Annotated in this window: 55 protein-coding genes, 1 tRNA gene and 1 riboswitch (2 of these 57 cut by a window edge); of the genes, 29 read left to right on the top strand and 27 right to left on the bottom strand. The window is 65.9% G+C overall.

Going from position 1 to position 55,777, the window contains the following annotated elements:
- Positions 1-352 carry the final stretch of a PilZ domain-containing protein gene (locus tag RDV64_RS04615; RefSeq protein ID WP_309198106.1) on the top strand. Its footprint begins 1,439 nt before the window's first position, so only the last 352 of its 1,791 coding nucleotides appear in the window; its start codon lies off the left edge, out of view; the stop codon is at positions 350-352.
- Positions 353-359: 7 nt separating this feature from the next.
- Here the strand turns inward: RDV64_RS04615 and RDV64_RS04610 are convergent, their stop codons facing one another.
- Positions 360-1,586 (bottom strand): acyl-CoA dehydrogenase family protein, encoded by a 1,227-nt coding sequence (locus tag RDV64_RS04610; RefSeq protein WP_309198105.1) that lies wholly within the window; start codon positions 1,584-1,586, stop codon positions 360-362.
- A gap of 192 nt (positions 1,587-1,778) precedes the next feature.
- Between RDV64_RS04610 and RDV64_RS04605 the strand changes: the two genes are divergently transcribed.
- The gene (locus RDV64_RS04605; RefSeq protein WP_309198104.1) at positions 1,779-2,537 is read left to right on the top strand and encodes a sulfite exporter TauE/SafE family protein; all 759 of its coding nucleotides are present in this window, start codon (positions 1,779-1,781) and stop codon (positions 2,535-2,537) included.
- On the opposite strand, the gene RDV64_RS04600 is transcribed toward RDV64_RS04605, so the two are convergent.
- Positions 2,509-3,720: a GSCFA domain-containing protein gene (locus tag RDV64_RS04600; protein WP_309198103.1), complete on the bottom strand. Its 1,212-nt coding sequence runs from the start codon at positions 3,718-3,720 to the stop codon at positions 2,509-2,511. The two genes, RDV64_RS04605 and RDV64_RS04600, sit on opposite strands and share 29 nt — an antisense overlap.
- The gene (locus tag RDV64_RS04595) at positions 3,717-4,616 is read right to left on the bottom strand and encodes a hypothetical protein (RefSeq protein ID WP_309198102.1); all 900 of its coding nucleotides are present in this window, start codon (positions 4,614-4,616) and stop codon (positions 3,717-3,719) included. The genes RDV64_RS04600 and RDV64_RS04595 overlap by 4 nt, the downstream gene beginning before the upstream one ends.
- 154 nt (positions 4,617-4,770) lie before the next feature.
- Between RDV64_RS04595 and denD the strand changes: the two genes are divergently transcribed.
- Complete coding sequence (gene denD, locus RDV64_RS04590; RefSeq protein WP_309198101.1) at positions 4,771-5,733, top strand: D-erythronate dehydrogenase; 963 nt, start codon at positions 4,771-4,773, stop codon at positions 5,731-5,733.
- A 30-nt stretch (positions 5,734-5,763) separates the two neighbouring features.
- On the opposite strand, the gene RDV64_RS04585 is transcribed toward denD, so the two are convergent.
- Both RDV64_RS04585 and RDV64_RS04580 read right to left on the bottom strand, forming a co-directional pair.
- Entirely contained in the window at positions 5,764-6,570 is an 807-nt protein-coding gene (locus RDV64_RS04585; RefSeq protein ID WP_309198100.1) for a DUF1194 domain-containing protein, read from the bottom strand.
- A gap of 201 nt (positions 6,571-6,771) precedes the next feature.
- Positions 6,772-7,872, bottom strand: a complete 1,101-nt coding sequence (locus RDV64_RS04580; protein ID WP_309198099.1) for a mandelate racemase/muconate lactonizing enzyme family protein — start codon at positions 7,870-7,872, stop codon at positions 6,772-6,774.
- Positions 7,873-7,937: 65 nt separating this feature from the next.
- Between RDV64_RS04580 and RDV64_RS04575 the strand changes: the two genes are divergently transcribed.
- The gene (locus RDV64_RS04575) at positions 7,938-9,284 is read left to right on the top strand and encodes a hypothetical protein (protein WP_309198098.1); all 1,347 of its coding nucleotides are present in this window, start codon (positions 7,938-7,940) and stop codon (positions 9,282-9,284) included.
- 3 nt (positions 9,285-9,287) lie between these two features.
- Here the strand turns inward: RDV64_RS04575 and RDV64_RS04570 are convergent, their stop codons facing one another.
- The 3 genes from RDV64_RS04570 to RDV64_RS04560 are packed head-to-tail and all read right to left on the bottom strand — an operon-like array spanning position 9,288 to position 11,878.
- Entirely contained in the window at positions 9,288-10,667 is a 1,380-nt protein-coding gene (locus RDV64_RS04570) for an ATP-binding protein (RefSeq protein ID WP_309198097.1), read from the bottom strand.
- A complete protein-coding gene (locus RDV64_RS04565; RefSeq protein ID WP_309198096.1) occupies positions 10,664-11,377 on the bottom strand; it encodes a response regulator transcription factor in 714 nt (237 codons plus the stop codon). The genes RDV64_RS04570 and RDV64_RS04565 overlap by 4 nt, the downstream gene beginning before the upstream one ends.
- A gap of 3 nt (positions 11,378-11,380) precedes the next feature.
- Positions 11,381-11,878 carry a MarR family transcriptional regulator gene (locus tag RDV64_RS04560; protein WP_309198095.1) on the bottom strand — a complete coding sequence of 166 codons (498 nt, stop codon included), beginning with the start codon at positions 11,876-11,878 and terminating at the stop codon, positions 11,381-11,383.
- 169 nt (positions 11,879-12,047) lie between these two features.
- On the opposite strand from RDV64_RS04560, the gene RDV64_RS04555 reads away from it, so the two are divergent.
- From RDV64_RS04555 to RDV64_RS04525, 7 genes are all read left to right on the top strand, one after another.
- Positions 12,048-12,944, top strand: a complete 897-nt coding sequence (locus RDV64_RS04555; protein ID WP_309198094.1) for a branched-chain amino acid aminotransferase — start codon at positions 12,048-12,050, stop codon at positions 12,942-12,944.
- A 119-nt stretch (positions 12,945-13,063) separates the two neighbouring features.
- Positions 13,064-14,251 carry an ABC transporter substrate-binding protein gene (locus RDV64_RS04550; RefSeq protein WP_309198093.1) on the top strand — a complete coding sequence of 396 codons (1,188 nt, stop codon included), beginning with the start codon at positions 13,064-13,066 and terminating at the stop codon, positions 14,249-14,251.
- A gap of 53 nt (positions 14,252-14,304) precedes the next feature.
- Positions 14,305-15,090 carry an ABC transporter ATP-binding protein gene (locus tag RDV64_RS04545; protein WP_309198092.1) on the top strand — a complete coding sequence of 262 codons (786 nt, stop codon included), beginning with the start codon at positions 14,305-14,307 and terminating at the stop codon, positions 15,088-15,090.
- The gene (locus tag RDV64_RS04540; RefSeq protein WP_309198091.1) at positions 15,087-15,791 is read left to right on the top strand and encodes an ABC transporter ATP-binding protein; all 705 of its coding nucleotides are present in this window, start codon (positions 15,087-15,089) and stop codon (positions 15,789-15,791) included. Before RDV64_RS04545 ends, RDV64_RS04540 begins: the two co-directional genes overlap by 4 nt.
- Positions 15,792-15,795: 4 nt before the next feature.
- Positions 15,796-16,809, top strand: coding sequence for a branched-chain amino acid ABC transporter permease (locus RDV64_RS04535; RefSeq protein ID WP_309198090.1), 1,014 nt, complete (start codon positions 15,796-15,798; stop codon positions 16,807-16,809).
- Between the two features lie 115 nt (positions 16,810-16,924).
- Positions 16,925-17,158: a DUF2188 domain-containing protein gene (locus RDV64_RS04530; protein WP_309198089.1), complete on the top strand. Its 234-nt coding sequence runs from the start codon at positions 16,925-16,927 to the stop codon at positions 17,156-17,158.
- Positions 17,159-17,179: 21 nt separating this feature from the next.
- Complete coding sequence (locus RDV64_RS04525) at positions 17,180-18,490, top strand: branched-chain amino acid ABC transporter permease (RefSeq protein ID WP_309198088.1); 1,311 nt, start codon at positions 17,180-17,182, stop codon at positions 18,488-18,490.
- 11 nt (positions 18,491-18,501) lie between these two features.
- Here the strand turns inward: RDV64_RS04525 and RDV64_RS04520 are convergent, their stop codons facing one another.
- The 5 genes from RDV64_RS04520 to RDV64_RS04500 all read right to left on the bottom strand — a co-directional run bounded on the left by RDV64_RS04520 (position 18,502) and on the right by RDV64_RS04500 (position 24,765).
- Complete coding sequence (locus RDV64_RS04520; protein WP_309198087.1) at positions 18,502-20,175, bottom strand: BCCT family transporter; 1,674 nt, start codon at positions 20,173-20,175, stop codon at positions 18,502-18,504.
- 288 nt (positions 20,176-20,463) lie between these two features.
- Entirely contained in the window at positions 20,464-21,588 is a 1,125-nt protein-coding gene (locus tag RDV64_RS04515) for a mandelate racemase/muconate lactonizing enzyme family protein (RefSeq protein ID WP_309198086.1), read from the bottom strand.
- Positions 21,588-23,108 (bottom strand): tripartite tricarboxylate transporter permease, encoded by a 1,521-nt coding sequence (locus RDV64_RS04510; protein ID WP_309198085.1) that lies wholly within the window; start codon positions 23,106-23,108, stop codon positions 21,588-21,590. Before RDV64_RS04510 ends, RDV64_RS04515 begins: the two co-directional genes overlap by 1 nt.
- A 5-nt stretch (positions 23,109-23,113) precedes the next feature.
- Positions 23,114-23,548 carry a tripartite tricarboxylate transporter TctB family protein gene (locus RDV64_RS04505; protein ID WP_309198084.1) on the bottom strand — a complete coding sequence of 145 codons (435 nt, stop codon included), beginning with the start codon at positions 23,546-23,548 and terminating at the stop codon, positions 23,114-23,116.
- A gap of 239 nt (positions 23,549-23,787) precedes the next feature.
- Positions 23,788-24,765, bottom strand: coding sequence for a tripartite tricarboxylate transporter substrate binding protein (locus RDV64_RS04500; protein ID WP_309198083.1), 978 nt, complete (start codon positions 24,763-24,765; stop codon positions 23,788-23,790).
- A gap of 107 nt (positions 24,766-24,872) precedes the next feature.
- Between RDV64_RS04500 and RDV64_RS04495 the strand changes: the two genes are divergently transcribed.
- Positions 24,873-26,357 carry a sulfatase-like hydrolase/transferase gene (locus RDV64_RS04495; protein WP_309198082.1) on the top strand — a complete coding sequence of 495 codons (1,485 nt, stop codon included), beginning with the start codon at positions 24,873-24,875 and terminating at the stop codon, positions 26,355-26,357.
- Here RDV64_RS04495 and RDV64_RS04490 read toward each other — a convergent pair.
- From RDV64_RS04490 to RDV64_RS04480, 3 genes are read right to left on the bottom strand one after another with little or no spacing between them, the layout of a single operon-like run.
- Positions 26,354-27,382, bottom strand: a complete 1,029-nt coding sequence (locus RDV64_RS04490) for a Gfo/Idh/MocA family oxidoreductase (protein WP_309198081.1) — start codon at positions 27,380-27,382, stop codon at positions 26,354-26,356. The two genes, RDV64_RS04495 and RDV64_RS04490, sit on opposite strands and share 4 nt — an antisense overlap.
- Entirely contained in the window at positions 27,379-28,482 is a 1,104-nt protein-coding gene (locus tag RDV64_RS04485; protein WP_309198080.1) for an isocitrate/isopropylmalate family dehydrogenase, read from the bottom strand. The genes RDV64_RS04490 and RDV64_RS04485 overlap by 4 nt, the downstream gene beginning before the upstream one ends.
- Complete coding sequence (locus tag RDV64_RS04480; RefSeq protein WP_309198079.1) at positions 28,479-29,522, bottom strand: SMP-30/gluconolactonase/LRE family protein; 1,044 nt, start codon at positions 29,520-29,522, stop codon at positions 28,479-28,481. The genes RDV64_RS04485 and RDV64_RS04480 overlap by 4 nt, the downstream gene beginning before the upstream one ends.
- A gap of 47 nt (positions 29,523-29,569) precedes the next feature.
- On the opposite strand from RDV64_RS04480, the gene RDV64_RS04475 reads away from it, so the two are divergent.
- Entirely contained in the window at positions 29,570-30,574 is a 1,005-nt protein-coding gene (locus RDV64_RS04475) for an aldo/keto reductase (RefSeq protein ID WP_309198078.1), read from the top strand.
- 107 nt (positions 30,575-30,681) lie between these two features.
- Complete coding sequence (locus RDV64_RS04470; protein WP_309198077.1) at positions 30,682-31,356, top strand: glutathione S-transferase N-terminal domain-containing protein; 675 nt, start codon at positions 30,682-30,684, stop codon at positions 31,354-31,356.
- Between the two features lie 3 nt (positions 31,357-31,359).
- Here the strand turns inward: RDV64_RS04470 and clpS are convergent, their stop codons facing one another.
- The 7 genes from clpS to RDV64_RS04435 form a co-directional block, all read right to left on the bottom strand.
- Positions 31,360-31,665, bottom strand: coding sequence for an ATP-dependent Clp protease adapter ClpS (clpS, locus tag RDV64_RS04465; RefSeq protein ID WP_309198076.1), 306 nt, complete (start codon positions 31,663-31,665; stop codon positions 31,360-31,362).
- Between the two features lie 80 nt (positions 31,666-31,745).
- Positions 31,746-34,637, bottom strand: a complete 2,892-nt coding sequence (uvrB, locus tag RDV64_RS04460; RefSeq protein ID WP_309198075.1) for an excinuclease ABC subunit UvrB — start codon at positions 34,635-34,637, stop codon at positions 31,746-31,748.
- 137 nt (positions 34,638-34,774) lie between these two features.
- On the bottom strand, positions 34,775-35,398 hold the full coding sequence (locus RDV64_RS04455; protein ID WP_309198074.1) for a 2OG-Fe(II) oxygenase: 624 nt from the start codon (positions 35,396-35,398) through the stop codon (positions 34,775-34,777).
- A gap of 132 nt (positions 35,399-35,530) precedes the next feature.
- Complete coding sequence (locus tag RDV64_RS04450) at positions 35,531-36,277, bottom strand: heparan-alpha-glucosaminide N-acetyltransferase (protein WP_309198073.1); 747 nt, start codon at positions 36,275-36,277, stop codon at positions 35,531-35,533.
- Positions 36,265-37,155 (bottom strand): LysR family transcriptional regulator, encoded by an 891-nt coding sequence (locus tag RDV64_RS04445; RefSeq protein ID WP_309198072.1) that lies wholly within the window; start codon positions 37,153-37,155, stop codon positions 36,265-36,267. Before RDV64_RS04445 ends, RDV64_RS04450 begins: the two co-directional genes overlap by 13 nt.
- A 69-nt stretch (positions 37,156-37,224) precedes the next feature.
- On the bottom strand, positions 37,225-38,199 hold the full coding sequence (gene trxB / locus RDV64_RS04440) for a thioredoxin-disulfide reductase (RefSeq protein WP_309198071.1): 975 nt from the start codon (positions 38,197-38,199) through the stop codon (positions 37,225-37,227).
- Positions 38,200-38,224: 25 nt separating this feature from the next.
- The gene (locus RDV64_RS04435) at positions 38,225-39,217 is read right to left on the bottom strand and encodes an ELM1/GtrOC1 family putative glycosyltransferase (protein ID WP_309198070.1); all 993 of its coding nucleotides are present in this window, start codon (positions 39,215-39,217) and stop codon (positions 38,225-38,227) included.
- A 102-nt stretch (positions 39,218-39,319) separates the two neighbouring features.
- Here RDV64_RS04435 and RDV64_RS04430 point away from each other — a divergent pair, with 102 nt between their 5' ends.
- A complete protein-coding gene (locus RDV64_RS04430; RefSeq protein WP_309198069.1) occupies positions 39,320-39,832 on the top strand; it encodes an Lrp/AsnC family transcriptional regulator in 513 nt (170 codons plus the stop codon).
- On the opposite strand, the gene RDV64_RS04425 is transcribed toward RDV64_RS04430, so the two are convergent.
- Positions 39,816-41,087 (bottom strand): PAS domain-containing protein, encoded by a 1,272-nt coding sequence (locus tag RDV64_RS04425; protein ID WP_309199432.1) that lies wholly within the window; start codon positions 41,085-41,087, stop codon positions 39,816-39,818. The genes RDV64_RS04430 and RDV64_RS04425 overlap by 17 nt on opposite strands.
- Before the next feature lie 227 nt (positions 41,088-41,314).
- On the opposite strand from RDV64_RS04425, the gene RDV64_RS04420 reads away from it, so the two are divergent.
- From RDV64_RS04420 to RDV64_RS04390, 7 genes are all read left to right on the top strand, one after another.
- Positions 41,315-41,812: a phasin family protein gene (locus RDV64_RS04420; RefSeq protein ID WP_309198068.1), complete on the top strand. Its 498-nt coding sequence runs from the start codon at positions 41,315-41,317 to the stop codon at positions 41,810-41,812.
- A gap of 102 nt (positions 41,813-41,914) precedes the next feature.
- A tRNA-His gene (locus RDV64_RS04415) sits at positions 41,915-41,991 on the top strand.
- Positions 41,992-42,208: 217 nt separating this feature from the next.
- A complete protein-coding gene (locus RDV64_RS04410) occupies positions 42,209-43,411 on the top strand; it encodes an alpha-hydroxy acid oxidase (RefSeq protein ID WP_309198067.1) in 1,203 nt (400 codons plus the stop codon).
- A 207-nt stretch (positions 43,412-43,618) separates the two neighbouring features.
- Positions 43,619-44,350, top strand: coding sequence for a cobalt-precorrin-6A reductase (locus RDV64_RS04405; RefSeq protein WP_309198066.1), 732 nt, complete (start codon positions 43,619-43,621; stop codon positions 44,348-44,350).
- Positions 44,351-44,411: 61 nt separating this feature from the next.
- A riboswitch (cobalamin riboswitch) is annotated at positions 44,412-44,656 on the top strand.
- A 32-nt stretch (positions 44,657-44,688) separates the two neighbouring features.
- A complete protein-coding gene (locus RDV64_RS04400; RefSeq protein WP_309198065.1) occupies positions 44,689-44,895 on the top strand; it encodes a CbtB domain-containing protein in 207 nt (68 codons plus the stop codon).
- 22 nt (positions 44,896-44,917) lie between these two features.
- Positions 44,918-45,631 carry a CbtA family protein gene (locus tag RDV64_RS04395; protein ID WP_309198064.1) on the top strand — a complete coding sequence of 238 codons (714 nt, stop codon included), beginning with the start codon at positions 44,918-44,920 and terminating at the stop codon, positions 45,629-45,631.
- Between the two features lie 76 nt (positions 45,632-45,707).
- On the top strand, positions 45,708-46,193 hold the full coding sequence (locus tag RDV64_RS04390; RefSeq protein WP_309198063.1) for a hypothetical protein: 486 nt from the start codon (positions 45,708-45,710) through the stop codon (positions 46,191-46,193).
- 9 nt (positions 46,194-46,202) lie between these two features.
- Here RDV64_RS04390 and RDV64_RS04385 read toward each other — a convergent pair whose 3' ends face one another.
- A complete protein-coding gene (locus RDV64_RS04385; RefSeq protein WP_309198062.1) occupies positions 46,203-47,105 on the bottom strand; it encodes a class I SAM-dependent methyltransferase in 903 nt (300 codons plus the stop codon).
- Positions 47,106-47,254: 149 nt separating this feature from the next.
- On the opposite strand from RDV64_RS04385, the gene RDV64_RS04380 reads away from it, so the two are divergent.
- From RDV64_RS04380 to RDV64_RS04355, 6 genes are all read left to right on the top strand, one after another.
- Entirely contained in the window at positions 47,255-47,863 is a 609-nt protein-coding gene (locus tag RDV64_RS04380; RefSeq protein WP_309198061.1) for an MSMEG_1061 family FMN-dependent PPOX-type flavoprotein, read from the top strand.
- Between the two features lie 16 nt (positions 47,864-47,879).
- A complete protein-coding gene (locus RDV64_RS04375; RefSeq protein WP_309198060.1) occupies positions 47,880-48,620 on the top strand; it encodes a J domain-containing protein in 741 nt (246 codons plus the stop codon).
- Positions 48,621-48,672: 52 nt separating this feature from the next.
- Positions 48,673-49,656 (top strand): cobaltochelatase subunit CobS, encoded by a 984-nt coding sequence (gene cobS, locus RDV64_RS04370; RefSeq protein WP_309198059.1) that lies wholly within the window; start codon positions 48,673-48,675, stop codon positions 49,654-49,656.
- Positions 49,657-49,670: 14 nt separating this feature from the next.
- Positions 49,671-51,569 carry a cobaltochelatase subunit CobT gene (gene cobT, locus RDV64_RS04365; protein ID WP_309198058.1) on the top strand — a complete coding sequence of 633 codons (1,899 nt, stop codon included), beginning with the start codon at positions 49,671-49,673 and terminating at the stop codon, positions 51,567-51,569.
- Positions 51,566-52,546, top strand: coding sequence for an esterase-like activity of phytase family protein (locus RDV64_RS04360; RefSeq protein ID WP_309198057.1), 981 nt, complete (start codon positions 51,566-51,568; stop codon positions 52,544-52,546). The genes cobT and RDV64_RS04360 overlap by 4 nt, the downstream gene beginning before the upstream one ends.
- 80 nt (positions 52,547-52,626) lie before the next feature.
- On the top strand, positions 52,627-54,363 hold the full coding sequence (locus tag RDV64_RS04355; protein ID WP_309198056.1) for a sulfotransferase: 1,737 nt from the start codon (positions 52,627-52,629) through the stop codon (positions 54,361-54,363).
- 133 nt (positions 54,364-54,496) lie between these two features.
- Here the strand turns inward: RDV64_RS04355 and RDV64_RS04350 are convergent, their stop codons facing one another.
- Complete coding sequence (locus RDV64_RS04350) at positions 54,497-55,117, bottom strand: VUT family protein (protein ID WP_309198055.1); 621 nt, start codon at positions 55,115-55,117, stop codon at positions 54,497-54,499.
- A 4-nt stretch (positions 55,118-55,121) separates the two neighbouring features.
- Positions 55,122-55,442, bottom strand: a complete 321-nt coding sequence (gene rpmB, locus RDV64_RS04345) for a 50S ribosomal protein L28 (RefSeq protein WP_309198054.1) — start codon at positions 55,440-55,442, stop codon at positions 55,122-55,124.
- A gap of 217 nt (positions 55,443-55,659) precedes the next feature.
- On the opposite strand from rpmB, the gene RDV64_RS04340 reads away from it, so the two are divergent.
- On the top strand, positions 55,660-55,777 hold the beginning of the coding sequence (locus RDV64_RS04340; protein WP_309198053.1) for a DUF3108 domain-containing protein. 692 nt of this gene lie beyond the right edge of the window; only the first 118 of its 810 coding nucleotides appear in the window; its start codon is at positions 55,660-55,662; its stop codon lies beyond the right edge, outside the window.

The following is a 55,777-nucleotide window of genomic DNA, read 5'->3' as shown; positions in this document are numbered from 1 at the left end:
GGTGGACGCCGGTGACAGGGTGGTGGAGGGCGACCCCATCGCGCTCCTTTATCCGCGCGATGCCGAGGGGCACGTGCAGGCCATGTTCCCGTTCGGCACGGCGCCCAACCTCGGCGCTCTGGTTTCCGTGGCGCTCCCCTATTCGGGCGACCGCTTCGAGGGGGTGGTCGAGAAGGTCGGCCGGCTCGACGATCCGCAGGATTATATCGGCTTGCCTGCGTCCATCGTGTCGGGAGACCGTAATTCGGTATATGCCCATATCACGACCACGCCCGCGGTTCCTGCGGCCCTTGCGGGGGACCCGGCCATCGTGACCGTCGGCGCGATGGAGACGGCCCCGCCGGAAGTCTGACCCGCGCTCAGGCGGTGTAGCGCTTCAGCTCCTGCCTTGCGATCTGGCGCCGGTGCACCTCGTCGGGGCCATCCACCAGGCGCATGGTGCGCAGGTGCGTCCACATTGCGGCAAGCTCGGTGTCCTGGCTGATGCCCATGGCACCGTGGAGCTGGATCGCATCGTCGCAGATGGACAGCGCCACCTCCGGCGCCACCACCTTGATCTGGCTGATCCACGGCTGCGCGGCGCGCACGCCCTCCGTGTCCATCACGTGCGCGGCCTTGAGGCAGAGGAGCCGCGCCTGCTCGATCCCCATGCGCGCATCTGCAATCCGGTCCATGTTGCCGCCAAGCTCGGTCAGCGTCCTGCCGAACGCCTCGCGCGCCAGGCCGCGGCGGCAGAACAGCTCCAGCGCCCGCTCCGCCAGCCCGATGGAGCGCATGCAGTGGTGGATGCGCCCGGGCCCCAGCCGGGCCTGCGCCACCTCGAAGCCGCGGCCCTCGCCCAGCACCAGATCGTCGGCAGGCACCCGCACATCGGTAAAGCGGATGTGCATGTGCCCGTGGGGGGCATCGTCGTGCCCGAAGATCTGCATGGGCCTGAGGACCTCTATCCCCGGCGTTGCGGCCGACACCACAAACATCGAGTGGCGCGCGTGCTTGTGCGCCGCAGGATCGGTGGCGGCGAGCACGATATAGACTGCACAGCGCGGATCGCCGGCACCCGAGGCCCACCACTTCTCTCCGTTCAGAACATAGTCGTCGCCGTCGCGCACGGCGGACAGGACGAGATTGGTGGCGTCGGAGGAGGCGACCGCCGGCTCGGTCATCAGGTAGGCGGAGCGGATGCTGCCAGCCAGAAGCGGGGCCAGCCAGTTCTCCTTGTGCGCTGCCGTGCCCATCCGGTCGAACACTTCCATGTTGCCGGTATCGGGCGCGGAACAGTTGAAGCACTCTGCCGCGAGGCGGACCTTGCCCATTTCCTCGGCAAAATAGGCGTATTCCACATTGGTGAGTCCCGGCCCGTCCGGCTGGTTGGTGCGCCAGAAATTCCACAGCCCCTGTTCGCGGGCATGCGCCTTGAGCCCGTCAATTATCTCCAGCTGCCGCGCGGTGTGCTTGAAACGGTCGCCGGAAGGATGACGCCCCACCTCGCTCTGGAATTCGGCATCAAGGGGCGCAATGTCGTTTGCCACCATGGTGCGGACTGCATCGAGGAGGGGGCGGGCCCTGTCGCTGAGGCCAAGGTTCATGGGTGGTGCGCTCCGGTCTGGCTTCGGGCGCAAAGCATGGTGCGCGCCGCCGATCGCTGCAAGTGGTCTGCGGCTGGACACAAACTGCCGCGCCTGATACCCGAAAAACATCCCTCCGGCGCATCCGTCGATCCCAACAGGACGTTTTATGCATAGCCTCCCCGCGCATTTCGCGTGGCCGCCCTTGCGCGCATGAGCGAGCATATCGTCCACTTCAACTGGGATCTGCCGACCGTTGCGGTGTTCCTGTTTTCCATCACCCTTCTGGGGCTGGCCAAGGGCGGGCTTGCGGGCATCGGTGTTCTCGCCATGCCCATGATGCTGCTGGTGATGCCGCCCGGACCCGCCGCCGGTCTCATCTTGCCGATCCTGATGATCCAGGACGTTCTCAGCGTCTGGATCTATCGCGGCAAGTGGAGCCTGCCCAACCTCAGGCTTCTCGTTCCATCGGCATGTCTGGGCATTGCGCTTGGCTTCTCGCTGTTTGCTCTGCTGCCCACGGGGCCGATGCTGGGCGTTCTGGGCACCATCACGCTGGCGTTTGCGCTGCGCGGCATTCTGGGGCCCAAGGCGCCGGCGCGCGTGCCGTCGCGGCCCATGGGCGTGTTTCTGGGCATGATGAGCGGGCTCACGTCCACCGTGCTCCATCAGGGCGGGCCGACGTTCCAGATGTATCTCATGCCCCAGCGCCTGCCGCGCGACACATTCGTCGCCACCGGCGTGACGTTCTTTTTCCTGATCAACTTCATCAAGCTGCCGGGCTTCATCTGGCTCGGTCAGCTGACGCGCGAGGGGCTGATGGCGGCGCTCATCGCCTCGCCGCTGGCGCTCGGCGCCACCTGGCTGGGCGCGAGGCTGGTGTCCCGCATCGCGCCGGAGCGGTTCTACACGCTGATCTACTGGTTGCTCGCCCTCGTCGGCGTCAAGCTTTTGACCGACGCTCTCTTCTGATCCGGCGCAGTTCGCGGGGGTCGCGCGTGCTCTCCGCGGCGGGGCGCGCCTCTGGCTTGCGCGGCTTCCGAGCGTCGTCCTGCTGCCGGCCGGTCTTCTGCGCGCGGCGGCTGGCGCGCGGCGCATCCAGCGCCTCCTCGTCGCAAAGCACCTCCACAATCTCCTCGGTCTTGTCGAGGTGGGTGCGATCTTGAACGCCGGCGGCGGGGTCGTGGCCCGGCACATCCGCCGCGACAATGCCGCCATAGTGCTTGAGGAACACGCCCATCACGTGGCTGACGCCGGCTTCGGTTACCGCGCGGGCGTCCGGTCCGTAGTAGCGGCCGCGAACCTGCGGCGCCGTGATGATCTCGTAGGACGGGAAGTAGTCCACCCGTTCGTCCGCGTCGGACAGCATCTGCGCGGCAACCCGCAGGACGGCTTTGGAATAGGTGGTGGAGGCGAGGACATGGCGGTCCTCCGCCGTTGCCATCAGCGGCACCGGCGATACGGTGAGGATCACCCGCGCCGCCGGGTTCACCGCGCGCAAGGCGGCAAGGGCCGCGCGCATGTCGGCCACCGTCTCGTCGACGGTGAAATTCTTCATGGTGTGGCGGGCAGGGTCATAGGTGCCGCCGGACACGCCGGGGGCGAGCGGAAAGACGGCGCCGTCCCGGTCCATCCACCCTTCCGTCAGCCCCAGCGTGAACACGAAGACCGAAAGGTCCGCCATCATCGCCCGCACCCGCGACAGGTGATAGGCGCGGTCGGCTTCAAGCTCGGCCAGCGACAGGAACGGGCCCACCGACGGGCGGAAGGGGTCGATGAACCCCTCTGCGGTTTCCCAGGCGTTGGTTTCGGGCACGAACTCGCCAGCGGCGCGCGCGAACAGCTGGCGCAGCTGGCGGGCGGTGTAGACGTTGCCGGAGCGGGTGGAGAACACGCCGTAGTGGAAGTGCGCGCCGCCATTGGTCCGGTGGATGGCGGGCGCTTCTTCGGCCACCAGCGTGTTGAAGCCGGATGCCGCAAGATGGCGCATCACGTGCTGGGCAAAGCAGCTGCCAGCGGTTGCCACCGCCTCGTCCCTGCCGATGGTGAATTTTGGCGCCGCAACAGGGTCCAGCGCGGCGGGATCTTCCACGCCGGGCGCACGGCGCCAGTGGCGGTAGTCGGCAATATCGCTGTAGGGGTGCGGTGTCGTCATTGCGGCGCGCCCTCATTCGTGGTGCCAGCTTGCGCAACGGCAGCGCCGTGGCTTCTCCCATAGGCGCGGATCTGGTCCAGCACCAGCGCGCCATACTGGGCATTGCCGTGCGTGGGGTCGTTGCGGCGGTAGCGCTTGGCGAGAAAGCCGCCTGCATTCTGCGCTTCCGGCGGTGCTGGAATAAAGTCGATCTCGTGCGCCTCGCACCATGCAGACAGGATGCGGTTCTGCAGCTGGTAAATCTTCAGCCGCACCGAAGGCGGCGTGAAAACGAGGCTGAGCCCCATTTCCTCGGCCTTGTCGGCGAGCGACGTCACTAGATGCTCCTCGTCATCCACCGGCGGCGGGGCGGCCACATGGGCGGTCGGCACCTTGTAGTAGGCGGCAAGCTCGGTGGTCCGCTCGAAGGCGCGCTGCATCATCTCGCTCATGGCATGACGCATCTGCGCGTGCGGGATGATCCGCCGGCCGGGAAGGACCGTGTCGTCCGCGTGGAGGTAGAAGTCGAACGGTTCGGGCGCCTCGAACAGGCCCAGCCGGTTGTGCTGGTTGCCGCCCATCATCGAGATCGCCACCGTGGGCGCCAGCTTCCCCAGCGACGCGGGGTCCAGCGGATGGTCATCGCCGGAACTTGCGCGCGAAACACGGCCGATGGCGATATCGTCGGCGCCCACGCGGTCCATGGCGGCGGCCAGCGCTCGCGTGTGGCTCATGCCGACCACATAGATGGGGACCTTTTGGGGTGCTGGCGGCTGGCGCCGCTCCGGCGTGCCGCGGAACAGGCGCATAAAACGGCCGATCCCGCCGGGTTGTGCCGCGCTGGCCGGCCCCTTGCGCGTCACCGTGCGGCCCCGCGGATGGAGATTGCCGCCGGGGTGGGGCGGGCGAGTGGGCACAAAGGTTCGCGCATCGGCTGGACGACAACTCTCATCAGGGCTGCTGGAACGCTTCCAAATGCCTAGCCCGCACACAGCGCTCTGGCAATTGGGCAATTGCGGTCAGCCTGCCGCACCAGCTACACAGGCCAAAATGCAAAGAGGGAGTGGACGGATGAGAGTTCTGATCATCGGCGGTGGTGGATTTGTGGGTCAGAAGATTGCCCACCGTCTGGCGGAGCGCGGAACGCTGCGCGGCCAGACGATCACGCACCTGGCGCTCGCGGACCTTGCAGAGCCGGCGCCGATGGACGCCCCGTTCGAGGTGTCGGTCCACGCCAGCAACATTGCCGACCGCGCCAGCGTCAACGCGCTGTTCGAGGTGAAGCCAGACGTGATCTTCCATCTGGCGGCCATCGTCTCCGGGCAGGCCGAGGCGGAATTCGACGTCGGCATGATGGTGAACCTCATGGGCTCGCTCAACGTGTTCGAAGCGGCGCGGGCGCTGGGGACCTGCCCCGTGCTGGTGTTCTCCTCCTCCTGCGCGGTCTATGGCGGCGAGATCCCCGAGCAGATCGAGGACTGGACGCAGAACAACCCGCAGACGTCGTACGGCGCGCAGAAGGCCGCTGCCGAACTCTTCGTCACCGACTATTCGCGCAAGGGCTTCTTCGACGGGCGCGGCCCGCGGCTGCCCACGGTCACCATCCGCCCCGGCAAGGCGAACGCTGCTGCATCGTCGTTCATGTCGTCGATCTTCCGCGAGCCGTTGCAGGGCGAGGCGGCCATCTGCCCCGTCGATCCCGATTACGAGGTCTGGTACGCCTCGCCGCGCGTGACGGTGGAAAACCTTATCCGCACCGCCGAGGTGAAGGCCGAGGACCTTGGCGAACAGCGCTGCTTCGCGATGCCGGGCAAGGTCGCCTCCATCGGCGAGATGATCGAGTGCATGCGCCGTGTTGCCGGGGACGAGCCGGTCAACCGCATCGTGTGGGAAAAGGACCAGCGGATCATCGACATCGTGTCCGGCTGGCGCCCGCTCATCAACCCGCAGAAGGCCCTGAAGCTCGGCCTCGTCACTGACGGCACCTTCGAGGACAACGTGCGCTACTTCCTCGAAGACGACATCCGCCGCTAGAACCCGCCCTGCACCGCCGGGCGGCCGCTGTCACCAGCGGTCGTACCGGCGGTATTGCTGCCATTGTTTTTCGCCGACCATGCAGTCGATCCGCGGGGGGCTGCCCGGCGGCCGCCATGCCGCGCGGATCACCTGCGGTTCCGCGCTCGCGATCTCCAGGATGATCTTGCGGCGGATTGCGGCGGCAAACTGGCTGGCGCTGTTCACCGTGATCATGAACGAGCCGAAGCCGCCGATCACACAATCCTCGTAGTAGATGTCCAGCTCTTCCAGGTGGAAATAGCCGCCGGGGTTGGAGCGTTTGATCATGAGGGGCAGGCCGTTGATGACGATGCCCTGCGCCAGCACCTCGTCGCGCGCGGCCGTCACTGCAATGCCCATGTTGTTGGGCCCGTCGCCCGACACGTCGATCACCCGGCGCATCCCGTCGATGCCATTGTCGAACAGGGCAGCCGAGCGGCGGATTGCCGATGAGATGGACGTGCGCCGCATCCGCCCGATGGGGGCTGCCTCCAGATCGGTGGCAAAGGCCTCCGCGTCCGCGTCGCTCTCGATGATCCGCCAGGGGACGACCACGCGGTCGAGCTCGTTGCCGGCCCATTCCACGTAGGTGAGGGCGATGCGCTGCCAGTCTCCCCTGGCGATGGTGGCACGGACATCCGGGTGGCGCAGCGCCGCGACGTAACCCTCCCGCTGGAGCCTCTGCTCCTCAAGATCCATCGACCACGACACGTCCACCGCAAGCACAAGCTCGATGTCCACCACGGGTGGCGATTCGGCCCTTGCAGCCATGGGCGCAATTATAAGTAGAGAAAACAGCGTCAGGTATCGAACCATGCGGCAAGGCCCTCCGGGTGCATGAACAGGCGGCACGGTGGTCCGCCGCCAAGAGGCAGGGCCGCGCGCGGGGCGCTGCGCCCGTCGTCCCGATGTCATGCAGGAAGGGTCTCAGCCGCGCTGTGTGCGGTCAAGTGGACAATTAAGCGCGCTTGGTGCGCTCCGATCACTTTATGTTGCGGGCGCCGGCCGGTGCGAGACTCAGAGGTCGTCGGGCGTGAGGTCGATGCCGAGCCCGGGGCCGGGGGGCGGCGCCAGTGCACTTTGCGCCGGCTCGAACGTTCCGGCGGGCGCCTTCTCCCAAAACCATTGGTGGAGCATGTGGTGTTCGGTGGAGTGCGCGTTGGGCAGCGAGCAGGCGACGTGGAGCGATGCGGCGTACGTCACCACCGATGATGAGGCGTGCAGTGTGGCGGGGAGGTGGAAGGCGTGCGCCAGCTCGCCGATGCGTTTGGCCTCGGTCACACCGCCGCACGCCGCCGGGTCGAACTGCACGTAGTGGACCGCATCGGCGGTGATGAGGTCGCGGAAGTACGACGCCCAGGCCATGCTCTCGTTGCCGCATACGGGGATCGGGCTTTGGGCGTGGACCCGCGCCTGCCCCGCAATATCGAGTGGCGAGACCGGAGCCTCCAGAAAATGGATGTCGTAGGGCGCGGCGGCGTTGGCAAGGGCAAGGGCGCCCGCAACATCGAGGTTGTAGAGCGCGTCGATCATGAAGCGAACGTCGGGGCCGATGGCCTCGCGCACGGCTGCGATGCGGCGCACATCCTCGGCCAGCGGCGCACCGCCCACCTTGATCTTCACCGCATCGAACCCGTCGTCGACCCAGCCCTTCACCTCGGCGGCAAGGTCGTCGGCGCTCTTGTCGGTGCCGTAGAGGCCGGCGCTGGCGTAGACCGGCACGGTCTTGCGTGCCCTGCCGAGGAGATCGACCAGCGGCAGGTTGACCTGGCGGGCAGCAAGATCCCACAGCGCGATGTCCACCGCGCTCCACGCCGCAGCCGTGATGCCGACGCGGCCGGAAATCTCGGTGCCGCGGCGCATGGTTTCGGCAATGCCGCGGGCCTCGAACGGGCAGCGCCCCACCACCAGCGGCGCCATGTCGTCCTCGATCACCGCGCGCACGGCCCGCGCACCGCCCTCGTTCAGCCACGCTTCGCCCACGCCGATCCGCCCGGCGGTGTCTTCGACGAAGGCGAACAGCATCACCTTGGACGTCCACCGCGTGCGGGGGTTCCAGACCGCCCCGCCCATTTCGCGGGCGACGACGCGCACCGTGATCTGCTTCACCGGATCCATCGTTTGACCTTTTGTATTCGCAAAGAGAACTCTGCCGTAACAAAACGAGAGCGGAAGGGGAGGCAATGGCTAATTTAGGGATCACCGTTTTGCCCGAATGGGCACAGGCCGAGGGCATTGACGCGGTTCTGGACCGCGTGGAGGCCGCCGGTGCCACCGACATTGCCACCAGCCCCTACGTGATGGCGCCGGCGGAGAGCGGCGGATCGCGCGAGCCGCCGGCCGATGGCGGCCACGGCAGCGTGCGCGTGCTGGACCGCCCGCTGTTCGGCAAGCGCCAGCTGATGATCCGCACCGCCCCCAGCTATGCACCGGACAAGGCAATTTACGCGGGCCTTGCCTACCAGCCACCGGAACCCGATGCGCTGACGGCGGCGGAGGGGGACACGGTGGCGCGCTTCATCGCGGCGGCGAAGGCGCGGGGGCTCAAGGTCTGGTTCCAGGTGCAGGCGGCGATCCCGCCCGGCTACCGCGTGCAGTTTTCCGGCGTTCGTGCCGAGGACGAGGCGCTGGGGCCGGACGGTGAGCCGATCCACGGCCGCGTCGACGCCAACGCCTCGCTGGCCGCACCGGACATTCTTGCCTACACCGAGGCGCTGCTGAAGGACCTTGCCGCCGCCTATCCGGACGTCGCCGGCTTCCGGATCGACTGGCCGGAATATCCGCCCTACACCTTCGGCTCGCTGTTCTTCGACTTTTCGCCCCATGCGCTCGCGGCGGCGGACCGCCTCGGCATCGACACCGCGCGGATGCGCGCCGATGCGCTGGCGCTGCGCACCCGCCTGACCACGCTTGAAGCCGGCGACATTCCGGCGACGGTCCCGTCACTCGATGCGCTCAGCCGCTACCCCGGCGTCGCCGATCTGCTTGCGCTGCGGCGGCATCTGTCGGCGGCGCTGGTGGCGCGGATGCGCAGCGCGCTGCCGCCGGAAATGGCGCTGGTGCCGCAGGCTTTTCCGCCGCCGCTGAACGCACTGTCCGGCTTCGACATCGAAGCCATAGCGCCGGAAGTGGAGGGGATCGGCATCAAGTTCTACACCATGCACTGGCCGATGATCCTGGCGGACTTTGCCAGAGCGATGGGCGGGCACGATGCGCTGGCGCCGCTGCTTGCGCAACTTCTGGGAACGGGCGGAGCGCGCCCGCAAACGGTGGCGGACCTGCGCTATCCGGACCCCGAAGAGGCCCACGCCGTGGGGGCGGACGCCATCGCGGAAAAGCTGTCGGCGGCGCGCACTGCGGCTGGCGACACGCCGGTCTACGCCTTCACCCACGCCTACGGGCCGCTGTCCGACGTGATGCGCCGGGCGGAGGCGGCCTGGACCGCATCCGAAGGCAGGCTGTGGGTCAACCGCTATGGTTACATGTCGGACGAGAAGCTGGCGGCGTTTGGCAAGATGGTGCGCGGCTGAGGCCTATTGCGGCAGGCGGACGCGGGCGCGCAGCCCCCCCAGCGGGCTCTTCGACAAGGTGACGTTGCCGCCCTGCCGCAGGGCGATATCCCGCGCGATGGTGAGGCCGAGGCCGGTGCCGCCCCGGTCCTGGTTGCGGGCATTGTCGAGCCGGTAGAAGGGGCGGAACGCGGCCTCGTACTCGTCCGGCGGCATGCCGGGGCCGTCATCGTCCACGGTGATGAAAAGGCGGTTTCCGTCGCTGGTGGCACCCACCTCCACGTTGGGCGCATAGGCGACGGCGTTGGAGACGAGGTTGGCCACCAGCCGCAGCGTCGCGTTGGGGCGAATGTGCGCCGCAATATCCTGCGGCACCACCACCCGCACATTGTCGAAGCCGCGCACCGCGCTGGCGATGAGCGGCTCGATGGATACGTCGGCGACCGGCTCGTCCACGTCGGTGCGGGCGAACGTGAGGTAGTCCTCCAGCATCGCCTGCATCTGGTCGACGTCCTCGGTCAGCGCGTCCACGTCCTCGCCCTCGGGCAGCACGGCAAGTTCGAGGCGGAAGCGGGTGAGCATGGTGCGCAGGTCGTGGCTGACGCCGGCCAGCATCTGGGTGCGCTGCTCGATCTGGCGTTCGATCCGCTGGCGCATTTCCAGGAAGGCCCAGCCGGCCTGCCGCACCTCGATTGCCCCGTGGGGGCGCAGCGGGCCGATCGGCCGGCCCTGACCGAACCGCTCGGCGGCGGCCGCCAGCTCCTGGATCGGCCGCACCTGACCCTTCAGGAACAGGATCGCCACCGCAATCAGCACCAGCGACGTGCCCGCCATCCACACCAGCGTGATGTGGGCGTCCGACGCATAGGTGTGGCTCCGCCGCGTGACGATGCGCAGGATGCCCGCATGGGTTTTCACCTGGACCTCGACAAAGCGGCTGCTGCCCAGAGTGTCGATCCAGAACGGGCGGTTCACCTCCACGCTGATGAGGCGCGACAGCGTCCGGTCCAGAAGGGAGAAGAACGGCTTGGGTCCCGGCAGGGGCAGATGGTCGGTTTCGAGGAGGGTGACTTCGGTGAAGAGGCGCGCGCCGGCGACTGCGACTAGTTCGGCGCCGCGCTCGTCCGGCGCGGTTTCCAGAATGTCCACCAGCGCTGCAATTTCCGTTGCCGTGGCGACCGAAAGGCGGGTGGTCATGTTTTCCCAGTGGCGGTCCAGGAACACGAACGCCACCACCGACTGAAGGATCAGCATCGGCAGGATGATGATGAGCAGGGAGCGGGCGAACAGGCGCCGCGGCAGGCGGCGGCGCAGCCAGCGCTCCAGCGGCGGCGGCAGGCCGAGCCAGCGCAGGATCCGGCGCCACAGCGGGCGCTGGCGGCGCGGTTCGGCGGCAACGCTCATCCGGCATGCTCCGGATCGGCCAGAAGCCGGTAGCCCTGGCCGCGCATGGTCTGCAGATATTTTGGCTCGGCCGGGTCGTCCTCCAGCTTGCGGCGGAGGCGGTTGATCTGCACGTCGATAGCACGGTCGCCAAGGTCTTCATCGGCCACCAGTTCGTGGCGCGGGATGGTGGCGCCGGGGCGGCTGGCCAGAAGGCGCAGGAGGCGCCGCTCACGGTCCGTCAGCCGCACGGGCTCGGCTGCGCGGGTCAACTCCTCGCGGCGGATGTCGAACACGAAATCGCCGAAGCGGATGCGCCGTGCGGTCTCCGGCCGGCGGCGCAGGAGGTTGGCAAGGCGAAGCGCCAGCTCCCGCGGCTCGAATGGCTTGGGCAGGTAATCGTCCGCGCCGCGCTCCAGCCCTGCGACGCGGTCGTCCGCCTCGGTCTTGGCGGAGAGGAGAAGCACCGGCATCGTGTATGTCTGTTTGAGCGAGGCGAGCAGGGACAGACCATCCTCGCCCGGCATCATGATGTCGAGCACCACCGCGTCGAACACCAGCCCCTCCAGCTTCCGCCGTGCTTCGGCGGCATCCCTGGCCGCGGTGACGCGGAAGCCCTGGGCGCGCAACAGGCGCTGCAAAAGCGTGCGGATCCGCTGGTCGTCGTCCACCAGCAGAACGTGCGGGGCCTCGTCGTCGCTGGCCGGTTCGCCGCCGTCACGCAATGCCATCGGTCACACGCCCCCTGCGATGCGCGACAGCACGTCCGCGCGTTCGTCCTCATCCACGAGGGCTGCAAGGAACATCGCGATGGCGTCCCGGTTCGCCGGTCCCGCCGCCTCCAGCGCGGCGTGGATCTTCTCGGTCTGGATTGCGGTGATGGTGCGCGCCAGATCGTGCCCCTTTGCGGTGGTGGCCAGGCATTTCTCGCGCCGGTCCGCGACGCCCTGGCGCACGGTGATGAAGCCGTCGTCCACCAGCGTTTTCAGAACCCGCGCGACCCCCTGCTTGGTCACTTTCAGGATCCCGAGAAGGTCGCCCACCGTCAGCCCCGGATTGCGATCGACAAAGTGGAGCACCCTGTGGTGGGCGCGTCCATAGCCGATGGTCGCCAGCAATTCATCCGCAACGCCGACAAAGTCGCGATAGCCGAAAAACATCCGCTCGATGAGGTCGAGGGCGAGAGGCTCGCTGTCCGGCTGGTGCGCACTGCATTTTTTTAAGTCAACCATGTTGACGTATCTCGTAACAAGGGGTACATGAAGGTCGTCGAATTCGCACATTCATGTCGCGATATGGCGGTTCGAGGAAATAATATTTCGCAGTGGCGCAGTTTTGTGCGTCTGCCGAGAAACTAGGTTTGGCGTTTCGGAGGAGCCGGGCGCCAGGAGGAGAGTGAGCATGGCTATCCCATTCGACCAGCGCGAGGGCGAAATCTGGCTCGACGGCGTGTTTGTGCCGTGGGCGGACGCCAAGGTGCACATCCTGACCCACGCACTGCACTACGCCAGCTCCGTGTTCGAAGGCGAGCGCGCCTACGGCGGCGAGATTTTCGAGTGTGAAGCCCATACCGATCGCCTGTTCGCCTCCGCCGATGCGTTGGGGTTCGCCATCCCCTATAGCAAGGACACCATTAACGAAGCCAAGCGCGCAACGCTCGCCCGCATGGGGCTGACCGATGCGTACCTGCGCCCGGTCGCCTGGCGCGGCAGCGAGATGATGGGCGTTTCCGCCCAGCTCAATACCATCCACGTCGCCATCGCGGCATGGGCGTGGCCGAGCTATTTCGACCCGGCGCTTCTGGAAAAGGGCATCCGCCTCGACATCGCGTCCTGGCAGCGGCCGGACCCCAAGACCGCACCGTGCCACGCCAAGGCTGCCGGCCTTTACATGATCTGCACGCTGTCCAAGCACGCCGCGGAAGCCAAGGGCTACACCGATGCGCTGATGATGGACTATCGCGGCCACGTCGCCGAGGCGACCGGCGCCAACGTGTTCTTCATCAAGGACGGCAAGATCCACACGCCGGTGGCGGACTGCTTCCTCAACGGGATCACGCGGCGCACGGTGATGGCGCTGGCGGCCAAGCGCGGCATCGAAGTCATCGAACGGACGATCCTGCCGGATGAGCTTGGCACCTTCTCCGAGTGTTTTGTCACCGGCACGGCGGCCGAAGTGACGCCGGTGGGCGAAATCGGCCCCCACCATTATACGCCCGGCGAAATGACCCGCGCTCTGATGCAGGACTATGCCGACAAGGTCCGGCCCGCCGGCGCCGCGATGCGCGATGTGGCCTGATCTGCGCAAATAGTATGCGAACTTCGACCCGGGCAAGCTTGCCCGGGTCTTGCGAAAAAAATCACACTATGCTCCCACTGCAACAGTCAAAAAGTTCTGTTCTTCTGGGAGATGCCTTCGTGAAAAAATCGCTTGTTGCCGCTGTAAGTGCCGCCGCTCTTCTTGTCGCCGCGCCGGCGCTTGCGGAAGATGTGAAGATCGGCGTTCTGCTGGGCTTCACCGGCCCGCTTGAGAGCCTGTCTCCGGCAATGGCTTCGGGCGCCGAAATGGCGATGAAGGAAGCCACCGATTCGGGCCAGTTCATGGATGGCGGGACCGTCACGCCGGTGCGCGCCGACTCCACCTGCATCGACGCTGGTGCCGCAACCGCAGCCGCAGAGCGCCTCATCACGTCCGACGGCGTGCCGGCCATGGTTGGCGCCATGTGCTCCGGCGCCACCACCGCAGCGCTCCAGAACGCGGCCCTGCCCAACGGCACCGTGATGATCTCGCCGTCCGCCACGTCGCCGGCGCTCTCCACCATCGACGACAACGGCCAGTTCTTCCGCACCGCGCCGTCCGACGCGCGCCAGGGCGAAATCATCGCCGACATGCTGACCGAGCGCGGCATCAAGGACGTGGCGCTCACCTACACCAACAACGACTACGGCAAGGGCCTTGCCGACGCGATCGCCTCCTCGTTCGAGAAGGCGGGCGGCACCATCACCATCAACGCCGCCCATGAAGACGGCAAGGGCGACTACTCGGCCGAAGTGGCGGCGCTGGCATCCGCCGGCGGTGAGCTTCTGGTGGTGGCCGGCTACCTCGACCAGGGCGGCAAGGGCATCATCCAGGCATCGCTGGATTCGGGTGCATTCGACACGTTCCTGCTGCCCGACGGCATGGTCGGCGAAGCGCTGGTGGAAGCCATCGGCGATCCGCTGAACGGTTCGTTCGGCGTGCTGCCCGGCTCCGACTCTGACGGGTCCGCCAAATTTGCCGAGCTTGCAAAGGCTGCCGGCTTCGAGCCGGGTGTCTACGCTCCGGAAGCCTATGATGGTGCTGCGCTCATCATGCTGGCCATGCAGGCGGCGGGCTCCACCGATCCGGCCGAATTCAAGGGCAAGATCATGGACCTTGCCAACGCCCCCGGCGAACAGATCCTGCCCGGCGAACTCGGCAAGGCGCTGGAAATCGTCAAGAATGGCGGCGATATCGACTATGTGGGCGGTTCCGCGGTGGAGCTGATCGGTCCGGGCGAAAGCGCCGGCAACTTCCGCGAAATCGAGATCAAGGACGGCAAGATCGAAACCCTCAAGTACCGTTGATCGCGCGATCCAATCCGGCCGGGGCTCACGCCCCGGCCGGTGCGTCCGACCCCATGATTGCAGTTCGCAACGTCTCCAAATGGTTCGGCGGCATCCATGCTGTCCGCGACGTCACCCTTGATATCCGCAAGGGGACGATCACCGGCCTCATCGGCCCCAATGGCGCCGGAAAGACGACGCTTTTCAACATCATCGCCGGCCTCTACGAGCCGTCCTCCGGGACGGTTGCGCTGGATGGCGACGACGTCACGTCACTCGCGCCGCACGAGCTGTTCGGCCGCGGTCTCCTGCGCACCTTCCAGCTTGCGCACGAATTCCATTCCCTGTCGGTCCGCGAAAACCTGATGATGGTGCCCCCCGGCCAACCCGGCGAGACGCTGGGAAACGCCTGGTTCCGCCCCGGCCTCGTCGCCGCCCGCGAACGCAAGGTGCGCGAGAAGGCCGACGAGATCCTCGACTTTCTCACCCTCACGCATCTGGCGGACGAGCGCGCCGGCAACCTCTCCGGCGGGCAGAAGAAGCTCTTGGAGCTTGGCCGCACGATGATGGTGGATGCCAAGATCGTCTTCCTCGACGAGGTCGGCGCCGGCGTGAACCGCACTCTGCTTGCCACCATCGGCGATGTCATCCAGCGGCTTCACACCGAGCGCGGCTACACCTTCTGCATGATCGAGCACGACATGGACTTCATCCAGCGCCTTTGCGACCCCGTCATCGTGATGGCGGAGGGCGCGGTGCTCGCCGAAGGCAGCGCCGACGAGATAATGAAGAACGAGCAGGTGATCGAGGCCTATCTCGGCACCGGCTCCAAGCACAAGAAGCCGGGGGCCGCCGCGTGAGCTTCCTCAAAGCCGAGGCCATGACCGGCGGCTATGGCAACGACGACATCCTCCACGCCTGCACCGTGGAGGCCGACAAGGGCGAGATCGCCGTCATCGTCGGCCCCAACGGCGCGGGAAAATCCACCGCGATGAAGGCCGTGTTCGGGATGCTGAACCTTCGCGAGGGCAGGGTGACGCTGGATGGGCGCGACGTGACCACCATGAAGCCGACCGAGCGCGTGTCGGAGGGGATGAGCTTCGTGCCGCAGGTGCGCAACGTCTTCCCGTCGATGACGGTGGAGGAGAATCTCGAGATGGGCGCTTTCCTGCGTCGCGACAACATCGCCGAGACCATCGAGGAGATCTACGACCTGTTTCCCGTCCTCAAGGAGAAGCGGCGCCAGCCGGCGGGGGAGCTTTCAGGCGGACAGCGCCAGCAGGTCGCCGTCGGCCGCGCGTTGATGACCAAGCCTTCCGTGCTGATGCTGGACGAGCCCACCGCGGGCGTCTCCCCCATTGTGATGGACGAGCTGTTCGACCGGATCATCGACGTGGCCAACACCGGGATTGCCATCTTGATGGTGGAGCAGAACGCCAAGCAGGCGCTGGAGATCGCCCACCGCGGCTACGTCCTCCAGCAAGGCCGTAACGCCTACACCGACACCGGCGAGGCGCTGCTCGCCAATGCCGACGTCCGCCGCTCGTTCCTGGGGGGCTGAGGCCATGGAAAATGTTCTCAACGCGCTGGTGACGCTCACCAATTTTGCGCTGATCCCCGGCCTTGCCTATGGGAGCCAGCTGGCGCTCGGCGCGCTCGGCGTCACGCTGGTGTTCGCCGTTCTGCGCTTCTCCAACTTTGCCCACGGCGAAACCATGTCGTTCGGCGCGATGCTGGCGATCTTCGTCACGTGGCTGCTCCAGTCGATGGGCGTGTCCATCGATCCGCTGCCGACGGCGCTTCTGGCACTGCCGTTCGCAATCCTCGGCACCGTCCTTTTCGTGCTGTTCACCGACCGGGTGATCTACCGCTTCTACCGGGACAAGAAGTCGGATCAGGTGATCTTCATCATCGTATCCATCGGCGTGATGTTCGTGATGGCGGGGCTGATCCGCTTCATCATCGGCCCCAGCGACCAGAACTTTACCGATGGCGCCCGCTTCGTGATTTCCGCGGGCGAATTCAAGCAGCTGACGGGGCTGCGCGAGGGGCTGGCGATCAAGACCACGCAGGTGATTACGCTGGTCACGGCGGGCATCTGCGTCGCGTTCCTGTTCTGGTTTCTGCAGAAGACGCGCACCGGCAAATCCATGCGCGCCTACGCGGACAACGAAGACCTTGCCACGCTGTCCGGCATCGACGCTGGCCGCGTGGTGCTGATTGCGTGGACGCTATCGGCGGCGCTCGCCACCATCGCCGGCACGCTTTACGGGCTCGACAAGAGCTACAAGCCGTTCGTCTATCAGGAGCTGCTGCTGCCGATTTTTGCGGCGGCCATTGTCGGCGGCTTCGGCTCGCCCGTCGGCGCCATTGTGGGCGGCTACATCATCGCGTTCGCCGAGGTGCTGATCACCTATGCCTACAAGCGTTTTCTCGGCCACCTGCTCCCCGAAGACTGGATGCCGGACGGTCTCGTCCAGCTTCTGGCGACCGAATACAAATTTGCCGTCGCCTTCGTCATTCTGGTGCTGACACTTCTCCTCAGACCCTATGGTCTCTTCAACAAGAGGACGGGATAGAAGTGGCTGTTTTGCAGAAAACTATCCCAATTCGGCCTGAAATGGGAACCACATCAGCAGCCATGCGGTTGGATGATAGAGCGCTTATGTCGCATATCTATCATGGAGCTATTCAATGGCCGCCAACGAGAAGAACTATTGGACCCAGCAGCGCGACGACAGCCGCTGGGAGACCCTCAAGGAAGGCGCCGAGCGCGCGTCCAAGGTGTTCGACACGCAGGCAGAATCCTGGGCTTACACCAAGGAAATGGCGCAGAAATCCATGGGCGAGGCCTTCCTCAAGGGCATGGACGGCAAGATCCGCGAACGGAACACCTACGGGAACGACCCCGTATCCAGCAAAGGCTGACAATATGATGGCAGGGCGGGCATGAATTCCAATCTCAGGTCCGTCCTTCCTTTCATCATCTTCTTTGGTCTTGTAGCGCTCACCGGCATCTTTCAGAGCTGGTCGTTCGCTTTTTCCATTCTGAACATGTGTCTGGTGTCGGCCGTCATGGCGCTCGGCATCAACATGCAATGGGGCTACGCCGGCCTCGTCAATTTCGGCGTCATGGGATTTACCGCTCTGGGCGGCCTCGCCGTTGTGCTGGTGGCGTCCGAGCCGGTGCCCGAAGCCTGGGCCGCCGGCGGCCACGGCGTGCTTCTCACTCTTCTCGTCATCGTCGGCTTTGCCGTTGCGATCCTGGCGCTGCGCCGGGTGTCCACGGGCTTTTTGCGCGGCCTGCTCACTGTGGCGGGCGCCATTGCGGCGTTCATTCTGGCGGCATCCGTTTTGGGGCCAGCCACGGAGGCGATCGAGGACGTTGATCCGTCCTTTGCCGGTTTCCTCGGCGGCGCGGGTCTGCCGGTGCTTCTCAGCTGGATCGTCGGCGGGCTGTTCGCTGCCGCGGCCGCCTTCGTGATCGGCAAGATCGCGCTTGGCCTGCGGGCCGACTACCTCGCCATTGCCACCCTCGGCGTCTCCGAAATCATCATCGCTGCCCTGATGAACGAAGACTGGATGGCGCGCGGCGTGAAGAACGTCGTCGGCCTGCCGCGTCCGGTCCCCTATGAGGTGGAGCTGCGCGAAGAGGCCTGGTTTGCCGACCTTGCCGCCTCGCTTCCTCTGGGCTCCATCGAGTTGTCGTCGCTCGTGGTCAAGCTTGGCTATATCGCGCTGTTCGTGGCGGTGCTGGGCGCCATCCTGTGGCTGGCGCAGAAGGCGCTGGTCTCGCCCTGGGGCCGGATGATGCGCGCGGTGCGCGACAACGAGACCGCGGCCGGTGCCATGGGCAAGGACGTGAAGAAGCTGCACCTTCTGGTGTTCGTCATCGGCTCCGGCGTGATCGGCGTTGCCGGTGCGATGCTGACCACGCTCGACGGCCAGTTCACGCCGGGCTCCTACCAGCCGCTGCGCTTCACGTTCCTGATCTGGGTGATGGTGATTGTCGGCGGGTCCGGCAACAACTGGGGGGCCACCATCGGCGCCTTCGTGGTGTGGTTCACCTGGGTGCAGGCCGAACCCATGGGCACCATCCTCATCGACAACGCCACTTTCTGGCTCGGCGAGGACAGCCCCGTCCGCAATCACCTTCTGGACAACGCGGCGCAGATGCGCCTGGTGGTGATGGGCGTCGTGCTGCTTCTGGTGCTGCGGTTTGCGCCCCGGGGGATTATCCCCGAGGCGCAGCGTCGTTAGGCGTCAGCCGATCATTCGGCCGGCTGGGACGATTTCGTGAGCTTGCGGTGCGCCTTCAGCTCGGCACGCTCCTGGGTCAGCCCCTTGAGCGTTGAGATCATCATCGCCAGCAAGATGAACGCGAACGGGATGCCCGTCGCGACCGCTGCGGACTGAAGGGCGCTGAGCCCGCCGCCGAGCAGCAGGACGATCGCCACCACCCCCTCGAAGGTTGCCCAGAACACGCGCTGGCTCACCGGCGCGTCGATCTTGCCGCCCGCGGTGATGGTGTCGATCACCAGCGAGCCGGAGTCCGACGAGGTGACGAAGAACACGATCACCAGCGTGATGCCGATGAACGAGGCAAACTGCGTGAACGGGAAGTCCTCCAGCATCAGGAACAGCTTGGTGTCCTGGCTGGCGTCCGCGATGGCCTGGTGGCCTTCCGCAATCACCTGGTTGATGGCCGCGCCACCGAACGTGCTCATCCAGATGATCGAGACGATGGTCGGCACCAGGATCACGCAGATGACGAACTCACGCACGGTCCGCCCCCGCGACACGCGGGCGATGAACATGCCCACGAACGGCGACCAGGAGATCCACCACGCCCAGTAGAACGCTGTCCATCCCTGCATGAAGTTCTGGTCAGTCCTGCCGAACGGGTTCGACAGCGGTAGCAGCGTCTTGAAGTAGGCCACCGTGTTGTCGAGAACGCCGGTGGCGATGACGAGCGTCGGCCCGGCGAAGAAGATGAACGCCAGGAGAAGGGCTGCCAGCACCATGTTGATCTCGGACAGCCGCTTGACGCCGGCATCGAGCCCCGCAACCACGGAGACCAGCGCGACTGCGGTGATGCAGAGGATCAGAACGCTTTTGCCCACGTCCGTCTCTTCGATGCCGAAGAGATATTCGAGACCCGCCATTGCCTGCTCCGCGCCGAAGCCGAGCGAGGTGGCAAGACCGAACAGCGTCGCAAACACGGCGAGCGTGTCGATGACATGGCCCGGCCAGCCCCAGACCCGTTCGCCCAGGATCGGATAGAACGCCGACCGAAGGGTCAGCGGCAGACCGCGGTTGTAGGCGAAGAAGGCGAGGGAAAGCGCCACGATGGCGTAGATCGCCCACGGGTGAAGGCCCCAGTGGAAGATGGTCGCGCCCATCGCAAGTTCACGCGCAGCGTCCGCGTTGCCGGCAGCACCGCCGAGCGGGGCCCAGTCGGTGCGCAAACCGTCGTCACCCAAAACGACACCGCCGAACGACGAGCTATAGTGCGAGAGCGGTTCGGAGACGCCGAAATACATGAGGCCGATGCCCATGCCGGCGGCAAACAGCATCGCGAACCAGCCCGCGTAGGTGTAGTCGGGCTTTGCGTCCGCACCGCCGAGCCGCACGGACCCCAGCGGGCTGAGCACGAGGAAAATCGCGAACAGGACGAAGATGTTGCCGATGCTCAGCAGCGACCAGTCGAACATGTTCGTGAGCGTGGGCCGAAGCCAGGTGAAGAAATGGTCGGCGCTTTCCTGGAAAATCAGCGTCAGGATGACGAACGCGACGATCACGATAGCGGAGACGAAGAACACCGGGTTATGAACATCGAGGCCCATGACCTGGATGTTGTCCTGCCCGACCTCGTAGTCGGTCTCCGGTGCGCCGGTGATGGTCGACGGTTCAGGGACGGGTGGTGTGTTGTCAGATGAGGCCATGCATGGTCTCCTTCAGGACTTGGGTTGATTTGAGTGTGATGACTGACGTCTCCTTGTGATTAGGCGTCGCTGAAAGAGGCGCATGACGACCGTGGGTCGCCGCGCAGCACCACGAAACAGCACTTTTCCCGCCGCGTGGTGTGACCATGCGGAAGGGGAAAGCAGGTGGTGTGCCTGCATCAGCGATCGTCGATGGTGTTCAATCGAACAAATTTAGACCGGCGTTACAACCGGCTGCGCCTGCAACAGGCGAATTTCGTATCGTTTTTCAGCAGCCGATGCGCTGAATCAGACGCGGTAGCGCGCGATCACCTCGGGATCGGGAATAGCGCCGTGCCCGGAACGGTCGGCCAGATGGATCTGACCGTCCTCGACGAGAACCGCCCCGCCGAGGAGCCCCTCGCGCAGCGGATTGGGGTTCACGTCAAATTCCATGAACCCGGCATCGCAGGCCACCGCCACGTGCGCGCTGGCGGCAAGGCCAACCCCGCTGGCCAGATAATGCGGTGCCCACAGGATCCCGGCTTTGCGCGCCATCTGCGCAATCCGCACCGTGCCGGAGATGCCGCCCCACTTGATGACGTCGGGCTGGAGCACCTCGATCCCGGCGTCGATGGCAAGTTCGAAGCCGTCATCGCCGCGGATGTTCTCGCCGCCTGCGATCGCCGGGCCGATTTCGGCCAGGACGGACCATTCGTCGGACGGGCGGTCGGCCGCAATGGGTTCCTCGATCCAGTGCAGGCCCTCGTCGGCCAGAAGCCGGATCTGCCGCTCGGCTTCGGAAAAATCCCATGCCTGGTTGGCATCCACCATCAGGCTCGCATCCGGGCCTGCCGCCGCGCGAAGCTCACCAAGGCCGCGGCGGTCTTCCTCGGCGCCGAACCCGACCTTGAGCTTGTAGGCACGCCAGCCGGCCTGTTGCAGCGGCGGGATCAGCGTCTGAATGTCGACACTGTCGATCCCGCTGGCGTAGGCGGTCAGAACGCGGCTGTGCGCGTCCGGTGCCAGGAGGCGCCAAAGCGGCGTGCCGGCGCGCTGGGCGACAGCATCCCACGCGGCCACATCCAGCCCCGCAATCACCTGCGAAAACGGCCCAGGCTCGCCAGACTGGAGGGCGATGCGGTGGGTGACGCGGGCGAGATGGTTGCTCATCGCTTCGGGCGAATCGAACGAGGCGCCGGTGATCATCGGCCCCAGCATCTCGTTGATGATCCGCGCCTTGTGGAATTGCGAGAAGACGGGGAAGTTGCAGAAGACCTCGCCAAGCCCGGTCACACCATCGTCGAGCTCAAGCTCGATCAGGAGTGCGGGGCGATTGTCGATGGCGCCGAAGGCGTTGCGCATCGGGCGGTCCAGCGGGGCGCGCAGGCAGGTCGCGCGAACAGTGCGGATACTGAAGGCGAGATCGTGCATTATTCAGCCGTTTCGTCTGTGGTCGCAGCGGCCCGTCCCCGAAACTGTCGCTCGCGCCAGCTCCGGAAGAAAGGCATTATTAGAAGAATAACAGCTATAATCAAAAAGATAATAGGTAGGGGCCGTGTGAACATCGGTTCCAGCGAGCCATTGGTCATCATCAGCCCGGTCCGCAATTTGGACTCCATCAACGGCGCCAGAACGAAGCCGATGACGAACGGGCCGAGCGGAAATCCGGCTTTTTCCATGGCAAAGCCGACCACGCCGAAGATCAGCATGACCCACACGTCGAACATGGTGTTGTCGAGCGCGAAGGCGCCGACGATGCAGAACACCAGAATGACCGGCAGCAGGTAGACCCGCGGGATGTACATCACCATCGCCACGTAGCGCACGGCGCCCATCATCACGCCGTACATCATTATGGTGGCGACCAGACACGACGCGATCATCGCCCAGACCACCTCGGGGTTGGTGATGAACAGCGTCGGCCCCGGCTGAAGGGAGTGGATCATCAGGGCGCCGATCAGGATCGCGTCGATCACCGAGCCCGGAATGCCCATCGCAATCAGCGGGATCAGCGCGCCGCCGACGGTGGCGTTGTTGGCCGCTTCCGAGGCGACGATGCCTTCCTCCGAACCCTTGCCGAACTTCTCCGGCGTGCGGCTCATGTTCTTGGCGGAGGTGTAGGCCAGAATGGACCCGATGGAGGCGCCGATGCCGGGCAGAATGCCCACGAACGTGCCGATCAGCGACGATCGGATCAGGTTGAACGCCTGATCGCGCCAGTCCTTCAGGGACATGAAGAGCCCGGTCATCGAGGATTCGACGCGCTTGATGGTCTTGCCGATGGCCACCATGTCGCCAATGATCTGGCTGACGGCAAAAACGCCGATGAGGACGGGCAGGAGCTTCAGCCCGCCATTCAGCATGTACCAGTCCCACGTCATCCGCGGCTGACCGGCCGAAGGGTCGACGCCGGGCATGGAGACGAGCATGCCGAGAAAGCCTGCAATCAGCCCCTTCACCATGGAGCCTTGGCTGACGGACGCGATCAGCACCATCGCCATCATGATGAGGGTGAAATACTCGAACGGGCCGAACCGTGTCGCCCAGACCGAAAGCGGCTTGGCGAGAAACAGAAGCACCACCCACGACACCAGACCGCCGACGAACGAGGCGGAGATGCCAAGCCCGAGCGCGCGGCCGGGGCGGCCGGATTCGGCCATCGGATGCCCGTCGAACGTGGTGACGACGTTGGAGGGCGTGCCCGGCATCCGGAGCATGGTGGCGGTGATGAGGCCGCCGGTGATGGAACCCACGTACATGCCGATGAGGAGGACGATGGCGTTGACCGGCTCCATGTAGAAGGTGAGCGGCAGGGTGAGCGCAATCAGCATGGCACCGGAGAGGCCCGGAATGGCGCCGACGACGATGCCGAGAACGGTGCCGAGCAGGATCAGCGCAAAGGGCAGCGGCTGTGCAAGGTTGGCCAGCGCGCCGAAGAGGGCATCGAACATGGTTGCTAAAGCCCCGGAAGGTCGACGACGAAGACGCGGGTGAACACGTACTGGCAGCCCCAGCCGGTCACCACGGCCACCAGCGCGGCTGTGGGCATGGCGCGCAGGCGAAGCCGGGTCAGAAACGCAATCGTCACAAAGAGGAAGAGGGCGGTCAGGGGGGCAAAATCCAACAGCCGCGCCTGCATCATTGCGACGTAGGCGATGGTGAGGCCGGCCACCATGGCTGCATCCAGCGGGCGCGGCGTATAGCCGGGGTCCGGCGCCACTTCCGCCGGACGGCGCAGCGCGGGGGCAATGACGGCGAGACACAGCGCGATGATGAGCGCTGCAACCCCCTGCGGGACGGGGGCCGAACCCAGCGGCTCGAACGTGCCTGGCGGAATGTCACGCGTTTCCCAGAGCACGGCGAGGCAGCCGGCGATGAACGCAGCGGCCACCCCAATTTCCCAGCGTGCAGTGCGGCTTGGCATCTTGGTTCCAGATTGTGGTTGGCGGCGCGGAAAATCCGCCGGCGATCGCCGGCAGGCTGTTTCAGACGGACGTCCGGTGAGAGTGTCCGGCGCGCCCGAACGGGCGGTCGAGCCGCACCGGGCGCCTTATGGCAGGGGCGGCGCGCGGGACCGAAGGCGCGGCGGCAGGGCCGCCGGGCTTTGCGTTGGCGCGCGCCGGGCCGGCGCTATTTCTTCGAGGCCTGCTTGGCGATGGGCTCGATCTTTTCCCAGGTCTCGTCCAGCGAGGCCTGCATCGCCTCGCCCTTCAGGAACACCGGGGCGAACATCTTGGAATCGAAGAATTTTTCGATCCGCTCGGTCCCCATGGCCGCCTCAAGGGCATTGGCCATCCCGTCGACGGCCTCCTGCGGTGTGTCCTTGGGCGCAAACCACCACGACTGGATGCAGTAGTTCATGTCGTAGCCGAGCTCTTTCATGGTCGGCAGGTCCGGCAGGTGCTTCACCCGTTCGGCGCCGGTGTAGGCGAGCGGCTTGATCTGCGCGTCTTCCAGCGGCTTGCCGTCCGGCCCCATCGTGAAGTTGGCGACTTCCGCGGCAGACAGCACCGTGGCCGCAGTCTGCGCGCCGGTGAGCGCGGTGTAGTTGGCCGTGCCGCCGCCAATCTGCACGAAGCGGAATTTCGCCCCGTCCACCAGGTTCTGCAGCATCACGCCGCCCATGTGGTTGATGGCGCCGAGGTTGGCCCCGAAAATCAGCGTATCGGGCTCCGCCTTCGCCTTTTCCAGAAGTTGCTCGACGCTGTCGATGCCGCTGTCCTTGCGCACCATCGGGATGACGCAGAACTCGCCGGTGGTCGCTACAGGTTTGTAGTCGCGGTAGCCGAAGTCGAACACGCCGCCCCCTTCACCGCCCATCAGCGCGATATGCAGGGTGAGGAAGGTGTAGCCGTCGGCGTTCGCCTCCATCACCTGCCGCGCGCCGACAGAATAGTGCCCGCCGACGTTGATGACGGTGATCGGCTCGGGGAGAAGGTCGTTCTCCTCGATGGCGGCCGCGAAGGCGCGGGTGATCTGGTCCGACGTGCCGCCGGCACCGAACGGCACGACGACCTTGACCGGCTTTTCCGGCCACTCGGCCATGGCACCGCCGGACGTGCCGAGCATCAATGCTGCGGCGAGCGCAGTTTTGACCACGAATTTCATGGTGTTTCTCCCTGCTTGTCGTTGTTGTCCCGTCTTACGCGGGACCTTTGAGGTGGTTAGGCTAAACGTCGGACCCCACGCTGACAAGCGAGAGAGCTTAGAGCCGAATGCAATATTCTGAAGGCGACCCCACCAATATTCTGATTATTACATTCGACCAGTGGCCGGCGCCGTTGATGCAGCATCAGGGTCACGAGACCATCGAAACGCCGACGCTGGATACGCTCGCTGCCGCCGGCACCCGCTTCGACCGCGCCTATTCGGAGTGCCCCATCTGCATTCCCGCGCGGCGCACACTGATGACCGGCCAGACCCCGCGCACCCACGGTGACCGCACCTTCCAGCCGGCACTCACGATGCCGAAGGACGTGCCGACCCTCGCCGGCACGTTCTCCGATGCCGGGTACCAGACCTTTGCCGTCGGCAAGCTGCACGCCTATCCGCCGCGCGACCGGATCGGCTTCGACGATGCGCTGATTGCCGAGGAAGGCCGCCCCCAGCTGGGCGCGGTGGACGATTACGACATTCACCTGGCCGACCGCGGCCATGTGGGTCAGGGCTACGCCCACGCCATGTCCAACAACGATTATGGCTGGCGCACCTTCCACCTGCCGGAGGACTGCCACGTCACCAACTGGACGACGGCGGCCATGTGCCGGACCATCAAGCGGCGAGACCCGACGCGGCCAGCGCTGTGGTATCTTTCCTACACCCATCCGCACCCGCCCATCGTGCCGCTGGCGGCCTATTTCGAGCGTTATGCGCGGCGCACCATGCCAAAGGCGCTGCGGGCGGACTGGGCGGACGGGCCGCAACCCTACGCGCTGGAGGCCGTGCGCACCTTCTGGCACCAGCTCGGCCCGGAGGCGCTGGCCGACATGCGCCGCGCGTTCTACGCCCAGTGCACCCAGATCGACGCGCAACTGCGCCTCGTCATCGGCACGCTGCGCGAGGAGGGGGTGCTGGACAACACCGTCATCCTCGTCACCGGCGACCATGGCGACATGCTGGGCGACTTCGGCCTCTACGCCAAGCGGCTGATGTACGAAGGTTCGGCCCGCGTCCCGATGATCCTTACCGGACCCAAGGGCTTTTCGCGCATCGCGGCCGGTGAGGTCGACCATCGCCCCGTGGGCCTTGCCGACGTGATGCCCACAATGCTCGACATTGCGGGCATCCCCATTCCCGAAAGCTGCGATGGCCGCTCCATGCTGGGCGACCCGCGCGAAACGCTTTACTGCGAGGCGCTCGAAGGCCCCAAGGCGACCCGGATGGTGACCGACGGCCGCTACAAGCTGATCTGGTATCCCGATGGCAACGTGGTCCAGCTCTTCGATCTTGCGGGCGATCCGCACGAATGCCGCGACCTCTCCGCCGACGCTGCCGTGACCGATACCCGTGCGCGGTTGACGGCGGTGCTCATTGAAAATCTTTACGGCGAGGACCTTGATGCGGTGGAAGGCGGGCGACTTGTGGGGCGGGGGCCGACGCCGGTGCCCGCCGTGGTCAACCGCGGCCTGTCCGGCCAGCGCGGCATCCACTATCCGCAGCCACCGCTTACCGACCCCGCCATCATCGTGGGCGCTGGCTAGCCGACTGCGAGCCTGGCGCCCGTTGCCGCGGAGCGATAGATGGCGTCCTCCAGCTCCAGGTTGCGCAGATAGTCCCGCGCCGTGTTTTCCAGTGGCGCGCCGTTGACAAAATGGTCGACCACGTGGGCCTGAAGCGCGGCCACCGCACCGCCGGCAAAAAGGGCCGCGTCGAACCGCAACGGCTTTGCCTCCTCCACGTTTTCGCCAAAGCGGCGCACGGTGAGCGTGCCGTCGCCATAGACCCGCAGCGTCGCGGCGCTGCCTTCGATGGTGAGTTCGCCCATGGTGAGGCGCCGGTTTTCTGCCGCATGGTCCGCAAGGCGGTTGCCGTCGAAGAGGGCGCGCGCGTTGCCGAAACCGAACAGGATATGCCCCGCATCCTCACCGCTGACTGCCGGATTGAGAGTGCGCAGGTCCGCATAGACCGTGTCCGGTTCGCCGAGGAGATAACGGAACGTGTCGATGAAGTGGATTGCGGTTTCGTGGACCAGAAACCGCTCCATCGTCTGAAAATAGGGCTGCCGGTCGAGGTAGGCCTGCGGGCCCTGCCCGTCACCGGGACGCAGGCGGAAGGCGGCCTGGTAGACTTCGCCCAGCGCTCCGCTCCCGATCAGCCCGTGCGCGGCGCGATACCATGGCGAAAAGCGGAAGTTTTCGTGCACCACCAGCGTGATGCCGGCGGCCTCCGCAAGTGCGGCCGTCTCCCGTGCCTCGGTGAGCGAGCGGGTGAATGCCTTCTGGCACACCGCGTCAATGCCGTGGCTGGCGGCAAGGGCAACGAGCGCGCGGTGGCTGTCTGGCGGGGTGATGATGTCCACCAGATCGGGCCGCTCGGCCGCCAGCATTTCGGCCGGGTCGGTGTAGCTGCGCGGGGCGCGGTAGGTTCGGGCAAGCGTTGCGGCGCGGGCGGGGTCGAGGTCGCAGACGGCGGCGAGGTGGACGCGCGGTTCGGCCATCCACGCCGCATGGTGGAACTGGCTGAAATAGCCGGCACCGATGGTCGCGACCTTGAGCGCAGGCGTCATGCGCCGGCGCGGACCGCGGCCAGGACGCCGTCCGTCACCTCACGGATGCCCGATGTGCCGCCCAGCTCCGCGGTGCGCAGGCGGCCGGTGGCAAAGGCTGCATCCACCGCCCGCTCGATGATATGGCCCGCATCCAGCAGTGCCGGAAGCTGGTGGCGGGTGCCCAGCCAGTCCAGCATCAGCCCGCCGGACAAGATGGCGGCGGTGGGGTTGGCCTTGCCGGTGCCCATGATGTCCGGCGCGGTGCCGTGGGCCGGCTGGAACACGGCATGGCCATCGCCAATGTCTGCCGAGGGCGCATAGCCCATCCCGCCGATCAGCCCGGCGGCAAGGTCGGACAGGATATCGCCGAACATGTTCTCGGTGAGGATCACGTCGAAATCCCAGGGCCTTTGCAGGAACGACAGCGTGGAGGCATCGACGTACATCCGGTCCGCGGCGGTGGTGCGGGTGGCGGCCACCTCGTCGAACACCTTGCGCATGAAGGCGAAGGACACGAACACGTTGGCCTTGTCGATCAGCGTGACTTTTGGCGGGCGTGATTTGCCGGCGGGGCGCTCGGCGCGGCGTTCGGCGAGGTCGAACGCAAACCGGCTCACCTTTTCGGTGACCGCGCGCGTGATCATCTGCGTGTCGAACGCCCGCGCGTCGTCTTCCACGTAGCCCTTGCCGAGGGAGGCAAACAGACCCTCGGTGGATTCGCGCACCAGCGCAAAGTCGATGGTTGCGGCGCGCGGGTCGGCAAGGGGGGTGGGCACGCCCGGAATGGCTCTGGTAGGCCGCACGCCGGCATAAAGGTCGAGGAGGAAACGCAGGTCGATCTGCGGGACAATCTCCGTCCCGTCCGCCTTGCGCACGGCGGGCAGGCCCATTGCGCCGAGAAAGATCGCGTCGGCCTCGGTGCAGGTGCGCCTGGCCTCGTCGGAAAAGTCGGTCCCGGTGTCTAGAAAGGCCTGCGCGCCGACGCTGAGCGGTATCTGCTGTAGGGGCGGGGCGCCGGCTGCGGCCAGCGCGGCATCCACCACCGCCAGCGCCGCGGGGGTCACTTCCAGCCCGATGCCGTCGCCGGGCAGGACCGCGATGCGAAGCGCATTGCTCACAGGTGAAATCCTTTTGCGATGCTGCCGCCAATCAGGCCAGCTGCGGCAAGCGGGGAAAGGTCGACATCGTAGTGCGGCGGTGCGACGCCGGGGAAGGGCGCGCCGAACGATGCAATCCGGTCTCCCAGAAGGCAGCCGAGATAGGCCGTGCGCATGTCGGCCCCGCCAAAGGCGATGCTGGAGACGTTCTGCAGCGGACCGGCGTGCGGCGCGTCCAGCAGGGCGCGGGTGAGCGAGGCGCTGGCATAGGCAGCGTTCACCGCGCTGACGCGCGCTTCGTCCCGGTCCGCCAGAAGGAGCGTTTCGGCGCCCTCGCCGGTCACCCGGACCACGGTGTTGGAGATGATCGCCACCACCACAAGCCCGCCTGCGGTGTCGAGCGCCATCCCGTCCGGGTAGATGCCGTCGCCATAGCGGGCGTACACCACGGGGTCCGCAAGGCTGCCGTCAGCGGCGACATGGAACGCGGTGGTCTGCCGGGCAAATGTCTCATTCACGAAAAGCGTCCGGCCGTCGGCGCTGAACAGACACTCGTTGGTGTAGCCGAGCCCATCGGCGACGATGCGCGCGTCTCCGCCGGGCGGCAACATCACGATGAAACCGTCGGCCACGTCAGGCCGGGCGGCGAGATGCCGGGGGCTGTGGCGGGTGCTGACGGTCACGTATAGCCGCCCGGCGCTGTCGACAGCCACGAAGTTGGTGGGCGGCAGGGGCACACCGTCAACCGCGGTCAGCACGGGGTCCACCTGCCCGTCCGGCCAGAGGCGGAAGACGCCGCCATCGCTGTCGCCAAGGTGGGCGAGCAGAAACGTGCCGCCCGGCTCCAGCCAGATGCCGTTGGGCTTGAGGGTCATCCCCTTGGCCAGATGGCGGCGGATGTGGCCTGATTGCGGGTCGATCACCGTCACGCCGCCGGTGCCGGTCCAGTCCGCCGCAAACAGGAGCCCGCTGCGGTGGGCCAGCACGCATTCGGGACGCACGAGCCCTTCGGCGCAAAACTTCACGCTGGACACGGGGGCGGTGTGATCCGTAACGCTCATGCCAGAATGATTAAGTCATAGAGTGCGCAAAGGGGAGGGCGAGCAACATGATTCCGACAACCTTATTGGGGCGAAGCGGCCTTTCGGTCTCCCGGATCTGCCTTGGGACGATGACCTTCGGCGGCCGGACGGATGACGCCGAGGCCGGCAGGATCTACGCCGCCGCCCGTGACGCGGGCGTCAATTTCATCGACACGGCGGACGTTTACAACGGCGGTGCGTCCGAGGTTGCGGTGGGCAAGCTGATCGCGCCCGAGCGCGACAAGGTGGTTGTGGCCAGCAAGGCGGCCAATGCCATGGGCGACGCGTCCAACCTTGGCGGCCTGTCCCGCTCGTGGCTGAACAAGGCGGTGGACGGCTCGCTCAAGCGCCTCGGGACCGACTATCTGGACGTTCTCTACCTCCACAAGGAAGACCACGACACCCCGCTGCAGGAGACCGTGCGCGCGCTGGAAGACCTGACCCGCGCCGGCAAGATCCGCTATATCGGCGTTTCCAACCACCGCGCCTGGCGCGTGGCCGAGATCGTCCGCTGGTGCGACGAGGCCAACATCACCCGCCCCGTGGTGTGCCAGCCCTATTATCACGCACTCTACCGCGTCATCGAGGTCGAGCTCCTGCCGGCCTGCGCGCACTACGGCATCGGCGTCTTCAACTACAGCCCGCTCGCCCGCGGCGTCCTGTCCGGCAAATATTCGGGCGAGGTGCCGGAGGGAAGCCGCGCTGCGTCCAAGGACATGCGCATCATGCAGACCGAGTTCCGGCCCGAAACCATCGAGGCGGCGGACAAATTCGTGGCGCGGGCCAAGGCGCGGGGCGTGTCGCCGTCGGCCTACGCCATCGCCTTCGTGCTGGCGAACCCCCATGTGACGGGCGCCATTGCCGGGCCGCGCACGCTGGAGCAGTTCGAGGCCTATCTGGGCGCTACCGACGTTGAGTGGACCGCCGAAGACGAGGCGTTTGCCGAGAGCATCGTGCCAACGGGCTCCACCGTCGTGCACCACTATTTCGACCCGCAATATCCGGTGGAGGGCCGACCGGTCGCCCGCTAGAACGCTCTCCGGAGTTGGTCGAACACAAAAACGTGCCATGCCGCATAGTTGGTTGCCGTGCGGCATGGCGCTACACCTCTGCGATCTTGCCGCATGAGGATAGCCCGATGATCCGCTTCTATTTTCACCAGACGCCCAACCCCATGAAGGTGGCGCTCCTGCTCGAAGAGCTCGGCGCGGCCTACGAGCCGGTTGCGCTCGACACCTTCAAGGGTGACCAGCACAGCGGTGCCTTCCTGAAGATCAACCCCAACGGCAAGGCGCCAGCCATCGAAGACGACGGGGTCCGGGTCTTCGATTCCACCGCCATTCTTCTCTACCTCGCCGAAAAGCACGGCGCCTTCCTCGGCGATCCGGCCGACCGGGGCGAGCTTCTGTCCTGGCTGTTCTGGGTGGCTTCGGGCCTCGGCCCGTTCTCCGGCCAGTGGGTCCATTTCCAGACCGCAGGCGCGGAAAACGGCGGCGACTACGCCAAGCGCCGCTACAAGTTCGAAGCCCATCGCCACTACCGGGTGCTGGACGACCACCTTGCCGGCCGCGATTTCATCGTCGGCGACGGCTACACCATTGCGGACATGGCGGCATGGGGCTGGGTGGACCGCAACGTGCGCGTTCTGGGCGAAGGCGGCCTCGGCGCCTACCCCAACCTCAAGCGCTGGTACGACGCGGTGAGCGCCCGTCCCGCGGTCGCCAAGGCCCGCGAACTCCCCCAGCGCCTCACGTTCAAGACAGATTTCGACGACGAAACCCGCCGCGCGCTCTTCCCGTCGAACTTCGCCTGACGCCTACTCTTCCGGTTCCGTCGTGAACTGGAGGGGGTGGCCGGCCTCCTTGGCAAGGTCGGTCGCCTCGTCGGCCTTGGTCTCGGCAATGTCCTTCGGGTAGACCGAGACCACGCAGGCGCCTCTGGTGTGGGCGACGTACATGATGCGCGCGGCCTGATCCTCGCCAATGCGGAACACGGCCTGGAGCACGCGCACGACGAAGTGGCGCGGTGTGAAATCGTCGTTCAGCAGGATCACCTTGTGGAGCTTGGGCCGCTCCACCTTCGGCTTCACCCGCGTCTTGAGTTCGGTGTCTGTGCTGCTCATGACTGAACCTTTGAGCGCTGGTCTGTTTTCTGGTCGCGCATTCCGGGCGGAAAACCGGCCCCACTTTTCCTGAATGCTCTCTAGCTGCCGGGCCGGCCGGTCTTGCGTTTGCGGCGGCCGGCCTTCTTCACGTCGGCCGGGTCTTCGTGGCTGCCGATGCCGACCTTGTGGCGGCGGATGGTGCCGGCGTCGTCGGTCTCGGGCCGCGCAGGCGCCGGCTTTTGCAGCGGCTTTTCGGTGCGCTTCACCGTCATCTCGTCAAGGTCGTTCTTGCGGGCGCGGGTGGGGGGCAACGGCGCTTCGTCGCGCTTGACCCTGGCGCGGTCGGTGCCGGGGCCCATGTCGTCGAGCGATGGTTTTTTGGCGCGCGTCTTGAGATTGGCGGAGGCGTTGTAGTCCCGGTCGCCTGAGTAGCGGCCGGCCGAAGCCTCGATGTCGCGCTGGCGGGCCATCGGGTCGGCGGCGATGGCAAGCTCGGTCTTTTGCAGGCGCTGGATCTCGTCGCGCAGCCGCGCCGCGGTCTCGAATTCGAGGTTGGCGGCGGCGTCGCGCATCTGCTTTTCCAGATCCTCGACCGTGACGCGCATGTTGTGGCCGATGCCGCGCGTCTCCTTCGACGAGCCCTTGTCCACCGACACGTGGTCCCGCTCGTAAAGGCTTTCCAGAATGTCGCCAATGTTGCGCTTGACGCTTTCGGGCGTGATGCCGTGCTCTTCGTTGTAGGCGAGCTGCTTTTCGCGGCGGCGGTTGGTTTCCTGAATGGCGCGGTCCATGGAGCCGGTCATCTTGTCGGCGTAGAGGATCACGCGGCCGTCGACGTTGCGCGCCGCACGGCCGATGGTCTGCACCATGGAGGTTTCGGAGCGCAGGAACCCCTCCTTGTCGGCGTCGAGAATCGCGACGAGGCCGCATTCGGGAATATCCAGCCCCTCGCGCAGAAGGTTGATGCCGACCAGCACGTCGAACGTGCCGAGCCGCAGGTCGCGGATGATCTCGATGCGCTCGATGGTGTCGATGTCGGAGTGCATGTAGCGAACGCGGATGCCGTGGTCGTGCAGGTACTCCGTCAGGTCCTCGGCCATGCGCTTGGTGAGGACCGTGACGAGCGTGCGGTAGCCGGCGTCGGCAACGGCGCGGATCTCGCCCAGCACATCGTCCACCTGGTGCTTTGCGGGGCGGATCTCCACCGGCGGGTCGATGAGGCCGGTGGGGCGGATCACCTGCTCCACGAAGACGCCGCCGGACTCCTCCATCTCCCAGTTTGCCGGGGTGGCAGAAACGGCGACCGTCTGCGGGCGCATCATGTCCCACTCCTCGAAGCGGAGCGGGCGGTTGTCCATGCAGGACGGCAGGCGGAAGCCGTATTCGGCCAGCGTCGCCTTGCGGCGGAAGTCGCCTTTGTACATGGCGCCGATCTGCGGCACCGTCACGTGGCTCTCATCGAGGAAGACGAGCGCATTGTCGGGCAGATACTCGAACAGGGTGGGCGGCGGCTCGCCGGGCTTGCGGCCGGTCAGATAGCGCGAATAGTTCTCGATGCCGTTGCAGGCGCCGGTCGCCTCCATCATTTCGAGATCGTACTGGGTGCGCTGCTCCAGCCGCTGCGCTTCGAGCAGGCGGCCGGCGTTGTTCAGCTCCACCAGCCGGTGCTTCAGCTCCGCCTTGATGGACTTCATCGCCTGCTGGAGCGTCGGCCGCGGCGTGACGTAGTGCGAGTTGGCGTAGACCTTCACCAGCTCCATGTCGTCCTGCTTGCGGCCGGTCAGCGGGTCGAACTCGGTGATCGATTCCACCTCGTCCCCAAACAGGGAGACGCGCCACGCCCGGTCTTCATAGTGCGCCGGGAAGATTTCGACGGTATCGCCGCGCACGCGAAAGGTGCCGCGGACGAAGTTGATGTCGGACCGCTTGTATTGCAGCGCCACGAGGTCGGCCAGAAGCTGGCGCTGGTCGAGCTGTTCGCCGAGCTTGATGGCGAATGTCATCGCCGTATAGGTCTCGACCGAGCCGATACCGTATATGCACGACACCGAGGCGACGATGATGACGTCGTCCCGCTCCAGCAGCGAGCGGGTGGCGGAGTGGCGCATCCGGTCGATCTGCTCGTTGATCGACGATTCCTTCTCGATGTACGTGTCCGTCCGCGGCACATACGCTTCCGGCTGGTAGTAGTCGTAGTACGAGACGAAATACTCGACCGCGTTGTCCGGGAAGAAGGACTTGAACTCGCCGTAGAGCTGGGCGGCCAGCGTCTTGTTGGGCGCGAGGATGAGGGCGGGGCGCTGGGTGCGCTCGATCACCTGCGCCATGGTGTAGGTCTTGCCCGAGCCGGTGACGCCGAGGAGAACCTGGCAGCGGTCCTCGTCCTTGATGCCGCTCACCAGCTCGGCGATGGCGGTGGGCTGGTCGCCCTTCGGCTCGTACTCGGACTTGAGGGTGAGCGTGTAGCCGCCCTCGGACTTGTCGGGCCGGGGCGGGCGGTGGGGCTCCCACTCGCCGGCGCGAAACTCGGGCCGACCCTTGGTGATGAGGTCTTCCAGCGCGGCGACGGTGGCTGTGGCGCCGGACGGGGTGAGCGCCTCGGCCTCTTCCATGGTGATGTCGAGGCCGGCCACGGGGTTGAGGCCGGCGCCGGCGCGTTCGCGCGCGCTCGCCTTGCCGCCCATGGAGGTGCCGCGGGAGGAGCGGACGGGGGCGTCCTCGTCCTTGCCGCGCTTGGCCTTGGGTTTCGTGGCAGCCTTTTTCGCCTTGGCCGGCTTCTCGCCCGCGTCAGCCTTGCGGGCACGCGTTTCCGGGCCGCGGGTTTCCTTGCTGGACTGAGGCTTCTTCGCGCGCGTTCTGGCCGGCGCCTCGTCCTTGCTTTCCGAGGCGATCTCGTCGGCCCAATCGGCGATCGAGCCCTTCAGCGGGGCGCCGGTCAGCGCGCGCTGGGGCCTCTCTTCGAGTCCGCGGTCGTGTTCATCGTCTGCCATGGGTCATCATATGGCGCACTTGGCGTGCGCTTCAAAGAGCGGTCTGCGGCCTATGGTGCCACACCCTGACGCAATCGCGCGCCTGCCGGCGCGCTGATCTCCTGGAAGGGCCGCGCGCCGGGTCGTGTTTTTGCCGACTAGCGGCCGAAGACGCCCTTCAGCACCTGCGCAAACTTGTTCCGCTTCGTCTTGCGCTCAAGGTCTTCCTTGCTCTTCAGCCAGGCGATCTGCACCACCCGCCGCTCGCCGACAAAAGGCTTGTGGCCGTGCCAGGAATTGTCGGCGCGCAGGAATGCGAAGACGGTGCCCATGGTTGGCGGCACTTCCATCGCGTAGGGCTCGAACGCCTCCTTGCTGTGGAGGACGCGCAGGCGGCCGCTCTCGCTGACCTCCCAATCGTCGTTCATGTACACCAGCATCGTCATGACCTTGGACGGCCCGTCGGTGTGAATTGCGCCGTATTTCGCCTGCGACTGCTTCATGATGGTGGTGATGCGCGGGTAGGGGTGCAGATCGATTCCGAACCGCTTGGAGAGCGCCTCGGTGACCTCCGGCCCCTCCAGCTCGTCGATGAACGACTTGAACCGGCCCTTCATGTCCACGTCATTGACCGTGAGGTAGCCGGGCTTGCTGATCTGCGGAAAGGACTCGCGCAGCTCGTCGATCATTTCCGGCTTGATGGCATTGGAGCCCAGCAAAAAATCGTAAGGTTCGTGGTGAACCTCTGCCTCGTCGAATGCTGCGAGATTAACTGATTGCATAATATTCTGCTTCCACAGGGACGGCCTGATTCTGAGCGGATCTTACGGGCCGTGGTTCGAAGTGTACACATCGGCGACAGGCGCCGGGAAGCCGGCGCAGCCTTTGCGCCGGCTTGATCGGGTTGCGTCGCCTCACGCCGGTGCAGGTTGGCCGAGGACAGCGATGGCGAGCATGAAGAGTGCAAACAGCACAGGCTGGTGCGCGATGTAAATAATGAGGCTGTTGCGCCCCGCCGCTGCCACCGCGCGCAGGAATGGTCCTGCCATGTTGTAGCCCGAAGCGCCGGGCTCCGGCCGCCTGATGAAACGCCCCGCCACAACGCCGAGCAGCGTGACCGAGAACCACGGGAATATCGGTTCATAGTCGAAGGTGAACGGCTTGGTGGCGCCGAGGCCGAGCGGGTAGAGCAGCGCCGTATCATAGGCCGGCGCCGTGAAAATGTACGGCGCGGCGAAGACCGCCGCCGCCACAACCAGCGTGATCGGCAACGGGGCGCGCAGGAAGACGAGCGCCAGCACGCTGAAGGTGAAGATCGCGTGGAGGATGCCGAAATAGATCGGCGCCGGCATCGCGAACGTCGTTCCGATGGTGACCAGCGCGGCGCACCCGCCGACAAGCAGGAGCCGCCACAAAAAAGGCCGCCAGCGCACCCGCGTGCCGTGGGCGTAGACGAGGCTGACGCCGACAAGGAACAGGAAGCTGCTGGCGATCGCCTCGGCAAACGCCCGCCAGTACGTGCCGGAGGTCACGTTCCAGTCGACGAAGCCGAAGTAGAGCAGGTCGAACGAGAAATGGTAGGCGACCATCGCGACGATGGCGATACCGCGCCCGACATCGACCCAGAGCGCGCGGCGGTCGCGCGGGCTCAGTACCGCCATGCCTCGGCTTTGGCGAGCACGAAGTCCCGGAACGCCTGCACACGGGCCGAATTGCGCAGCTCCGAAGCGTACACGAAGTAAAGGTTGTAGCTGGGCGGTTCGGCCACGAGGTCGAGCCGGATGAGGCTCTTGTCCTCATCCACCACAAAGTCCGGCAGAACGCCGACACCGGCGCCGGAGGAGATGGCCGTGCGCATGGCCAGCATGTTGTTGACGCGCACGCGCGGCTGCCGCGGCTCGTCGTCCTCGCGGCCCGCCGTTTCCAGCCAGTTGAGTTCGCGCAGGTACGCTGGCGGGTTGGGGCCGAAGGTGACGAGGCGGTGGTCGTCGAGGTCCTTGACCGTGCGCGGCGCGCCGAACTGCTCGACGTAGCCGGCGGAGGCGTAGACGTGGAAATGCACGGTAAACAGGCGCCGCTGCACCAGATCGGGCTGCACGGGCTGGCGCCAGCGAATGGCGATGTCCGCCTCGCGCATCCCGATGTCGAGCTCATTATCGTCGAAGATCAGTTCGAGCTGAACGTCGGGGTAGAGTTCGACAAAGTCCTTTACGCGAGCCGACAGCCACGACGAGCCAAGGCCGATTGTGGTGGTGACGCGCAAAACGCCGCGCGGCCTGTCGCGCGAATCCACCAGCGCGCCGGAGACGGCCTGCAGCTCGCGGGCGATGCCCGACGTGGTCTGGAACAGCTGCTCGCCCTGCTCGGTGAGGAGCAGGCCGCGCGCATGTCGGTGAAAAAGGGTGACGCCAATTTGCATCTCCAGCGCGTGAACCTGCCGGCTCACCGCGGATTGGCTGATCCCCAGCTCCTCGCCAGCGTGCGTGAAACTGCCCTTCTGCGCGGCTGCATGAAACACCCGCAGCTTGTCCCAGTCCATGGGAACCTCCGTCGGCCGATGCGGCCGGGGTTGAACGTTAAGTGAGGCCACCTGAACGATGGCCCCCTGTCAGGCGGCGACGGTTTCCGTTTGCGGGGCCGTCTCCAGTGCGGACAGATAACGCTCTGCCTCCAGCGCAGCCATGCAGCCCATGCCAGCAGCGGTCACGGCCTGGCGGTAGATGTCGTCCGTCACGTCGCCGGCGGCATAGACGCCGGGCACGCTCGTCTGCGTGCTGTCCGCCTCGGTCCACACGTAGCCGGACGGTCTGAGCCTGAGCTGACCTTCGACGAGTTCAGTCGCAGGCGAATGGCCGATTGCAACGAAGATGCCATCCACCGCAAGGCTGCGCTCTTCGCCGGATTGAAGGTCGCGAATGCGGGCTCCGGTGACGCCGGGGGGCGTGCCGCCGCCTTCCACGTGCGCAAGCTCCGCGTTCCAGATCACGTCGACCTTTTCGTGCGCGAACAGGCGCTCCTGCAGGATGCGTTCGGCGCGCAGGGTGTCGCGCCGGTGGATCAGCGTGACCTTTGCGGCGTGGTTGGTGAGGTAGAGCGCCTCCTCCACCGCAGTATTGCCGCCACCGATCACCGCAACATTCTTGCCGCGATAAAAGAAACCGTCGCAGGTGGCGCAGGCGGACACGCCATAGCCTTTGTACTGCTCCTCGGAGGGAAGGCCGAGCCACTTGGCCTGCGCGCCTGTTGCCAGAATGACGCTGTCGGCAATGTAGGTCTTGCCCGAATCACCCTTGAGAACGAAGGGGCGCTGAGAGAGGTCCGCTTCGGTCAGGTGATCGTAAAGCATTTCGGTGCCGACATGTTCGGCCTGGGCGCGCATCTGCTCCATGAGCCACGGGCCCTGGATGACGTCGGCAAAGCCCGGATAGTTTTCGACCTCGGTGGTGATGGTCATCTGGCCGCCGGGCTGGATGCCGGCGACGAGCACGGGCTTGAGCATCGCACGGGCGGCATAGATCGCAGCGGTATACCCGGCCGGGCCGGAACCGATGATCAGCAGCTTCGTTCTGACGGTCTCGCCCATTCTTGCTCTCCGTTCCAATTCTGCCTCAGATGCGCCCTGCATCATCCAATGTGAAGCCCATCCGGCGCGCAATAGCATCCGCGACGTCTCCCGCGGCGTCCAGCGGGCGATAATGCCACTGCGCAAAGCCCCCGTCGAACCAGCGCAGGGCACCATGGGCTTCAAGACCCGTGTAAAGCCGTTCGAACTTGCCTTTTCCGCCCGGCAGCCGCCAGCCGTAGATGGGCTTCCCGGTGGCTGCGACCTCGCTCAGCATTGCCACCGAATCGTTGGTGACAATGAACGCATCGCAAAGATGCAGGATTGCGGAAAACACCGTCGCGGGCGCCAGCGGGCCGGTGCGCGCCGCGTCGAACACGAAGTGTTGTTCGCCGGCAAGTCGTGCGGCGATGGTTTCCGCCGTGCCAGCCGGTGTCCGGCGCGAGGTGGACACCATGAGGCTCACATGGTGCAGCGCGGCGAAGGCGGCGAGGCGTGCCGCCAGTTCGTCCACCTCCGCGCTGCCGAAGCGGTGCGCTGCGCTCGGCCCGCCCACGAGAACGCCGACCCGGGGCCGCGGGCCGACGTCGGTCGTGGCGGCAAGCTGTGCGGCAGCCGCCGCCAGCGCGGCGGGATCGGCACTGGCAGGCGCCGTCAGCGTCTGGACGAGGTTGCGCGGGCGCGGCAGGAGGCGGGGCGGCCGGTCGTGAGCCGGGGCCCAGATCAGGTCGAAATCCTGCGGGCGCCACAGCACCGGCTGCAGAACGACCACCAACGGTCGCTGCGGTGCCTTTCGGAAAAAGCGTGCAATTCGCCTTGCGGGTGCGATGCTTTGTCGTCCTGCCGCCAGAATAATGTCGGCAGCGGCGAGCGCATCGTCGCCGGCTTGCAGGTGGCGCGCGTCAAGAGCCGGCACAACGCTTGTGTCCGCGCCCAGACGCGCTGCGATGGCCTCTGCCTGCCGGGTGTGACCGATCTTGCCCTCGGCCGAAACAATCAGGCAGCGGAAAGGGGGATTGGGTCGGATTGAAATGCTCATCTGGCGTCGTTCGGGTGCGTACTACTTTTATTGGGATACATTTCGTGTCCCGCACGTTCATCCCATGTGCAAATATTCCGATTATGGGTGTAACGTTCGCTTATGAAGGTGCGACTTGATACAGTAGACTGGAAAATCCTGCGGGCTCTCCAGTCAGACGGGCGCATGACAAATGTCGAGCTCGCGCGCCGCGCCGGTATATCCGCGCCGCCGTGCCTGCGCCGTGTGCGTGCGCTTGAGCAGAACGGTATCATCGAAAGCTATCGGACACTGCTCGACGAAAAGCAGCTCGGGTTCGATCTGACGGCCTTTGCGTCGGTGGGACTGAAGAATCAGACCGAGGCGGAGCTGGTGCGCTTCGAAGACGAGCTGCGTGGCTGGCCGATTGTGCGGGAGGCGTGGATGGTCTCCGGGGAGATCGACTTCGTCCTCTTCTGTATTGCCGACACGCTGCGCTCGTTCCAGACCTTCGTCATCGAAACGCTGACGGCCGCCGAAAATGTGGAAAGCGTCCGCACCTCGCTGACGATCCGTCAATCGAAGGCCGAGCCGCGGGTGCCGATCGATGCCATCGAGGATGAGGACCGGGTGGTCCAGCTCAAGGCCACCGGCTAGGCGCGCCGGGCGCTGGCGCCGCGTTCTCGCCGCGTCCGGCCGGCTCCGCAGCCAGAAGCGGCGCAATCACCAGTCCGCTTTCCTCGCTGTGTGCGGCAAGCCCGGCCTCCAGTCCGTAAAGAACGATGCGCGATGACATCGCGATGTCACACAGAACATCCGGCCGGTGGGGGTCGAGCGCCACCTTGTAGCGCGCGCCGTCCCGCGTCACGCGGATGATTGTGCCCGCAGGGGCACGGGCGCCCGCCGCGACCAGCAGCGCGCGGAAAAAGCGCTCGGTCTCCGTGCCGAACCTGAGTTCCAGCGCCTGCACCGCCATTCCATCCACCGCAACCGAGACGCCTGCGTCCTGCACCAGGCGCCGTGCGGTGTCTGCCGCGCGCTCCAGCGGGGCCGGGTCATTCTCGCCGCCAAAGGCGCGCGTTCCGGGGTGAAAGACGAGACACGCCGAATCGGCGTGTTGCAGTGCGCCCACCGTCACCACCCAGGCCTCGCCCTCCACGCGGATCTCCACCGGCGCGGGTGGTGTGTCGCGCGCAGTCAGCGCCATTGCGAGCGCCTGGAGGACGGCGGCGAGCCCATCAGCGTCGAGCCGGTCGTGCAGGTTGCGGCCGACCTTGCCGCCAAGCGCCTCGAAAGCCGCATTGGCCGCTTCCACATGGCCGCCGCGGCTGACGATGGCCACAGGGTCCGGGTTGGCGCTGAGGAGGTCTGTAAGCGCGTCGGCGGCGCCGTCATCATCGCGCGGCCCCGTGGTGGCATCCACCGGCGTTACCGTCACCATGATGGCGCGGGCGTCGGCCCATGCGATCGCACTGAGGGTGACGCGCGCCGGCAGGAGCTGGCCAGTGGCGGTCACCACCTCCACCGCGCCATTGTGCGGCGGTGCGCCGGTGACGAGGGCGCCGATCCCGCCGGCAGCCTCCAGCGAAGCCGCGCTGTGGCCGAGCAGCGCCGCAGCGGCCCGGTTCAGAAACACCACGCTGCCGGCATCGCTGACGATGACTGCACTTGGCACCTGATCGATGATTTCGGCAGCGCGGGGGTCGCCCGCGGGCTGGCGGCTGTGGGCCACGGGCAAACGGGCCACGGCGCCGCCATCATCCGGCTCTGTCACCGGATCGGGTGCGTCGTCGCCGGCATAGCGGGCCCCGAGCGAGCGCGCGAGGTAGCGGAATGCCTCCGCATCCGGACGTGCGATCAGGCCGAGGTCGATGGGCTCGCCTGCCATATTGTTGGGGTTCGCCTCAGTCACCGCGCGCAAGCCGCCTCACATTGGCCGAAAATTGGACATACCGATCCAAACGACGCAGCATTGCGTTAAGAATTTGTATCCGCCGCGATATGCGCGCAAATCGTTCGCGGGTGCGAAAAAAAATGTTGCACTGCACAATGGCGTCCCTATATACGTTTTGGCGCTGACGATCTGCGGGGAAACGTACCGCGTACCGCAGAGCCGGAAGCACTCATAAGGAGGTCACAATGTCGACCAACGAATTCACCCAGCAGTCCGACCAGGTCGCGGATAGCACGTTCAAGGCCGTGGAAACCGCGTCCGAAGACTTCGCGTCCCGTCTGCCTGGTGCCGAGATGCCGAACATGGTCCGCGAAATGGCCGAACAGTCCGTTTCGCAGGCTCGCAACATGTACGAAAATGCCCGCAACGCAGCAGAGGATGCCACTGATATGATCGAAGATTCTTACGAGCAGGCCCGCAAGTCCTTCACCGAGATGAACCTGCGCCTGATCGACCAGGCCCAGAGCAACACCGAGCGCGTGTTCGCATTCGCCAAGGAAGTTGCCGGCGCCAAGACCGTCTCCGAAGCCGTCGAGCTTCAGACCAAATTTGCCCGCGAGCAGTTCGAGGCATTCGCCTCCCAGGCCCGCGACATGCAGGAAACCGCTTCCAAGCTCGCCTCCGAGACCACCGGTCCGATGAAGGAAGCCTGGGAAAAGTCCGTCAACAAGTACAACGGCTGATCTTTTTGCAGTCAGGCTGTTGAAACAGCGCGCCGGGGTTTCCGGCGCGCTTTTTTTGTGCCATATGCCGCGCCGGCGGGTTGAACACCCCGCCGACACTAGGCCGACGTAGCTCAGTTGGTTAGAGCGCTGGATTGTGGATCCAGAGGTCGCTGGTTCGAGACCAGCCGTCGGTACCATTTGATGCATCGCATCATGGCTAGCCTCCCGGTGCGCAGCACCGGTTGAATGGCGCCGCCCCCATCACACCGCTGCCGCGTGAACAACGCTTTCGCCTGACCGAACGCCTTCTGTGCCGCCGGTGCTCCCGCGCATTGCATGGGCTCGCCCGAACGCGTTAACTCCGCGCTCTGAAAATAAGCAGCGCCGGGACCGTCCCCGGCAGCGGAGGCAGCGATGGCACCGGTTCTCACGATAGCGGACCTCAAGGAGATGCACCGCAGGCATACGCCGAAAATGTTTTTCGACTACGCGGATTCCGGCTCCTACACCGAAGGGACGTACCGCGAGAACGAGACCGCCTTTTCGGCCATCAAGCTGCGCCAGCGCGTTGCCCGCAACATCGACAACCGCAGTGTGGCGTCCACCATCCTGGGCAAGCCGGCGACCATGCCGGTCTATCTCGCGCCGGTGGGCCTGACCGGGATGCAGTGGGCCGACGGCGAGATCAAGGCTGCGCGTGCGGCGGAAAAATTCGGCGTCCCGTTCACCTTGTCGACCATGAGCATCTGCTCGATCGAGGATGTGGCGGCGCACACCGAAAAGCCGTTCTGGTTCCAACTCTACGTCATGCGCGACCGCGGCTTTGCCGCTGATCTGATCGCCCGTGCCAAGGCCGCCGGCTGCTCGGCGCTGGTGCTCACGCTCGACCTTCAGATCCTCGGCCAGCGCCACAAGGATTTGCGCAACGGCCTCAGCGCCCCGCCCAAGATGACGCCGCAGGTGATCTCCGATCTGATGATGCATCCCTCCTGGTGCATGAAGATGCTGGGCACCAAGCGCCGCCAGTTCGGCAACATCGTCGGCCACGTGAAGGGTGTCGACGACATGTCGTCCCTGTCCGACTGGACCGCCTCCCAGTTCGACCCGACGCTCGACTGGTCGTCCATCGACTGGGTGCGCAAGCACTGGGACGGCCCGTTGATCCTGAAGGGCGTCGGCGATGTGGATGACGCGCGCATTGCTGCCGATACCGGGGCAGACGCCATCACCGTCTCCAACCACGGCGGCCGCCAGCTCGACGGGGCGCCGGCCTCGATCCACATGCTGCCCGAAATTGCCGAGGCGGTCGGCGACAAGATCGAGATCCACATGGATGGCGGCATCCGCTCCGGCCAGGACGTCGTGAAGGCAATGGCGCTCGGCGCGCACGCCACCTCCATCGGCCGTGCCTTCGTTCACGGGCTGGGTGCGATGGGCGAGGCGGGGGTGACCCGCGCGCTCGAGATCATCCGCCGCGAGATGGACATCACCATGGCGCTGTGCGGAGAGACCGACATCAACGCGCTGGGTGCGCACAATGTCTGGGGCGGGGTCCCGCGTTCGGCCCCGGTGGTGAACACCGACAACGAACGGGCGCTCCACGCTGTCGGCGCCTGATCGCGCAAGAGGAGCAATCCGTGCGGCGGGAGATGGCACGCTTTCTGTAGCCCATGCGTTGGTCCTGGGGGCAAGGCGGTGTGGCGGCTTTGCCTCAGGGCACGATCGGGGCTTCGGCGCCGACGGGTCGAGGTGCTTCGATACCGCGCGGGCGGCCTCTGACGTTGCCGTTTACGTGCGGGCATAGCCAAGCGGCTGAAAGGAACCATGGGCAAGAAGATCCTGCTGCTGGGGGGAACGGAGGAGGCCAGGGAACTGGCCGAGATGCTGGATGAGGCGGGCGCGAACTTTGTCGTCTCGCTGGCAGGCCGCACGGCCGCGTCCTATCCGGGCCCGATGCGGGTCGGCGGGTTTGGTGGTGTCGACGGTCTGGTCGACGCCATCGGCACGGATGGCTTCGAGGTTCTGGTGGATGCCACGCATCCGTTTGCCGCCCACATGAGCGTCAACGCCAAACGCGCCGCGAAACTTGCGAAAATCCCGTACTACCGGCTTGAGCGCCGGCCCTGGCGCCGCGCCAAGTCAGACCGATGGGTGGACGTGGACAGCCTGGAAACGGCGGCCGAACGGCTCGACAGTGGCTCGACCGTGTTTCTGGCGGTGGGGGCCGGCGGTCTCGCGCCGTTCCTGCCACGGCGCGATCTCAAGCTCATCGTGCGCTCCATCGAGGCGCCGAACCTCGGCAACCGGCGCGATATCGTGGTGATCCAGCAGCGCGGTCCGTTCGACATCGAGGACGAGAGGGCGCTCTGGGACCGCTACGGGTTCGATGCGCTGGTGACCAAGAATTCGGGCGGCGAGTCGGCCGGTGCCAAGCTGGTGGTCGCCCGCGAACGGCGGACGCTCGTCTACATGGTGCGCCGGCCGGGCCGGCAGCCATGGCCCAGCGCCCACGATGCCGAAAAGATGATGCGCAAACTGCGCCGCCATCTGCGTTGACCGCCGGATGCCGCCCGAATGGCGCCGGATGAGGAAACGCTGGTGCGTTGCGGCATGATGCCCTATTAAAGGGAGGCTTGGTGTTTCGTGCGGCCTCACCGCCTGCCGAAACCGAAGAGGGAATCCGGAGCCCGGCTTTTTTCGTGAAAGGAAAAGCCGATCAGCCGGAGCCGCTCCCGCGACTGTGTGCGGCGAGTGCTTTGCCATCTTGTGTCACTGGGATGCTCTTTGCAGGGCGGACCGGGAAGGCCGGTGGAGCATGACGACCCGCGAGCCAGGAGACCTGCCGGGCAAGTGCAACCGAACGCTGTCGGGATGACGGCGAAGGAGAAACGACCATGACCACCGAAACCATGACCACCCGCGCCACCGCCCCGATTTCCGGCAACCACACCGCCCGCCTTGCCACAAAGGACGTGCTGGCGCTGGCCGCTGCCGCCTTCATCGGCATCGCGACCATCTGGGTCACCGGCCATTCGCAGGCCTCGGTCCTGCACGACGCGGCGCACGACACGCGCCACGCCGCCGGCTTCCCCTGCCACTGAGCCGCCGGACCCAGTTAAAACCATGTTCTCGAAAATTCTGACAAGCGCCCTGTTCGCAGGAGCGCTCGCAGGGCTTGTGGCCGGCGTGCTGCAGCTCATCTTCGTCCAGCCGGTGCTGCTCCATGCCGAGCTTTATGAAACCGGCGCCCTTGTCCACTTCGGCGCCGAGGGGGCCAGCGGCACCGCCACTGTTGCCGGTGGCATCGACGTGCTGAGGGATGGCCTCAGCCTTCTGTTCAGCATGCTCGTCTACACTGGCTACGCGCTGGTTCTGCTGCCGCTGATGGCGGTTGCGGAGCGACGCGGCGTGGCGGTCACCGCGCGCCGCGGCATCGTCTGGGGCCTTGCGGGGTTCGCAGCCGTGCAGTTCGCGCCGGCCTTCTCGCTGGCGCCCGAAGTGCCGGGCGTTGCGGCGGCAGATGTCGTGCTGCGGCAAATCTGGTGGTGGGCCACCGTGATTTCCGCCGGCGCGGGGCTGTGGCTGATTGCGTTCAGCCGCAACTGGCTTGGCGTTGTGGGTGCGGTGGTGCTGCTTCTCGCACCGCACCTCATCGGTGCGCCGGAGCCGGACGGGTTCACCGGCCCGGTGCCCACCGAACTGGGCGCCACCTTTGCCGCCCGCGCGCTGGGCGTTGGCGCGATGGCGTGGGGGCTTCTCGGTCTGTTTGCCGCCGTGTTCTGGCGCAGCGAGCAGGCGGCGTCCGCGAAGGCGTCAACACTTCAGCCGCGCACCTGACAGAATCTTGCGGCGGGCGCAGCTTTGTCCGCCGCAATCTGCCGGCGACGAAGCAAGCCCATTGCGAGGACGGAACATGGCACGCGGACTGGCGCTTTTTGCGATCGGCCTGATTTTTGGCGGGGGCATCGGCTTTCTGGTGGCCGCCGGTAACGGCATCACGCTGGACGGGCACGACCATGGCGACCTATCCCACCACGGCGCGGCGGCGGGCGGTGGCGGTCATGACCATGGCCTCTTGAACCGCCCCGCCGGCAACGCGCCAGCCGTGACGATGACCGTCACCCCCGACACGGTGAGCGGCTACAACATTGCGCTTCAGACAACCGGTTTCCGCTTTGCGCCCGAAAATGCCGGCAAGCCGGACAAGCCCGGCGAGGGCCACGCGCACCTCTACGTCAACGGTGCCAAGGTCGCCCGCCTTTACGGACCATGGGTGCATGTGCCGGCACTCCCCGAAGGCCGGGTCCATCTGGAGGTGACGCTCAACGCCAACGATCACCGCACGCTGGCTGTGGATGGCCTGCCGATCCACGCCACCCGGATTTTGCACGCCGACTGAGCGCGTGGCCTAGCGGCGCACGAGAACCATCCGGGCCAGCGAGTTGTAGCGCTGCTTGAAGGCAAAGCGCGAGCGGCGAAGATAACGCTCGAAGAAGGTGTACTTCTCTTCGTCCCAAGTTTCGATCACATGGCTCTTCACCGCGCGCAGGCCCTTGATCCAGTCGGCAAGCGTCGCCGCATACTCGTCCGGATCGTTCTCCAGGTAGGCAAGGCGGAACGTGCCGTGTGAGGCTGCGACAATCTCCTCGATGAACGGAATGTCGGACTGCGGGAACACCGTTTGCGGAAGCAGCGCCTTGGACGTGTCGAAGTCCACATTGTCCCAGACGATGGTCTGGAGCGAGAAGCGCGCGCCGGGTGTGGTCATCGCCGCAATGCGCTCGAAGAAGATGCGGTAGACGTCGATCTTCTGCGCGCGTGTCATCTGCGGGCGGGCGAAGTGCTCGAACGCGCCGATGGACACCACGGCCTGAAACGGCACGCCGGCATCATAGGCAAACACGTCGCGCAGCTCCACGGACACACCGGCCGTGCCCTTGGCGGCAATGTGGTCGTGCTGGTCCTGGCTGAGCGTGAGGCCGATGGCGGTGGCGTTGGGGTCGCGCGCCACCTGCGCAGCCAGCACGGCACCCCAGCCGCATCCAACGTCCAGAAGCCGGCCGCCGGGCGGAAGGGCCGCTGCATCGAGATGGTGGTCGATCTTGGCCTTCTGGGCGCTGGCAAGGTCCGGCTGCGGCGGGGTGAGGCCGAGGGGGTCGCGCCAGCGGGCGCTCGAGTAGCACAGCGTCTCGTCGAGCCAGAGCGAAAAGAAGGTGGTGTCGTTGTCGTAGTGGTACTGGATTGCCTGTTCCGCGGTCATCTGCTGGGCGCTTGCGGTGTCAATCGGCTTGAACCGGGCGGGTCTCGTCATCTTATACTCCAACACGCGCGGCATGTTGCCGCGCCGTACCGGTGGTTGTGTGAGCCCTCGATAATCGCTTGCGCCGTCTGATGCGAGTGTTGAGTGATGCTGCCGGCGCAATTGCACCGATGCACGGCATGGATGAATGGAGGGGCGGAATGACCCACTGGATCGAAACGGAAGCCGAGCTGGAAACCCACTACGGGACGCCCAGGCTCGCGGCGGTCGCCAAGGTTTCGGCCCGCATCACCCCCGATTACCGCGCCATGATCGAGGCATCGCCGTTCTGTGCGCTCGCCAGCGTCGGCCCCGAAGGGCTCGACTGTTCGCCCCGCGGTGACGACGGGCCGGTGGTGCTGGTGGAAGACGACACCACGCTGGTCATGCCCGACAGGCTCGGCAACAACCGGATCGATTCACTGCGCAACATCGTGCGCGACCCGCGCGTGGCGCTGATGTTCCTCATTCCGGGCTCCGGTGTCGTGATGCGGGTGAACGGCCGCGCCCGGATCACCGCAGATGAAGCGATGTGCGCGCGCTACGCGCGGGACGGCAAGCCGCCGCGCTCCGTCGTCGTCGTGACGGTGGGGGAGGTTTATTTCCAGTGCACCAAGGCGGTCGTTCGCTCGGGTCTGTGGCAAGGGCGCGACATGACCGAGGGTCTGCCGACCATGGGCGCGCTGGTGGCCAGCGCCACAAAGAACGAGATCGACGCCGACACATTCGATGCCGAGTGGCCGGCTGCGGCAAAAGCGACCTTGTGGTGAGGGTTCGGGCCGTTGTTTGCGGCGCTTCCCGGCGGGCGATTGCGGCGCGCGGGATCAGGGCTGTGAAGGACGGAAAGTCAAGTCCTTGTTCGCGCAATCGCTGCTGCCCATAATTGCCACCATGGATTTCTCGTCGAAGGATTATGACCGGATCAGGGCCTCCCGCCGTCGTGGGCGCGGGGGCGGTCGCGGTGATGCCGGTGCCGGCGCGGCCGTGCTCCAGCGCGAATGCGCGTGGGAAGGCTGCAACGGGAAGGCCGAGTATCGTGCGCCCAAGGGGCGTGGCCACGAGGGGCAGTTCTTCCACTTCTGCCTCGACCATGTGCGCGAGTACAACAAGAGCTACAACTACTTCGAGGGCATGACCGACGATGACGTGATCGCCTACCAGCGCGATTCCCTCACCGGCCACCGCCCCACCTCACCCATCGGCGTGACCGGCCGGAAGGCCCGCGCCAGCAAGAGCAAATCGGCGTGGAACAGCGCCTACGAAGACCCGTTCGGCCTTTTTGGCGAAGACAAGGGGCAGCCTCAGGCGCCCCCGCCGGAACGCCGAAGGATCAGCGCGGCGGTGCGAAATGCGCTGGATATCCTGGGTCTGGAAGAGGATGCGTCGAAAGAAGCAATCAAGGCGCGATACAAAACCCTTGTAAAACGTCACCATCCTGACGCAAACCATGGGGACCGCAGCTCGGAGGATCGCCTCCGCAGCGTCATCAACGCCTACAACGCACTGCGTCGGAACGGCCATTGCTGAAGCCACCCCGCTTTGCGCCTCCCCGCCGCGACTGACTTCGAGGACGCACGACATGGCCGAGACGCTCGCCGCGTCGCAACGCACGCCGGACATTACGCTGTCGGCTCGCCAGACATTCAACATCGACAGTGACATGGAGATCCCGGCATTTGCCGAGACATCCGAGCACGTGCCCGATCTTGACCCTTCCTACGTGTTCGACCCGCCCACCACCAAGGCGATCCTCGCGGGGTTCAAGTACAACCGCCGCGTGATGATCTCGGGCTACCACGGGACCGGCAAGTCGACCCACATCGAGCAGGTGGCCGCAAGGCTCAACTGGCCGTGCGTGCGCGTGAACCTCGACAGCCACATCTCGCGGATCGACCTTGTGGGCAAGGACGCCATCGTCGTGCGTGACGGGCACCAGGTGACCGAATTCCGCGACGGCATCCTGCCCTGGGCGCTCCAGACCAACACCGCACTGGTGTTCGACGAATACGACGCCGGCCGGCCGGACGTGATGTTCGTGATCCAGCGCGTGCTGGAGGTTTCAGGCCGCCTCACGCTGCTCGACCAGAACCGCGTGATCCGCCCGCACGATGCGTTCCGCCTGTTTGCCACCGCCAACACGGTGGGTCTCGGCGATACGTCGGGCCTCTATCACGGCACCCAGCAGATCAACCAGGGCCAGATGGACCGCTGGTCGATCGTGTCGACGCTGAACTATCTGCCGCTCGACGTGGAGTGCGAGATCGTCCTGTCGAAGGCGACAAGCTACAACACGGACGATGGACGCCAGACGATCACCAAGATGGTGAAGGTTGCCGAGATGACCCGCAACGCTTTCATCAACGGGGATTTGTCCACCGTGATGAGCCCGCGCACGGTGATCACCTGGGCGCAGAATGCGGAGATCTTCGAGGACGTGGCATTCGCCTTCGAGGTGACGTTCCTCAACAAGTGCGACGAGACCGAGCGGGCCATCGTCGCCGAGTTCTATCAGCGCGCGTTCGGCAAGGACCTGAAGGCCGCTTCGCCGAGCCTCACGAGCTGAGTCCGGAGGACTGAATGGCTGGAGCCGGAGACAACACACGCAAGAACGCGCCGGTGGACACGCGGCACGACAGGTTCCGTACCGCCGTGGCGGGGACCATGCGTGCCATCTCCGGCAATCCGGAGCTTGAGGTTACCTACTCCAGCGACAAGCCGGCCCTGGTCGGTGACAAGGCGCGGCTGCCCGAGCCGCCGCGCCGCCTGTCCGCCAAGGACGTTGCCGTCACCCGCGGCATCGGCGATTCCATGGCGTTGAAGATGGCGTCCCACGACAGCGCCGTCCACACGAAGTACGCGCCGCAGGGCGCCGATGCCCGCGCCGTGTTCGATGCCGTGGAGAACGCGCGCTGCGATGCACTGGGCGCGCAGGCAATGTCGGGCGTTGCCACCAACCTCAACGCCATGCTGGAAGACCGCTACTTCCGCGGCAACTTCCACGAAATCACCGACAAGGCCGACGCGCCCATCTCGGACGCGCTGTCCTTGCTGGTGCGCGAGAAGCTGACCGGCGCGCCGCCGCCCGAAAGCGCGCGTACGCTGGTGGACCTGTGGCGTCCGTGGCTGGAAGAACGCTGCGGCAAGAACCTCGAAAATCTGCCCGACCGGATTTCCGACCAGAGCGGATTTGCCACCGCCACGCGCGACATTCTCGCCGCACTCGACATGGCCGAGGAGCTCAGCCAGGAGGCCAGCGAAAGCGACGAGCAGTCCGAGGGTGAGAGCGACGCCGATAACCCCGACGAGGCGGAAGCCGACGTCAGCGAGGACGATGCGGGCGAAGATTCCGCGCCGCAGGAATCCGAGCGCTCCGGCGAAGACGACAGCGCCGAGGAGATGGACGACGCGGCCAACACCGCCGAGGACATGCGCGAAGACGAGATGGGCGACGCCGAAGAGGCGATGGACGGCGTGCGCGTCGACGACGTGGACCCCCGTGCGCTGCCCGGCGTCGACTACCGCGTCTACACTCGCGAGTTCGACGAGACGGTGACTGCCGAGGAGCTGTGCGATACCGCCGAACTCGACCGCCTGCGCGCGGCCCTCGACCGGCAGCTCAGCAACCTGCAAGGCGCCGTCGCCCGGCTTGCCAATCGTCTCCAGCGCCGGCTGATGGCCCAGCAGAACCGCTCCTGGGAGTTCGACCAGGAGGAGGGCGTGCTCGACACCGCGCGCCTGACGCGGATCGTGATCGACCCGATGCAGCCGCTCGCCTTCAAGGTGGAGCGGGAAAGCGATTTCCGCGACACGGTGGTGACGCTGCTTCTCGACAATTCCGGGTCCATGCGCGGGCGACCCATTTCGGTGGCCGCCACCTGTGCGGACATTCTCGCCCGCACGCTGGAGCGCTGCCATGTGAAGGTGGAGATTCTCGGCTTCACCACACGCGCGTGGAAGGGCGGTGCGTCGCGCGACCACTGGCTCCAGCACGGCAAGAAGCCGGCGCCGGGCCGCCTCAACGATCTCCGCCACATCATCTACAAGGCCGCCGATGCGCCGTGGCGCCGCGCGCGCCGCAATCTCGGCCTGATGATGCGCGAGGGGCTGCTCAAGGAGAACATCGACGGCGAGGCGCTGCAGTGGGCGCACGACCGGCTGATGTGCCGGCCCGAACAGCGCCGCATCCTGATGATGATTTCCGACGGTGCGCCGGTGGACGACTCCACGCTGTCGGTCAACGCCGGCAACTATCTGGAAAAACACCTGCGCGGCGTCATTGCCGATATCGAGACCAACTCGCCGGTGGAGCTGATTGCCATCGGGATCGGCCACGACGTGACACGCTACTACCGCCGCGCCGTCACCATTGTGGATGCAGAGGAACTGGCCGGCGCCATGGTCGACCAGCTGGCCGATCTGTTTGACGACAAGGTGGAAAAGCCGCGCGGCAACCGTCCCCGGCGCCGGGCCGCTTGAGCAGCCCGTCCTTGCGCCGCATCGTCGGCGCAGCTGTGGCGCTGGCCCTCTCCGGCTTTCCGGCAAGGGCCGAGCCGGCGGACCTCTACCAGCGCGAGATTGTGCGGTTTGGCGCGTTCGACGCGGCGGACCGGCTTGCCTTCCGGGGTGGGCTCGTCCTGCGCGGTCCCAAGGCTTTCGGCGGTCTGTCCGGACTTCTGGTGAACGATGCGCGCTTTCTGGCCGCAACCGATACGGGGCACTTCGTCACCGGCCGGATGGTGCTGGACGGCAAGCGGCTCACCGGCGTTGACGATGTGTCGATCACGGCGCGGCGCGACCTTGCCGGTGAAGCCATCACATCCAAGGCTCCGGCTGACGCAGAGGCGCTGGCGCAGTTGGACGGCAAGGTGGTCGTGCTGGTGGAGCAGGCCGGCCAGCTCCTGTCCTATGCGGCTGACGGGCTGGCTGTGGTGGACGCTGCACCGGACGCGATGCCGGTGCCGGCTCCCGTCCGCAAGGCCGGGCGGCGCGGCCTCGAATCGCTCGCCAGTCTGCCGGACGGCAGCCTCATCGTCATCGCCGAGAAAGGGGCCCGCGGGGCCGACACCATTCCCGCATTCCACCTGCCCTCGGGCAAGGCGTTCGCGATCCGCGCCCACGGAGATTTTGCAATCACCGGGGCCGATGCGCTGCCGGGAGGCGACCTGATGCTGGTCGAGCGCCGCTACGGCGGCGGCATTGACGTTGGGATGCAGGTGCGGCGGATCGGCGCCGATGCGGTGGCGCGCGAGGGTGTGGCCGACGGCCCGGTGCTCCTGAAAGCCGGCTTCTCCGCCGAGATCGACAATATGGAAGCCATTGCCGCCAGAGTGGACGATGGCGAGATCATCCTCACCCTCGCTTCGGACGACAATCACAAATTTTACCAGCGCTCGCTCCTCCTGCGCTTTGCGGTGGCGGACCCGCTGCCGCGCCCCAACCCGCGCCGCGGCTAGCAAGAGATTTCAGCCTCACGCAAGCAAGCATCGCGATGGTGTGGCGCGCGCGTTCCGGCGCGCAGCCAGACGGAGGGGCAATGCTCAACTCACTGCCGCCGGACCGTGCGATCGCGCGCGCCAAATCCCTTGCAAAACGGGGCGAGACGGACGCTGCACGCGCCCTGCTGGTGGACGGCATCCGCCGCTTCCCCAAAAATCGACGGCTTGAAAGTGTGCTGCGCAAGATCGACATGCCGGCCGTGCCGCCACGTCCGGCTGCGCTGGCGGGAGAGGTCAAGCGCCTTCGCACGCTGCTGGAAGCGAGAGATTGCGATGCGGCGATCGCGCTCGGCACGCAGCTCGCCAAAGCCCTGCCGGACGATGTGTTCGTCCTCGTTCTCCTCGGGTTCGCGCTGGTTGAGGCGCAGCGGCCATCCGAGGCATTACCGCTGTTCAAGGCGGTGATCCAGCAGGCACCGACCTATTCGCGCGGGTGGGTGGGGTTCGGCACTGCGCTTGCGGAATCCAACCACCACAGGCAGGCCACCGTTGCGCTCAACCAGGCGCTGGCGCTTTCGCCGGGGGACATCGGAGCGCTCAACAACCTCGGCTCCTCCCTGCGCAACATTGACCGGCACGAGGATGCGCTGCGCTGCTTCAGAAGCGTGCAGGAGCGGGAAGACGGGCCGCAGGTGCGCAAGAACATCGGCACGACTCTTCTGGAGCTTGGCCGCGCCGACGAGGCCGCCGAAGCCCTGCGGGGCGCTATCGACATCGCGCCGGACTATTGCCCCGCCCACCGCGAATTTTCGATCGTCCACAAATACCGCGCCGGCGATCCGCACATTGACGAGATGGCAGCGCTCGCGGCCCGCGACGACTTCGGCGTCGAAGACCGCACCCACCTTGCGTTCGGACGGGCCAAGGCGTTCGACGATATCGATGCGCGGGAGGAGGCGTTCGAGTGCTGGCGGGAAGGCAACCGCCTGCGCTTCGGTCAGATCGGCTACGATGCGGACCACGAGAACAAGCGGTTTGCGCTGATCAAGACGCTGTTTTCCGAGCATGCGTTGCCGCCGCTGGCGTTCGAGCCGATCCCCTACCGGCCAATATTCATTGTGGGGATGCCGCGGTCCGGCACATCGCTGTGCGAGGAAATCCTGCAACGGCACCCCGAGGTTTGGGGGGCGGGCGAGCTGGAATCGATGCGGCGCGCCGTCAGCCATGCCGGAGAGACCCACGGCCGCCAGCTCAGCCAAGACATGATCCGCGATGTGCGCCGCCGCTATCTTCTGGACCTGAAGGAGATCGATGCGCCCCACGGTGTGGTGACCGACAAGATGCCCGCCAACTTCCGCTTCACCGGCTTTATCCGCCTCGCCTTCCCGGAGGCCAAGGTGATCGACATGCGCCGCTCACCGGCTGCGGTGTGCTGGTCGCTCTATCGCAGCTATTTCAGCGTTCACGGGCTCGGCTACGCCTACGACATGGAAGCTGCGGCCGATTATTTCAATCACTACCAGAGCCTCATGACGCTTCTGTCTGGCCTTTGGCCGGGGACCATCCACACCCAGTCCTACGAGGCGCTGACCGAAGACCCGGAAACTGAAGTGCGCCGTCTGCTCCAGGCCTGCGACCTGCCGTTCGACCCGTCCTGTCTCGACGCGAAGACGTCCACGCGCGCCGTGCGCACCACCAGCGCACTTCAGGTGCGCGGTGCCATCTACAAGGGCAGCTCGGACGCATGGCGCCGTTACGAGGCGCAGTTGCAACCCATGCTGGCCCGCCTTTCCACCCACGGCCTCGCACCGCCGTCCGCAGACATTCCGCATTGACGAAACTAGTGCGCCATGACCCGGACGGGCGCAGGCAAGGCACAAAAAAAAACCGGCGCAGGCTGATGCCTTGCGCCGGTTTTGCGGTCTAAAGTCGCGGCAGCTCAGCTGCGCCGCGGCATAAAATGGTTGTTCAGGCTCTGGACGTCCGCGCCGTCAGCGCCCGGTAGGGGCCGAGGGCGAAGGCCGCCACAGTGAGCTTCACCGTAAAGTCGGCCAGTGCCCACGAAATCCAGCGCGGCACATCCGGCGCACCGGCGAGGCCCAGAAGCGGTGCAGACTCGGTTGCAAATGCGTCGAGGCCGAACGGCAGGATCACCGAGAAGGCGAGGGTGAAGAAGATCACCGTGTCCAGCAGCGAAGCGGCAAAGGACGAGATCAGCGGCGCACGCCACCACCGCCCGTGCCGGAGCCGGTTGAACATGGACACGTCGAACATCTGTGCCAGCAGGAATGCCGAGCCCGACGCAAGAGCAATCCGCGGCGTGGCGAGGTAGAGAGACATCACCACCGCAATTGCAAAGCCGCAGAGCGCAACGCGCCGAGCCATGGCCGGCCCGAAGGTGCGGTTCACTACGTCCGTCACCAAAAAGGCGAAGGGGTAGGTGAACGCGCCATAGGTCAGCATGTCGGCAAGGTTGATCCCGCCGAACGTGCCCTGCACCGGGTGCAGGACCAGAATGTTGGACGCAACGACAACCGCCGCCATCGCCGCAACCGCGGCAATCAGCGCCGCACGGGGCGTGGCTGTCATCGGATCAGCTTTCGGCAGGGGTACCGGCAGCGTCGGTCGTGTTCGCTGCGGTGGCGGCGACGACTTCGCGCTTGATGCGCTGCATCCGCTCCGAAAGCTCCACGTCCTTCGCCTTGATCAGGAACTTGTCCAGACCGCCGCGGTGCTCGACCGTGCGCAGCGAAGATGCGGCGATGCGCAGCTTCACACGACGCTCGAGGCTGTCGGAGATGAGAGTGACGTCCACGAGGTTCGGGAGAAACCGCCGCTTGGTCTTGTTGTTGGCGTGGCTGACATTGTTGCCAGTCATCACGCCCTTGCCAGTCAGTTCACAGCGCCGCGCCATGGGTTCATTCGCCGGCGAGCCGACGCCTTCATTCCAGAGAATTTATGTGAGTGGCGGTGGATAGGCGGAACGCCCAGCACCGTCAAGAGTGCGTGTTCTTGGCGCATCCGCGAACAAATCGCAACCCTTGGCGTTTGATCTGGGGATCGGGCTACCATAAAGCAACACGCACCGGCCGGTTCGGGCAAGAGTGCACAATGCTCGCAGGGAGAATGACGTGAACGCCATTTCCGCTTTTTCGGCCGCCATCGTGCTGATCGCGTTTACCGCACAGGGCAGCGGCGGCGCGGCAGCGCAATCGGGAACGGTCAAGGTTGACGCGACCTACGAGATTT

The organism is Acuticoccus sp. MNP-M23 (assembly GCF_031195445.1).
Classification (GTDB): domain Bacteria; phylum Pseudomonadota; class Alphaproteobacteria; order Rhizobiales; family Amorphaceae; genus Acuticoccus.
This window is presented reverse-complemented; position numbering and strand designations above follow the sequence as displayed.

Excerpts from the sequence above, each read along its gene's own strand:
- RDV64_RS04610 (WP_309198105.1), bottom strand. The coding sequence starts at position 1,586 with ATGAACCTTGGCCTCAGCGACAGGGCCCGCCCCCTCCTCGATGCAGTC.
- RDV64_RS04605 (WP_309198104.1), top strand. The coding sequence starts at position 1,779 with ATGAGCGAGCATATCGTCCACTTCAACTGGGATCTGCCGACCGTTGCG.
- RDV64_RS04600 (WP_309198103.1), bottom strand. The coding sequence starts at position 3,720 with ATGACGACACCGCACCCCTACAGCGATATTGCCGACTACCGCCACTGG.
- denD (WP_309198101.1), top strand. The coding sequence starts at position 4,771 with ATGAGAGTTCTGATCATCGGCGGTGGTGGATTTGTGGGTCAGAAGATT.
- RDV64_RS04585 (WP_309198100.1), bottom strand. The coding sequence starts at position 6,570 with ATGGTTCGATACCTGACGCTGTTTTCTCTACTTATAATTGCGCCCATG.
- RDV64_RS04580 (WP_309198099.1), bottom strand. The coding sequence starts at position 7,872 with ATGGATCCGGTGAAGCAGATCACGGTGCGCGTCGTCGCCCGCGAAATG.
- RDV64_RS04575 (WP_309198098.1), top strand. The coding sequence starts at position 7,938 with ATGGCTAATTTAGGGATCACCGTTTTGCCCGAATGGGCACAGGCCGAG.
- RDV64_RS04570 (WP_309198097.1), bottom strand. The coding sequence starts at position 10,667 with ATGAGCGTTGCCGCCGAACCGCGCCGCCAGCGCCCGCTGTGGCGCCGG.
- RDV64_RS04565 (WP_309198096.1), bottom strand. The coding sequence starts at position 11,377 with ATGGCATTGCGTGACGGCGGCGAACCGGCCAGCGACGACGAGGCCCCG.
- RDV64_RS04560 (WP_309198095.1), bottom strand. The coding sequence starts at position 11,878 with ATGGTTGACTTAAAAAAATGCAGTGCGCACCAGCCGGACAGCGAGCCT.
- RDV64_RS04555 (WP_309198094.1), top strand. The coding sequence starts at position 12,048 with ATGGCTATCCCATTCGACCAGCGCGAGGGCGAAATCTGGCTCGACGGC.
- RDV64_RS04545 (WP_309198092.1), top strand. The coding sequence starts at position 14,305 with ATGATTGCAGTTCGCAACGTCTCCAAATGGTTCGGCGGCATCCATGCT.
- RDV64_RS04535 (WP_309198090.1), top strand. The coding sequence starts at position 15,796 with ATGGAAAATGTTCTCAACGCGCTGGTGACGCTCACCAATTTTGCGCTG.
- RDV64_RS04530 (WP_309198089.1), top strand. The coding sequence starts at position 16,925 with ATGGCCGCCAACGAGAAGAACTATTGGACCCAGCAGCGCGACGACAGC.
- RDV64_RS04525 (WP_309198088.1), top strand. The coding sequence starts at position 17,180 with ATGAATTCCAATCTCAGGTCCGTCCTTCCTTTCATCATCTTCTTTGGT.
- RDV64_RS04520 (WP_309198087.1), bottom strand. The coding sequence starts at position 20,175 with ATGGCCTCATCTGACAACACACCACCCGTCCCTGAACCGTCGACCATC.
- RDV64_RS04515 (WP_309198086.1), bottom strand. The coding sequence starts at position 21,588 with ATGCACGATCTCGCCTTCAGTATCCGCACTGTTCGCGCGACCTGCCTG.
- RDV64_RS04510 (WP_309198085.1), bottom strand. The coding sequence starts at position 23,108 with ATGTTCGATGCCCTCTTCGGCGCGCTGGCCAACCTTGCACAGCCGCTG.
- RDV64_RS04500 (WP_309198083.1), bottom strand. The coding sequence starts at position 24,765 with ATGAAATTCGTGGTCAAAACTGCGCTCGCCGCAGCATTGATGCTCGGC.
- RDV64_RS04495 (WP_309198082.1), top strand. The coding sequence starts at position 24,873 with ATGCAATATTCTGAAGGCGACCCCACCAATATTCTGATTATTACATTC.
- RDV64_RS04490 (WP_309198081.1), bottom strand. The coding sequence starts at position 27,382 with ATGACGCCTGCGCTCAAGGTCGCGACCATCGGTGCCGGCTATTTCAGC.
- RDV64_RS04480 (WP_309198079.1), bottom strand. The coding sequence starts at position 29,522 with ATGAGCGTTACGGATCACACCGCCCCCGTGTCCAGCGTGAAGTTTTGC.
- RDV64_RS04475 (WP_309198078.1), top strand. The coding sequence starts at position 29,570 with ATGATTCCGACAACCTTATTGGGGCGAAGCGGCCTTTCGGTCTCCCGG.
- RDV64_RS04470 (WP_309198077.1), top strand. The coding sequence starts at position 30,682 with ATGATCCGCTTCTATTTTCACCAGACGCCCAACCCCATGAAGGTGGCG.
- clpS (WP_309198076.1), bottom strand. The coding sequence starts at position 31,665 with ATGAGCAGCACAGACACCGAACTCAAGACGCGGGTGAAGCCGAAGGTG.
- uvrB (WP_309198075.1), bottom strand. The coding sequence starts at position 34,637 with ATGGCAGACGATGAACACGACCGCGGACTCGAAGAGAGGCCCCAGCGC.
- RDV64_RS04455 (WP_309198074.1), bottom strand. The coding sequence starts at position 35,398 with ATGCAATCAGTTAATCTCGCAGCATTCGACGAGGCAGAGGTTCACCAC.
- RDV64_RS04450 (WP_309198073.1), bottom strand. The coding sequence starts at position 36,277 with ATGGCGGTACTGAGCCCGCGCGACCGCCGCGCGCTCTGGGTCGATGTC.
- RDV64_RS04445 (WP_309198072.1), bottom strand. The coding sequence starts at position 37,155 with ATGGACTGGGACAAGCTGCGGGTGTTTCATGCAGCCGCGCAGAAGGGC.
- trxB (WP_309198071.1), bottom strand. The coding sequence starts at position 38,199 with ATGGGCGAGACCGTCAGAACGAAGCTGCTGATCATCGGTTCCGGCCCG.
- RDV64_RS04435 (WP_309198070.1), bottom strand. The coding sequence starts at position 39,217 with ATGAGCATTTCAATCCGACCCAATCCCCCTTTCCGCTGCCTGATTGTT.
- RDV64_RS04430 (WP_309198069.1), top strand. The coding sequence starts at position 39,320 with ATGAAGGTGCGACTTGATACAGTAGACTGGAAAATCCTGCGGGCTCTC.
- RDV64_RS04420 (WP_309198068.1), top strand. The coding sequence starts at position 41,315 with ATGTCGACCAACGAATTCACCCAGCAGTCCGACCAGGTCGCGGATAGC.
- RDV64_RS04410 (WP_309198067.1), top strand. The coding sequence starts at position 42,209 with ATGGCACCGGTTCTCACGATAGCGGACCTCAAGGAGATGCACCGCAGG.
- RDV64_RS04405 (WP_309198066.1), top strand. The coding sequence starts at position 43,619 with ATGGGCAAGAAGATCCTGCTGCTGGGGGGAACGGAGGAGGCCAGGGAA.
- RDV64_RS04400 (WP_309198065.1), top strand. The coding sequence starts at position 44,689 with ATGACCACCGAAACCATGACCACCCGCGCCACCGCCCCGATTTCCGGC.
- RDV64_RS04395 (WP_309198064.1), top strand. The coding sequence starts at position 44,918 with ATGTTCTCGAAAATTCTGACAAGCGCCCTGTTCGCAGGAGCGCTCGCA.
- RDV64_RS04390 (WP_309198063.1), top strand. The coding sequence starts at position 45,708 with ATGGCACGCGGACTGGCGCTTTTTGCGATCGGCCTGATTTTTGGCGGG.
- RDV64_RS04385 (WP_309198062.1), bottom strand. The coding sequence starts at position 47,105 with ATGACGAGACCCGCCCGGTTCAAGCCGATTGACACCGCAAGCGCCCAG.
- RDV64_RS04380 (WP_309198061.1), top strand. The coding sequence starts at position 47,255 with ATGACCCACTGGATCGAAACGGAAGCCGAGCTGGAAACCCACTACGGG.
- cobS (WP_309198059.1), top strand. The coding sequence starts at position 48,673 with ATGGCCGAGACGCTCGCCGCGTCGCAACGCACGCCGGACATTACGCTG.
- cobT (WP_309198058.1), top strand. The coding sequence starts at position 49,671 with ATGGCTGGAGCCGGAGACAACACACGCAAGAACGCGCCGGTGGACACG.
- RDV64_RS04355 (WP_309198056.1), top strand. The coding sequence starts at position 52,627 with ATGCTCAACTCACTGCCGCCGGACCGTGCGATCGCGCGCGCCAAATCC.
- RDV64_RS04350 (WP_309198055.1), bottom strand. The coding sequence starts at position 55,117 with ATGACAGCCACGCCCCGTGCGGCGCTGATTGCCGCGGTTGCGGCGATG.
- rpmB (WP_309198054.1), bottom strand. The coding sequence starts at position 55,442 with ATGGCGCGGCGCTGTGAACTGACTGGCAAGGGCGTGATGACTGGCAAC.